At 61.6% G+C, this 57671-nt stretch carries 48 protein-coding genes and 1 other RNA gene (2 of these 49 running past the window's edge); 19 read left to right on the forward strand and 30 right to left on the reverse strand.

The annotated features are described in order from the left end of the window. From HV822_RS04775 to rsmI, 7 genes are all read right to left on the reverse strand, one after another. A protein-coding gene (locus HV822_RS04775; protein ID WP_238872619.1) for a UDP-N-acetylmuramoyl-L-alanyl-D-glutamate--2,6-diaminopimelate ligase crosses the window boundary here: on the reverse strand, positions 1-902 show its 5' portion. The gene continues 550 nt to the left of window position 1, outside the view; the window shows 902 of its 1452 coding nt (coding positions 1-902); its start codon is at positions 900-902; its stop codon lies beyond the left edge, outside the window. Then, positions 899-2644, reverse strand: a complete 1746-nt coding sequence (locus HV822_RS04780; RefSeq protein ID WP_238872620.1) for a peptidoglycan D,D-transpeptidase FtsI family protein — start codon at positions 2642-2644, stop codon at positions 899-901. Before HV822_RS04780 ends, HV822_RS04775 begins: the two co-directional genes overlap by 4 nt. Then, the gene (gene ftsL, locus HV822_RS04785; RefSeq protein WP_238872621.1) at positions 2641-2946 is read right to left on the reverse strand and encodes a cell division protein FtsL; all 306 of its coding nucleotides are present in this window, start codon (positions 2944-2946) and stop codon (positions 2641-2643) included. Before ftsL ends, HV822_RS04780 begins: the two co-directional genes overlap by 4 nt. Next, the gene (rsmH, locus tag HV822_RS04790) at positions 2946-3884 is read right to left on the reverse strand and encodes a 16S rRNA (cytosine(1402)-N(4))-methyltransferase RsmH (protein ID WP_238872622.1); all 939 of its coding nucleotides are present in this window, start codon (positions 3882-3884) and stop codon (positions 2946-2948) included. The genes ftsL and rsmH overlap by 1 nt, the downstream gene beginning before the upstream one ends. Beyond that, entirely contained in the window at positions 3881-4336 is a 456-nt protein-coding gene (mraZ, locus tag HV822_RS04795) for a division/cell wall cluster transcriptional repressor MraZ (RefSeq protein ID WP_238872623.1), read from the reverse strand. Before mraZ ends, rsmH begins: the two co-directional genes overlap by 4 nt. Before the next feature lie 298 nt (positions 4337-4634). After that, positions 4635-4991, reverse strand: an RNA gene (gene rnpB, locus HV822_RS04800) — RNase P RNA component class A. A 33-nt stretch (positions 4992-5024) separates the two neighbouring features. Further along, a complete protein-coding gene (rsmI, locus tag HV822_RS04805; RefSeq protein ID WP_238872624.1) occupies positions 5025-5882 on the reverse strand; it encodes a 16S rRNA (cytidine(1402)-2'-O)-methyltransferase in 858 nt (285 codons plus the stop codon). Positions 5883-6023: 141 nt separating this feature from the next. On the opposite strand from rsmI, the gene HV822_RS04810 reads away from it, so the two are divergent. From HV822_RS04810 to HV822_RS04825, 4 genes are read left to right on the forward strand one after another with little or no spacing between them, the layout of a single operon-like run. Then, entirely contained in the window at positions 6024-7847 is a 1824-nt protein-coding gene (locus HV822_RS04810) for a penicillin-binding protein activator (protein WP_238872625.1), read from the forward strand. An 8-nt stretch (positions 7848-7855) separates the two neighbouring features. Further along, entirely contained in the window at positions 7856-8221 is a 366-nt protein-coding gene (locus HV822_RS04815; RefSeq protein WP_238873539.1) for a YraN family protein, read from the forward strand. An 11-nt stretch (positions 8222-8232) separates the two neighbouring features. Continuing rightward, complete coding sequence (locus tag HV822_RS04820; protein ID WP_238872626.1) at positions 8233-8826, forward strand: phosphoheptose isomerase; 594 nt, start codon at positions 8233-8235, stop codon at positions 8824-8826. Continuing rightward, a complete protein-coding gene (locus HV822_RS04825) occupies positions 8823-9389 on the forward strand; it encodes a BON domain-containing protein (protein ID WP_238872627.1) in 567 nt (188 codons plus the stop codon). Before HV822_RS04820 ends, HV822_RS04825 begins: the two co-directional genes overlap by 4 nt. A 63-nt stretch (positions 9390-9452) precedes the next feature. Here the strand turns inward: HV822_RS04825 and HV822_RS04830 are convergent, their stop codons facing one another. The 7 genes from HV822_RS04830 to rplM all read right to left on the reverse strand — a co-directional run bounded on the left by HV822_RS04830 (position 9453) and on the right by rplM (position 14392). Then, positions 9453-9860, reverse strand: a complete 408-nt coding sequence (locus HV822_RS04830; RefSeq protein ID WP_238873540.1) for a ClpXP protease specificity-enhancing factor — start codon at positions 9858-9860, stop codon at positions 9453-9455. 37 nt (positions 9861-9897) lie between these two features. Further along, positions 9898-10527 carry a glutathione S-transferase N-terminal domain-containing protein gene (locus tag HV822_RS04835; RefSeq protein ID WP_238872628.1) on the reverse strand — a complete coding sequence of 210 codons (630 nt, stop codon included), beginning with the start codon at positions 10525-10527 and terminating at the stop codon, positions 9898-9900. Positions 10528-10689: 162 nt separating this feature from the next. After that, on the reverse strand, positions 10690-11478 hold the full coding sequence (locus tag HV822_RS04840) for a cytochrome c1 (RefSeq protein ID WP_238872629.1): 789 nt from the start codon (positions 11476-11478) through the stop codon (positions 10690-10692). Continuing rightward, positions 11478-12701 carry a cytochrome b gene (locus HV822_RS04845; protein WP_238872630.1) on the reverse strand — a complete coding sequence of 408 codons (1224 nt, stop codon included), beginning with the start codon at positions 12699-12701 and terminating at the stop codon, positions 11478-11480. The genes HV822_RS04840 and HV822_RS04845 overlap by 1 nt, the downstream gene beginning before the upstream one ends. Beyond that, complete coding sequence (gene petA / locus HV822_RS04850; RefSeq protein WP_238872631.1) at positions 12701-13294, reverse strand: ubiquinol-cytochrome c reductase iron-sulfur subunit; 594 nt, start codon at positions 13292-13294, stop codon at positions 12701-12703. The genes HV822_RS04845 and petA overlap by 1 nt, the downstream gene beginning before the upstream one ends. 264 nt (positions 13295-13558) lie before the next feature. Continuing rightward, positions 13559-13951, reverse strand: a complete 393-nt coding sequence (gene rpsI / locus HV822_RS04855; RefSeq protein ID WP_083729421.1) for a 30S ribosomal protein S9 — start codon at positions 13949-13951, stop codon at positions 13559-13561. Positions 13952-13963: 12 nt separating this feature from the next. Further along, positions 13964-14392: a 50S ribosomal protein L13 gene (rplM, locus tag HV822_RS04860; RefSeq protein WP_238872632.1), complete on the reverse strand. Its 429-nt coding sequence runs from the start codon at positions 14390-14392 to the stop codon at positions 13964-13966. Positions 14393-14764: 372 nt separating this feature from the next. Between rplM and HV822_RS04865 the strand changes: the two genes are divergently transcribed. Continuing rightward, complete coding sequence (locus HV822_RS04865) at positions 14765-15805, forward strand: NADP(H)-dependent aldo-keto reductase (RefSeq protein ID WP_238872633.1); 1041 nt, start codon at positions 14765-14767, stop codon at positions 15803-15805. A 144-nt stretch (positions 15806-15949) separates the two neighbouring features. After that, positions 15950-16963: a GlxA family transcriptional regulator gene (locus HV822_RS04870; RefSeq protein WP_238872634.1), complete on the forward strand. Its 1014-nt coding sequence runs from the start codon at positions 15950-15952 to the stop codon at positions 16961-16963. A 7-nt stretch (positions 16964-16970) separates the two neighbouring features. Here the strand turns inward: HV822_RS04870 and zapE are convergent, their stop codons facing one another. Both zapE and HV822_RS04880 read right to left on the reverse strand, forming a co-directional pair. Then, positions 16971-18062, reverse strand: a complete 1092-nt coding sequence (zapE, locus tag HV822_RS04875; RefSeq protein WP_238872635.1) for a cell division protein ZapE — start codon at positions 18060-18062, stop codon at positions 16971-16973. A 65-nt stretch (positions 18063-18127) separates the two neighbouring features. After that, positions 18128-18760 carry an alpha/beta hydrolase gene (locus tag HV822_RS04880; RefSeq protein ID WP_238872636.1) on the reverse strand — a complete coding sequence of 211 codons (633 nt, stop codon included), beginning with the start codon at positions 18758-18760 and terminating at the stop codon, positions 18128-18130. A gap of 350 nt (positions 18761-19110) precedes the next feature. Between HV822_RS04880 and HV822_RS04885 the strand changes: the two genes are divergently transcribed. From HV822_RS04885 to HV822_RS04920, 8 genes are all read left to right on the forward strand, one after another. Next, positions 19111-19569 (forward strand): YhcB family protein, encoded by a 459-nt coding sequence (locus HV822_RS04885; protein ID WP_238872637.1) that lies wholly within the window; start codon positions 19111-19113, stop codon positions 19567-19569. A 38-nt stretch (positions 19570-19607) separates the two neighbouring features. Next, complete coding sequence (locus tag HV822_RS04890) at positions 19608-20741, forward strand: ABC transporter permease (protein ID WP_238872638.1); 1134 nt, start codon at positions 19608-19610, stop codon at positions 20739-20741. Then, entirely contained in the window at positions 20738-21535 is a 798-nt protein-coding gene (locus HV822_RS04895; RefSeq protein ID WP_238872639.1) for an ABC transporter ATP-binding protein, read from the forward strand. Before HV822_RS04890 ends, HV822_RS04895 begins: the two co-directional genes overlap by 4 nt. A gap of 8 nt (positions 21536-21543) precedes the next feature. Beyond that, positions 21544-22482 carry an MlaD family protein gene (locus HV822_RS04900; RefSeq protein ID WP_238872640.1) on the forward strand — a complete coding sequence of 313 codons (939 nt, stop codon included), beginning with the start codon at positions 21544-21546 and terminating at the stop codon, positions 22480-22482. Beyond that, complete coding sequence (locus HV822_RS04905) at positions 22479-23102, forward strand: ABC-type transport auxiliary lipoprotein family protein (protein WP_238872641.1); 624 nt, start codon at positions 22479-22481, stop codon at positions 23100-23102. Before HV822_RS04900 ends, HV822_RS04905 begins: the two co-directional genes overlap by 4 nt. A gap of 219 nt (positions 23103-23321) precedes the next feature. After that, the gene (locus tag HV822_RS04910) at positions 23322-25529 is read left to right on the forward strand and encodes a TonB-dependent siderophore receptor (RefSeq protein ID WP_238872642.1); all 2208 of its coding nucleotides are present in this window, start codon (positions 23322-23324) and stop codon (positions 25527-25529) included. A gap of 167 nt (positions 25530-25696) precedes the next feature. Next, positions 25697-27988, forward strand: a complete 2292-nt coding sequence (gene metE, locus HV822_RS04915; protein WP_238872643.1) for a 5-methyltetrahydropteroyltriglutamate--homocysteine S-methyltransferase — start codon at positions 25697-25699, stop codon at positions 27986-27988. Positions 27989-28155: 167 nt separating this feature from the next. Then, positions 28156-29532, forward strand: coding sequence for a class II fumarate hydratase (locus HV822_RS04920; RefSeq protein ID WP_238872644.1), 1377 nt, complete (start codon positions 28156-28158; stop codon positions 29530-29532). Between the two features lie 43 nt (positions 29533-29575). On the opposite strand, the gene HV822_RS04925 is transcribed toward HV822_RS04920, so the two are convergent. From HV822_RS04925 to HV822_RS04980, 12 genes are all read right to left on the reverse strand, one after another. Beyond that, complete coding sequence (locus HV822_RS04925; RefSeq protein ID WP_238872645.1) at positions 29576-30994, reverse strand: efflux transporter outer membrane subunit; 1419 nt, start codon at positions 30992-30994, stop codon at positions 29576-29578. 16 nt (positions 30995-31010) lie between these two features. Further along, a complete protein-coding gene (locus HV822_RS04930) occupies positions 31011-34091 on the reverse strand; it encodes an efflux RND transporter permease subunit (RefSeq protein WP_396265034.1) in 3081 nt (1026 codons plus the stop codon). After that, positions 34088-37162, reverse strand: coding sequence for a multidrug efflux RND transporter permease subunit (locus HV822_RS04935; protein ID WP_238872646.1), 3075 nt, complete (start codon positions 37160-37162; stop codon positions 34088-34090). Before HV822_RS04935 ends, HV822_RS04930 begins: the two co-directional genes overlap by 4 nt. A 10-nt stretch (positions 37163-37172) precedes the next feature. Continuing rightward, positions 37173-38309 carry an efflux RND transporter periplasmic adaptor subunit gene (locus tag HV822_RS04940; RefSeq protein ID WP_238872647.1) on the reverse strand — a complete coding sequence of 379 codons (1137 nt, stop codon included), beginning with the start codon at positions 38307-38309 and terminating at the stop codon, positions 37173-37175. A 279-nt stretch (positions 38310-38588) separates the two neighbouring features. Beyond that, a complete protein-coding gene (locus tag HV822_RS04945; RefSeq protein WP_238872648.1) occupies positions 38589-38906 on the reverse strand; it encodes a DUF3325 family protein in 318 nt (105 codons plus the stop codon). Further along, positions 38899-40581, reverse strand: a complete 1683-nt coding sequence (locus tag HV822_RS04950) for a PepSY-associated TM helix domain-containing protein (protein ID WP_238872649.1) — start codon at positions 40579-40581, stop codon at positions 38899-38901. Before HV822_RS04950 ends, HV822_RS04945 begins: the two co-directional genes overlap by 8 nt. 10 nt (positions 40582-40591) lie before the next feature. After that, positions 40592-40885, reverse strand: coding sequence for a hypothetical protein (locus HV822_RS04955; protein WP_238872650.1), 294 nt, complete (start codon positions 40883-40885; stop codon positions 40592-40594). A 271-nt stretch (positions 40886-41156) separates the two neighbouring features. Beyond that, positions 41157-42146, reverse strand: coding sequence for an NADP-dependent oxidoreductase (locus HV822_RS04960; RefSeq protein ID WP_238872651.1), 990 nt, complete (start codon positions 42144-42146; stop codon positions 41157-41159). A gap of 103 nt (positions 42147-42249) precedes the next feature. After that, positions 42250-43674, reverse strand: a complete 1425-nt coding sequence (locus tag HV822_RS04965; RefSeq protein ID WP_238872652.1) for an efflux transporter outer membrane subunit — start codon at positions 43672-43674, stop codon at positions 42250-42252. After that, the gene (locus tag HV822_RS04970) at positions 43671-46808 is read right to left on the reverse strand and encodes an efflux RND transporter permease subunit (protein WP_238872653.1); all 3138 of its coding nucleotides are present in this window, start codon (positions 46806-46808) and stop codon (positions 43671-43673) included. The genes HV822_RS04965 and HV822_RS04970 overlap by 4 nt, the downstream gene beginning before the upstream one ends. Then, a complete protein-coding gene (locus tag HV822_RS04975; protein ID WP_238872654.1) occupies positions 46808-47824 on the reverse strand; it encodes an efflux RND transporter periplasmic adaptor subunit in 1017 nt (338 codons plus the stop codon). Before HV822_RS04975 ends, HV822_RS04970 begins: the two co-directional genes overlap by 1 nt. Before the next feature lie 354 nt (positions 47825-48178). Beyond that, positions 48179-48781: a TetR/AcrR family transcriptional regulator gene (locus tag HV822_RS04980; protein ID WP_238872655.1), complete on the reverse strand. Its 603-nt coding sequence runs from the start codon at positions 48779-48781 to the stop codon at positions 48179-48181. Between the two features lie 107 nt (positions 48782-48888). On the opposite strand from HV822_RS04980, the gene HV822_RS04985 reads away from it, so the two are divergent. The 4 genes from HV822_RS04985 to HV822_RS05000 are packed head-to-tail and all read left to right on the forward strand — an operon-like array spanning position 48889 to position 52352. Continuing rightward, positions 48889-49572, forward strand: coding sequence for a paraquat-inducible protein A (locus tag HV822_RS04985; RefSeq protein ID WP_238872656.1), 684 nt, complete (start codon positions 48889-48891; stop codon positions 49570-49572). Continuing rightward, the gene (locus tag HV822_RS04990; protein WP_238872657.1) at positions 49569-50189 is read left to right on the forward strand and encodes a paraquat-inducible protein A; all 621 of its coding nucleotides are present in this window, start codon (positions 49569-49571) and stop codon (positions 50187-50189) included. The genes HV822_RS04985 and HV822_RS04990 overlap by 4 nt, the downstream gene beginning before the upstream one ends. Then, the gene (pqiB, locus tag HV822_RS04995; protein ID WP_238872658.1) at positions 50182-51792 is read left to right on the forward strand and encodes an intermembrane transport protein PqiB; all 1611 of its coding nucleotides are present in this window, start codon (positions 50182-50184) and stop codon (positions 51790-51792) included. The genes HV822_RS04990 and pqiB overlap by 8 nt, the downstream gene beginning before the upstream one ends. Next, a complete protein-coding gene (locus tag HV822_RS05000; protein ID WP_238872659.1) occupies positions 51789-52352 on the forward strand; it encodes a PqiC family protein in 564 nt (187 codons plus the stop codon). Before pqiB ends, HV822_RS05000 begins: the two co-directional genes overlap by 4 nt. A 14-nt stretch (positions 52353-52366) precedes the next feature. Here HV822_RS05000 and HV822_RS05005 read toward each other — a convergent pair whose 3' ends face one another. Both HV822_RS05005 and HV822_RS05010 read right to left on the reverse strand, forming a co-directional pair. Beyond that, positions 52367-53173 (reverse strand): mechanosensitive ion channel family protein, encoded by an 807-nt coding sequence (locus tag HV822_RS05005; protein WP_238872660.1) that lies wholly within the window; start codon positions 53171-53173, stop codon positions 52367-52369. Beyond that, entirely contained in the window at positions 53166-55961 is a 2796-nt protein-coding gene (locus HV822_RS05010) for an ATP-binding protein (RefSeq protein ID WP_238872661.1), read from the reverse strand. The genes HV822_RS05005 and HV822_RS05010 overlap by 8 nt, the downstream gene beginning before the upstream one ends. 838 nt (positions 55962-56799) lie before the next feature. Here HV822_RS05010 and HV822_RS05015 point away from each other — a divergent pair. After that, positions 56800-57671 carry the start of a membrane-bound PQQ-dependent dehydrogenase, glucose/quinate/shikimate family gene (locus HV822_RS05015; protein ID WP_238872662.1) on the forward strand. 1495 nt of this gene lie beyond the right edge of the window, so the window shows 872 of its 2367 coding nt (coding positions 1-872); its start codon is at positions 56800-56802; the stop codon falls past the right edge of the window.

The raw sequence follows: 57671 nt of genomic DNA on the forward strand, positions 1-57671 counted from the left end.
CCGAGCACCGCGAGCAGGTTGCTGAGGTTGAAGCGACCGAGCAGCGGGCTGCGCAGGTTGAATTCTTTACCCTGAACAACCAGACGGGCAGTCAGCCCCAGGCTGTCGCACTGCACATCGGCGCAGCACAGCGCCGCACTGCTGTCCTGCAAGCTAAACCCCATAACCGGACAGGCGCAGCCGGCGGCCAACTCCCGGCCAAAGCTGTCATCCAGATTGATCACTGCCGCACTGAGCGGGCGCTTGAACAGCTCGGCCTTGGCCTCGCCGTAGGCTTGCATACTGCCGTGGTAATCCAGGTGATCGCGGCTCAGGTTGGTGAACACGCCAACCGCAAAGCGCACCGCCGCGACCCGCTGCTGATCGAGCGCGTGGGACGACACCTCCATGGCGACCTGGCGCGCGCCCTCTGCCTGCAGGCTGGCCAACTGGCGCTGCACGGCAAGGGCATCGGGGGTGGTCATGCCATGATCGACCAGTGCATCGGGGAAACCGCTACCCAGGGTACCGATCACGCCGCAGCGCGAACCCAACTGATTCAGCGCCTGGGCCAGCATCTGGCTGACACTGGTTTTGCCGTTGGTGCCGGTAATACCGACTACCTGCAACGCCGAACTTGGCTGACCATAAAAGCGGTCTGCCAGCACCGACAGCTGCTGATGCAAGCCCGCTACCGGGAGCATCGGCACAGCCAGCGCCGGCACCTCAAAGCCAGCCGGCTCATAGGCGACAGCCACCGCACCTGCTGCCACTGCCTGCTCGATATAGCGGCGGCCGTCATGCTGCAGGCCGGGGCATGCCAGGAACAGATCACCGGCCTTCACGCGACGACTGTCCAGAGTCAAACCCTGAATCTCGACATCAGTTTGAGTCAGGCCGGGGAGCAGCTGCGACAGCTTCATCCGCGATCCCCTTCAGCGGGTGGCGCTGGCAGCTCAACCTGCTGTAGCCCGGCCAGGTTGTCCGGCGCGATATTCATTAATCGCAGCACGTTGGACATCAGGCCGCCAAACACCGGCGCCGCAACCAGGCCGCCGTAATAGCCGCCTTCGCTTGGCTCATCGATCACCACGGCGATGGCGATACGCGGATCGGTGCTTGGCCCGAAGCCGGCAAACAGAGACCGATAGGAGTCTTCGCGATAACCTTTATTGGAGGTACTGGCCTTGCGCGCCGTGCCGCTCTTGCCGGAAACATGGTAGCCGGGCACCCGCGCACGGAAGGTGCCGCCTTCGGCCTCAATCACATGCTGCAGCATGGTTTGCACCAGACGGGTAGCGTCTTCCGGCAATACTTGCTCGCCGACGGGCTGCTCGTTGACCTGCAGCAGTGACATCGGCACCTTGCGACCGTCATTGGCCAAAATGGCGTACGCCTGCGCCAGTTGCACGGCAGTGACCGAGAGACCGTAGCCGTAGGACAGCGCTGCGGTCTCTGCAGAGCGCCATGTGCGGTAGGTCGGCAACTTGCCGACGCCCTCACCCGGGAAGCCGACACCGGTGTACTCACCCAGCCCGACCGCCTGCATGGCGTCGTGCACGGCTTCGCCACCGATATCCAGCGCTACCTTACTCATGCCGACGTTACTGGACTTGAGCAGAATGCCGCCCAGGTCCAGCACGCCGCCCGGAGCACGCGACACGTCGCGAATGGTGTACTGACCAATGCGCAGGGTGCCGGGATACACGTTGACCTGATCGCTCGGTTTCCAGCGGCCAGTGGCCAGCGCCGCCGTCATGGAAATGGGCTTCATGGTCGAGCCCGGCTCAAACACGTCGATCATGGCGCGGTTGCGCATCATGCTCGGCTGCAGGTTAGAGCGGTTATTCGGGTTGTACGACGGGTGGTTGACCATGGCCAGCACTTCGCCGGTCTTCACATCCAGAATCACCACCGAGCCGGCCTTGGCGCCAAACTCCTGCATGCCTTCGCGCAGTTCGCGGTGGGCCAGATACTGCAGGCGCAGGTCAATGGACAGGCGCAGGTCGTTGCCCGGCCGGGCGTTGCTGACTACCTGCACATCCTTGATCAGACGGCCACGGCGATCCTGCAGCACCTGCCGTTTGCCCGGCACGCCCTGCAACCATTGATCGTAGGCCAGCTCAAGGCCTTCCTGACCCTGCTCGTCCACATTGGTAAAGCCGACCAGGTGCGCTGTCACCTCACCGGCCGGGTAGAAGCGGCGGTATTCTTCGATGCTGTAAACACCGTGCACATCCAGCGCCATGACGGCCTCGCCGTCAGCCGGCGTCATGCGGCGGCGCAGGTAGATGAATTCCTTATCGGCGTTGGCCTTAAGGCGTTCGCTGAAAGTGGACAGGTCGGTACCCAGCGCCGCAGCCAGCGCCGGCCAATGCGTCTGCTGGTCAATCAGCTGCGACGGGTTGGCCCAAATGGTCAGCACCGGCGTGCTGATCGCCAACGGCTCACCATTACGGTCCGTGATCTGCCCGCGGTGAGCTGGGATCGGCACGTGCCGCACGCTACGCTTGTCGCCTTGGCTCTTGAGAAAACCCTCATCCAACACGTGCAGTTCGGCAATGCGCCAGGCCACTGCCACGCAGCACAGGCCCAGCACACCAATCACCAGGCGAAAACGCCAGGGATAAAGGCTGCCGTTGGACTTGAAGGCGAACTTTTTCATGGCTGCACCAGAATCACGTCGCTCGGCTCTGGCACTTTCATGCCAAGCTGGTCGATAGCGATACGCTCTATGCGGCTATACGCGGTCCAGGTGCTTTGCTCCAGCACCAGTCGCCCCCATTCAGCCTGCGCCTTTTCGCGCACATCCATTTCAGCGGCCAGCTCGTTCAGCAACTGACGGCTCCAATGCGCACTGAAGGAAACCGCCAGCGCGCTGGCAATCACCAGCACGGCGACCAGCAGCAACCAGCCGCTGCCAGCTGGCAGGCCGGAACGGCGAGCTTGCGGCGCCGAGGCAGTCATCAACGCTTCTCCGCTACGCGCAGCACGGCGCTGCGGGCACGGGGGTTGGCGTCCACCTCGGCGGCGCTCGGCTTGATCGCCTTGCCCACCAGGTTGATGGATACCGGGATGTCGATATCGCGAATGGGCAGGTCACGCGGGATAGGCGCACCCTTGGCTTCACGACGCATGTACTGCTTGACCATGCGATCTTCGAGTGAGTGAAAGCTGATCACCGCCAGCCGGCCGCCGGGCGCCAGCACATCAAGCGCCGCACGCAGGCCGTCAGCCAAGTCGTCCAGCTCGCGGTTAATAAAGATACGAATACCTTGAAACGCGCGGGTGGCCGGGTGCTTGCCCTTTTCCCACGCGGGGTTGGCTTCTTTGATGACCGCAGCAAGATCAGCGGTGCGGGTAAACGGCTGCTCAGCGCGGCGAGTGACAACGGCGCGCGCCATACGCTTGGCAAAGCGTTCTTCGCCGTACTCCTTGAGCACAGTGGCAATATCAGCCTCGCTGGCGCTGTTGATCCAGTCGGCGGCGCTCTGGCCAGCGGAGGGATTCATGCGCATATCCAGCGGTCCGTCGTTGAGAAAACTGAAGCCGCGAGTCGGATCATCCAGCTGCGGCGAGGACACGCCCAGATCCAGCAGAACGCCCTGAACTTGCCCGGCCAGACCGCGCGCGCGCAGCTCGTCGGCCATCTCGGCAAAGGTGCGCTGTACAACGACAAAGCGGCCGTCTTCGGCCGCTAGCTGGTCGCCAACCCGAATGGCCTCTGGATCTTTATCGAAGGCGATGAGCCTGCCCTCCGGCCCGAGCTGCGCAAGCAGCGCGCGGCTGTGCCCGCCGCGCCCGAAAGTCCCGTCGATATAAAGGCCGTCAGCTTGAATGGCCAAACCGTCAAGCGCCTCGTTCAGCAGTACGCTGATATGTGAATAACCGGTTGCGGCGCTCATAGACTCAGCGAATGCAGTTGTTCCGGCAGCTCACCGGGTTCCTGCGATTCGTCCAGATAGGCACTGGTGGTAGCCGTCCAGGCTTCTTCACTCCAGAGCTCGAATTTATTGATTTGCCCGACCAGCATGACTTTCTTGTCCAGTCCGGCGTGTTCACGCAGCAGCGGCGGGATGACAAAACGGCCGTTGCTGTCCAGCTCCAGATCGTTGGCGTTACCAATCAGCAGACGCTGCAGGCGCTTGACCGCAGGATTCATGTTCGGCGCCTTGCGCAGCTGCTCTTCGACCACTTCCCACTCGTGCAGCGGGTAGATCCAAAGACAACGCTCCTCCAGCGCAATAGTCGCGACCAATTGCCCGCCACACGACTCCAACAGGCGGTCGCGGTAGCGCGCTGGCACCGCGAGTCGCCCTTTGGCGTCGAGATTGATGGCATTGGCTCCGCGAAACACGTTGCAGTCCTTTTCCTTTGATTGGTGGCCGAAGCGCCAAAATTCCCCACTTCAACCCACTTCACACCACTTTGCGACACTATAGAAATGAGCCCATACAGCGTCAATAGCCGCACAGAGGAAAAAACCCTTGCGCAGCAGTGGTTTAGCGCTATTTGTCAGGAATCGAGATGCAAAGCGGGGGTGTATGGAAGGACAAAAAACAGCCAAAGCATAAAGATCGCCCCACAACTTAAAGTGAATTGTGAGGAATAAGATTTTTTTGCTCTAAAAGCGAAGAATGTCACACAGGAAAGAAATTAAGAGTTGGCCTGTAAGCCGGGTTCTGTCGAGGACAGTCATTCCTCTGGGATCGCCATCACTGACAACCTCTAGCAACCTACCCGAATCCAGTGCGGGCCACACCAACGGATTCCTATTTGGTCTTGCTCCGAGTGGGGTTTACCACGCCACAGACTGTTACCAGCTGCGCGGTGCGCTCTTACCGCACCTTTTCACCCTTACCGGCGCTTGCGCGCTTAGGCGGTTTGCTTTCTGCTGCACTTTCCGTAGGCTCGCGCCTCCCAGGCGTTACCTGGCACTCTACCCTGCGGAGCCCGGACTTTCCTCCATGACAGTGCTTGCGCACCATCACAGCGACTGCCCGGCCAACTCTCGGCGGCAAGATTAGCGGCAGGCGCCACGTCCGTCAACGCGGCGTATTGCCATCGCGCTCCAGCGCGATCTGATACAACTGATTTTTGCGCGCACCGGTAATCTCGGCCGCCAGCCGGGCGGCGCGCTTGACCGGCAGCTCGGCCAGCAGCAAATCCAGTATGTGCAGGGTTTGCGCACTGACCTCGTCCGGCTCCGGCTCCGGCGCCCCCTCAACCACCAGCACGCACTCACCGCGCTGCTGATCGCTGTCTGCTGCGACCCAGGCCACCAACTCAGCCAACGGCGCCGCGTGCAGGGTCTCGAAGGTCTTGGTCAACTCACGCGCCAGCAGCACTCGACGCTCGGCACCCAACACCTGCTGCATATCTTGCAGACATTCCAGCAGGCGGTGCGGCGCCTCGTAGACCAGCCAGGTGCGCTGTTCGCTCTGCAACGCCTGCAGACGCTGCTGCCGCCCGTGCGCCTTGGCTGGCAAAAACCCCTCAAAAGCAAACCGATCCGACGGCATCCCGGCGGCGCTCAGCGCGGCAATCAATGCGCAGGCGCCCGGCACCGGCGAGACGCGCACCCCGGCCTCACGGGCCTGGCGTACCAGGTGGTAGCCCGGATCGGAGATCAGCGGCGTACCCGCATCGGAGATCAACGCCAGGCTCTCACCGGCCAACAGGCGCTCAACCAGACGCTGCCCTTTGTCGCGCTCGTTGTGATCGTGGCAGGCGGTCATTGGCGTGTTGATGCCAAAATGTTGCATCAGGCGGGCGCTATGGCGCGTGTCCTCGGCAGCAATCAGACTCACCTCCTGCAAAATCTGCAGCGCACGCGGGGTCAGATCCTGCAAATTGCCGATGGGGGTGGCAACCACAAACAGGGTGCCGGCAGCGATGGTCATGGCGATTCTCGATAATAATGTGTGACGCATTGTACAGCAGGCACCAGAGCACTGCCGCTCGCCTTGGAGATTGCAAGGCGCCACGGCTACAATAGCGCCAATCACCCGTCCGCTCTGCTCGCACGTAAGGATACCCTCCGCATGCCTCGCACGCTTCGCCTGTCGACCCTCGCCCTGACCCTGTCCGCGCTATTGGCCGGCTGCGCCTCCGGACCGCAGAGTCTCGACGAGCTGCCACGCACACCGCAGGCCTCGGTCGACGAGATCCTCAAGGACGCGGACCGCCGCGAAGGCGCCGAGGCCAACCTGCTGCGCCTGCACGCCGCCCAGACCGCCCTCAATGCCGGCAACCCGGAGCAGGCACAGCAGATCCTGCGGCGTATCCCGCAGAGCGACCTGCCGACCGACCAGCAGATTCGGTTCAGCGAACTGCAAGCCACCAGCACCCTGTCCCTGGGCGACACCAGCGGTGCGCTGCGCGCCATCCAGCACAACTCGCTGCAGCAGCTCGACATGCGCCCGGTAGAGGAACAGCTGCGCATCCAGCAACTGCGTGCCGACATTCTGGAGGCAAACGATCGCCCCATCGAATCCGCTCGCGAGCGCGTGTACATTGATGCTCTGCTGCCCGCTGGCCGCCAGGCCAACAATCGCCAGGCCGTCTGGGAGACCCTCAGCAGCGCCGACACCGCCGCCCTGCAACAAGCCGCCCAAGGCGCCAGCGGCGACTATGCTGGCTGGCTGGAACTGGCACTGATCACCCGTACCGAGCGCAATCTGGACCTGCAGATCCGCGCGCTGAACGCCTGGAAAAACGAGCACCCCAATCACCCCGCCGCCGCACAACTGCCCGAGCCGGTGCAGCAGATCGAGTCACTGCACGCCAGCCGACCGACGCACATTGGCCTGCTGCTGCCCTTCAACGGCCCGCTGAGCGGTGCCGCCCAGGCGCTGCGCGACGGCTTCCTTGCAGCCCAGTATCAGGCGCAAAGCGAGGGCCTGGAGCAGCCGCAGGTGACCCTGTACGACAGCACCCAGTACACCCAGGTAATCGACGCCCTGAACCAGGCGCAGCGCGATGGCGTGCAATGGATGATCGGCCCTCTTGAAAAAGACAAGGTCGCACAGCTGGCCAGCCAACCCCAGTTGCCTCTGCCCACCCTGGCGCTCAACTACGTCGAACAGCCTGCTGGTGGCAGCAGCTTCTACCAGTTCGGCCTCGCCCCTGAAGACGAGGCCCGCTCCGCCGCCCAGCGCGCCTGGAACGACGGCCACCGCCGGATGGCGACACTCAGCACTCACGACGACTGGAGCCAGCGCGCCAGCCGTGCCTTTATCAGTGAGTGGGAGGCCATGGGTGGCAGCATTCTCGGCCAGGAGCTGGTTGATCAGCCCGCCGCCGTCGCCAACCAGATGGGCGAATTGCTGAAAATCCAGCAAAGCGAGCGCCGCGCCAACCGTGTTCAGGGCATCCTCGGCAGCGTAATGGTACAGCCCACGCCACGCCAGGACCTGGACGCCCTGTTCCTTGCGGCCACACCACTGCAGGCACGCCAGATCAAGCCCACACTCGCCTTCCAGTACGCCGCCGAGCTACCGGTCTACGCCACCTCTCATGCCTACCAGATTGATCCAAGCGGCCTGCAGAATGTCGACCTGGAAGGCCTGCTCATCGCAGAAATGCCCTGGCTGCTCGACCACAGCGACCCGCTGTACGGCGCCGTGACCGGCAATTGGCCGCAAGCCAGCGGCGCACTCGGACGCCTGTACGCGATGGGCGTAGACACCCAGCGCGTCTTTGCGCGCCTGCCGCAGATGCGCCAATACCCGGAAACCCGCATCGAAGGCGCTACCGGCACCCTGTCACTGAACCAGGGCGGCCGCATTCAACGCGAGCTCTCCTGGGGTGAAATCCAGAATGGGGTACTGCAACCCGCAACCGAAGACGGAGCCACCGCGTTCTGATGCTGCGCCTGACCAGCAGGCAGAAAACCGGCAATCAGGCCGAACGCATGGCTGAACAAATTCTGCGCCAGGCCGGTCTAACCTGTCTGGCGCGCAATCACCGTTGTCGGCAGGGCGAGCTTGATCTGGTCATGCGCGACGGCGATACAGTAGTATTTGTCGAAGTGCGCTACCGGCAGCAGGACCGTTGGGGCAGTGCAGCAGAGAGCGTCGGACGGAGCAAGCAGCAGCGCGTCATCCGCGCCGCCGAACACTTCCTGCTGACCCATCCCCGCCTGGCCAACCGCCCGTGCCGTTTCGACGTCGTTGCCGCCGAAGGCAACCCCGCGGATCCCTCGTCCTACGCCTGGATCCGAGAAGCTTTCACTTGCTAGCGAGTTTTCCCATGGATATGCAACACCGCATCAGACAGCTGTTTACAGACAGCATCGAAACCAAAACCCGCGCAATGGACGTGCTCTGCCCCAGTATCGAACAGGCCAGCCAATTGATGGTCAACACCCTGCTCAACGAAGGCAAGATCCTCAGCTGCGGCAACGGCGGCTCGGCCGGCGACTCACAACACTTCTCCTCCGAGCTGCTCAATCGCTTTGAACGCGAACGCCCGAGCCTGCCCGCCATTGCCCTGACCACTGACAGCTCGACCATTACGTCGATTGCCAACGATTACAGCTACCAGGAAGTGTTCTCCAAGCAGATTCGCGCGCTGGGACAACCTGGCGACGTTCTGCTGGCCATCTCCACCAGCGGCAACTCAGGCAACGTCATGCAAGCCATCCAGGCCGCCCACGACCGCGAAATGCAGGTGGTTGCACTGACCGGGCGTGACGGCGGCGCCATGGCCTCTCTGCTGCTGCCCGAAGACGTGGAAATTCGCGTGCCCGCGCGCTCCACCGCCCGCATCCAGGAAGTGCACCTGCTGGCGATCCACTGCCTGTGCGACCTGATCGACCGCCAACTGTTCGGGAGTGAAGAATGATCCGCGCTTCCGTCGTCGCCCTGTCGCTAGTACTCGCCAGCTGCAGCAGCGTTCTGACCGCCACCCGCGACACCCCCATTGAAGACAATCACGGCACCCGCACCTTTGGCAGCACGATCGATGACCAGCTGATCGAAACCAAGGTTGCGGTCAACGTCAACAAGGCCGACGCTGCCATCGAATCGGAAGGCCGAATTGTTGTCACCAGCTACAACGGCGTGGTGCTGCTCGCCGGCCAAGTGCCGCGCGGCGACCTCATCGCCCGCGCCAGCGAAGCCGCCAAGCAGGTACAACGGGTCAAGGTGGTGCACAACGAGCTCACCGCCGCCCCCCGCCTGTCACTACTTGCGCGCAACCAGGACGGCCTGATCACCGCCAACCTCAAAACACGCCTGCTGACCGATGGCACCATCCCCGGCAGCCGCATCAAGGTAGTTACCGAGGCTGGTGTGGTCTACCTGATGGGGCTGGTCAGCCACCAGGAAGCCGACCTGGCAGTGCAACAAGCCCAGCAGGTAGGTGGCGTACAGCGTATCGTCAAACTGTTCGAGTACCTCGACTGACGCCGCGCCATCCACCAACAAAAACGCCCCGCAGTTGCGGGGCGTTTTTGTTGGCGGCGATCACTACTTGACCACCTTCAGAGACGGGCGGCCCTCGGGACGGGCCGGCGCCGATTCACGTGACTCATTCTCGCCAGGACCGTCTTCTGGCGGCGGAGCACTGGGCTCAAGCTCAAACACCATGCCCTGGCCGTTCTCACGCGCATAAATAGCCATTACCGCTCCAACCGGTATCCACACCTGCTGGGCAACGCCACCGAAGCGGCCATCGAAACAGATGCGGTCGTTATCCATATCCAGCTGGCGCACAGCACTGGGTGACAGGTTCAAAACGATCTGGCCATCTTCGACGAAGCCAGCCGGCACCGCCGTGTCGCGATATTCGGCATTGACCAGCAGGTAGGGGGTGCACTGATTATCAAGAATCCACTCGTACAGCGCACGCACCAGGTAGGGCCGACTGGAATTCATCTCGGTCACGCCTGTTTCCTCCCTAATTCAGATGGGTTTACTGCATATCCCGCTCGGCCGGCGACAAGCTGGCGATAAAGCCCTCACGCTGGAAAATGCGCTCCATGTAGTCCTGCAGCGGCTTGGCCTGCTTGGGCAGCTCTACCCCCAGCTGCGGCAGACGCCAGAGGATCGGGGCGATGCAGCAGTCCACCAGGCTGAACTCCTCGCTCATGAAAAACGGCATCTCGGCGAATACCGGCGCAACGCCGGTCAGACTTTCGCGCAACTCCTTGCGCGCGCGAGTCACCTCGGCAGCAGCGCTCTTGGGGTCAACAATGATATCCACCAGACGACACCAATCGCGCTGCACGCGATACATCAGCAGTCGGCTGTTGGCGCGCGCCACCGGATAGACCGGCAGCAACGGCGGGTGCGGAAAACGCTCGTCCAGATACTCCATCATGATATTCGGCTCATAGAGCACAAGGTCACGATCAAGCAACGTGGGAACGCTGTTGTAGGGATTATTCTCGGCCAGCTCCTGGGGGTAATCACCAGGCTCAACATCGACTACATCGACTGTGACGCCCTTTTCCGCCAGCACAATTCTGACCCGATGGCAGTAGTGATCCAGCGGGTCAGAGAAAAACGCCATGGAAGAACGCTTGTTGGCGGTAACGCCCATATTTCGACCCTCATCCTTCTAAGGACTGCGGCAGGCACCCTGCATGGCGCCCAAAATAAACAAGCGCGGGGGACGAGCCCGCGCGCACGAACGGCCATTATACCCCAGAAACGACTGCGCGCCCGCAAGGGGCGCGCAGTGATCACTAAACAGCCAGGGTGATCAATGGACATCCCGCCAGTATTCGCGCTTGAGCAAGTAAGCGAACACAAACAGGAAGGCCAGGTACAGCAGCACGTAGACACCGATACGATGACGCTCCAGCTTGATCGGGTCAGCCGAATAGGCCAGGAAGGTCACCAGGTTACGCACCGTGGTATCGAACTCTTCCTCGGTCTGAGTACCGGTGTCCGGCACAACCGTCAGCACATCACACTGCTCATCCTTGATGATGTCGCCGCTCAGGGTGTCACGCATGATGCTGCCATGCTCATCCTTCACCGGCATCGCCTTACAGCCGATCACCTGGCGACCCTGCAGCTCGGCCAGCACGTTCGGCATACCCACGTTCGGGAACACCTTGTTGTTGGCACCCAGCGGACGCGAAGGATCTTCGTAGAAGGTACGCAAGTAGGTGTACAGCCAGTCGGTACCGCGTACACGCGCTACCAGGGTCAGATCCGGCGGCGCCGCACCAAACCACTTCTTGGCATCCTCACCACGCATGCCGTTCTTCATGTGGTCACCGATCAAGGTGCCTTCAGTGAAGACCAGGTTGTCCAGCATCAACTGCTCCGGGATACCCAAATCAGTCGCCACACGCTCGTAGCGCTGATACTGCGCGGCGTGGCAGCCCATGCAGTAGTTGACGAAGGTACGCGCACCATCCTGCAGAGCGGCCTTGTCGGTCAGGTCGATGTTGGCCTCATCCAAGTGGTAGCCACTGCCACCGGCGGCCGAAGCCAACGCCGGTACCAGTGCAAACATCAGGGCAATCAGTTGTTTTTTCATTATCCAGTAACCCTCTCCGGAACCGGTTTGGTCTTCTCCATCCGGGTGTAGAACGGCATCAGGAAGAAGAAGGCGAAATACAGAACGGTGCAAATCTGGGACAGCAGCGTGCGAATCGGCGTGGACGGGATAGCACCCAGCACACCCAGCACAACGAAGCAGACACAGAAGATCACCAGCCACAGCTTGCTCATCCAGCCTTTGTAGCGGATGGAGCGAACCGGGCTACGGTCCAGCCAGGGCAACACAAACAGAATCGCGATTGCTGCACCCATCGCCAGCACGCCCGGGAAGGCAGAACCCGCAATGGAAGGAACAGCGCGCAAGATCGCGTAGAACGGCGTGAAGTACCAGACCGGAGCAATGTGGTCAGGCGTCTTCAGCTGGTTAGCGATCTCGAAGTTCGGCTTCTCCAGGAAGTAACCACCCATCTCCGGGAAGAAAAACACGATGGAGCAGAACACAAACAGGAAGACCACCACGCCGACAATGTCCTTGACGGTGTAGTACGGGTGGAAGGCGATGCCGTCCAGCGGCTTGCCGTTCTCGTCCTTGTACTTCTTGATATCGATACCGTCAGGGTTGTTGGAGCCAACCTCGTGCAGCGCAATGATGTGCAGCACAACCAGGCCCAGCAACACGATCGGCAGCGCAATAACGTGCAGCGCGAAGAAGCGGTTCAGGGTGATACCGGAGATCAGGAAGTCACCACGCACCCACTGGGCCAGGTCCGGACCAATGAACGGAATGGCACCAAACAGCGAGATAATTACCTGGGCACCCCAGTAGGACATCTGACCCCAGGGCAGCAGGTAGCCCATGAAGGCCTCACCCATCAGCACCAGATAGATCAACATACCGAACAGCCAGATCAGCTCACGCGGCTTCTGATAAGAGCCGTACATCAGACCACGCAGCATGTGCAGGTAGATAACGACGAAGAACGCCGAGGCGCCGGTAGAGTGCAGGTAGCGCAGCAGCCAGCCGTACTCGACATCACGCATGATGTACTCGACGGAAGCAAAAGCACCATCAGCAGACGGCTCGTAGCTCATGGTCAGCCAGATACCGGTAACCAGCTGGTTAACCAGCACCAGCATGGCCAGCGAGCCAAAGAAATAGAAGAAGTTGAAGTTCTTGGGGGCGTAGTACTTGGTCAGGTGATCTTCCATCACCTGAGTGACGGACATCCGCTCGTTGACCCACTGCATCAGCTTGTTCATCACGCGCTCTCCTGATCCACGCCGACCACGATCACGTCATCAGACTCATAAGAATATGGCGGAACCGGCAGGTTCAGAGGCGCAGGCTGCCCCTTGTGGACACGACCGGACATGTCATAGTGGGAACCGTGACAGGGGCAGAAGTAACCACCCTTCCAGTCAGCACCCATGTCGGCGGCTGCCACTTCCGGCTTGAACAGCGGAGAGCAACCCAGGTGGGTACAAACACCCATCACCACCAGAATTTCGGGCTTGATGGCGCGCGTCTTGCCATCAACGTATTCCGGCTGGCTGGATGCTTCGGACTGAGGGTCCGCAACGATGGAGTCGGTTTCATCCAGCAGCGCGATGGCTTCGGGCGTTCGATGGGAAACGAACACGGGCTGACCGCGCCATTCCACTACGATCTGCTGCCCCAGCTCGATCTTGCTGATATTTACCTTCACCGGCGCACCTGCCGCCTTGGCTCGGGCGCTGGGGAACCAGGCCCCCACGAAGGGGGTTGCGGCCCCCACTGCTCCGGCGGCACCGACCACACTCGTGGCGGCCACCAGGAAGCGACGCCGGCCACTATTCACGCCGTCATTACTCATCCAGTCGTCTCCCATCAGCTAATTTCTGACCTTTTTACAAGGCCTTTTCAAAGTTGAACAGCCTGCACAAAATGAATCAGATGGTAATGAAAAACCCCTTTTTTGACAAGGTGATATCCCACTCCCAAGAAGGCCGACACTATACCGAATTCCCCGCCATTCAGGGACTTGCAAAGCATAATAGATAACGCGACATCTTGCCGCAGACACGAAAACGCCCGGCACTCCTTCCGGAGCCCGGGCGTTTTGCAGCGCAATCGGAGATTAACGCTTGGAGTATTGCGGACGCTTACGCGCTTTACGCAGACCCACTTTCTTACGCTCAACTTCACGTGCGTCACGGGTAACGTAGCCCGCTTTACGCAGTTCGCTGCGCAGAGTCTCGTCGTATTCCATCAGGGCACGAGTGATGCCGTGACGGATGGCGCCGGCCTGACCGGAGATACCACCGCCGCTGACGGTAACGTACACGTCAAACTTCTCGGTGCTCTCGGTCAGCTCGAGCGGCTGACGAACAACCATGCGAGCAGTCTCGCGGCCGAAGAAGTTCTCCAGGCTGCGATTGTTGATAGAGATGTTGCCAGAACCCGGACGCAGGAATACGCGGGCGGTGGCAGTTTTACGACGGCCGGTGCCGTAGTTTTGTGTCGCCGACATGGTGAACTCCTGTTAGATCTTCAGTTCTTGGGGCTGTTGTGCAGCATGCGGATGAGCGGCGCCTTTGTACACCTTCATCTTGCGATACATTGCACGACCCAGAGGGTTCTTCGGCAACATGCCCTTGACGGCAGTTTCGATCACGCGCTCAGGAGCACGCTGGATCAGCTTTTCAAAGTTGATCGACTTGATACCGCCCGGAAAACCGGAGTGGCTGTAGTAGATCTTGTCCTGAGTCTTGTTACCGGTTACCTGAACTTTCTCGGCATTGATGATGACGATGTAGTCACCGGTATCAACATGCGGGGTGTATTCGGGCTTGTGCTTACCGCGCAGGCGCGAGGCAACTTCGGTAGCCAGGCGACCCAGGGTCAGGCCTTCGGCATCCACGACGTACCAGTCGCGTTTTACGGTTTCAGGTTTTGCGCTGAAAGTTTTCATCAATCCTAGCCTCAGAGGCCGCCTTAAATAGAAGACGGCGAATCTTACAGAACGAAATGTGTTTTTACAAGACAACAAAGCCTAGAACAGACACTCAGTGGGGGCTGCGTGGGTCTGGGTGGCATCTGTGCTGTAACAACAACGACAGGCTAGGCATCCTGTCGAGAGTGCGCGGCATTATGCCAATCGGCGGGAAAAATTCAACCTTTATTTCATCGCCAGCAGCGATCACATCAGCCCTGGTCTGCACTATTCCAATGCGTCGCGGCAGCGCGCAGAATCAGCGACAAACCATGACGCATAATAGAACCAACCGGCGCCACCTCAGTCCAGATAGTCATAGACACCCTCAGGCAACCCAAGGAGCAACCCATGCAATACCGCCCTCTCGGCCGCAGCAACCTCAAGGTCAGCGCCCTCTGCCTGGGCACCATGACCTGGGGGGAACAGAACACGCAGCAAGAGGCTTTCGCCCAGATTGATCGCGCCCGCGACGCCGGCGTCAACTTCATCGATACCGCCGAGATGTACCCGGTGCCCCCCAAGGGCGACACCTACGGCGCAACAGAGAGCATCATCGGCAACTTCTTCGCCCAGCGTGGCGGTCGCGACAAGTGGATTCTTGCCAGCAAGATTGCCGGCCCGGGCAATGGCATGACATACCTGCGCGACGGCCGCACACGCTTCACCCGCGAGCATATCAACCAGGCCATCGACGGCAGCCTGCAGCGCCTGCAGACTGACTACGTTGACCTCTACCAGCTGCACTGGCCCGACCGGCAGACCAACTTTTTCGGTCAGCTGGGCTATCGTCACAACCCGGACGATGAGCTGACAGCTTTTGAAGACACGCTGGAAGCGCTGGACGCTCTGGTCAAGGCCGGCAAAGTACGCCACATCGGCCTGTCCAACGAGACCCCCTGGGGTGTCAGCCGCTTTCTGCACCTGGCCGACAGCCGGGGCTGGCCACGCATGGTGTCGATCCAGAATCCGTACAACCTGCTCAACCGCAGCTACGAGGTCGGCCTGGCAGAAATGTCGATACGCGAGCAAATTGGACTACTGGCCTATTCACCTCTAGCGTTCGGCGCACTGACCGGCAAGTACCTCAACGGCCTACGCCCGGAAAAAGCGCGCCTGACGCTATTCGAACGCTTTGTACGCTACAGCAACCCGCAGGCCCAAAAAGCCTGTGCTCGCTATGTGCAACTGGCTCGCGACCACGGCATGGACCCGGCGCAGATGGCGCTGGCCTTTGTCACCCGCCAGCCCTTTGTCACCAGCAACATCATCGGTGCCACCAACATGGATCAGCTCAACCGCAACCTCAGCAGCATCAACATGGGGCTGACCGACAGCGTGCTCAAGGCCATTTCCGACATCCATCAAAGCCAGCCCAACCCCGCCCCCTGACGTTAAGGAAGCACCGCCGAATGAGCACCCCCAAGGGGTGCTCTGCAGCCACCGCTTGACCCGCCACGCCACTCAGTAGACACTCGCCACCTGCGGCCATTTCGGCCATTTGTGTCCGATCTACCCTGCTCAAAGACAACAACGATGAACAGCAGCGCCACCCCGTTGCGTCAGGTTGCCATTCTGGCCACTGACGACACCATCACCTCGACCCTGGCCCAGGCCAAGGACTTTTTCTATATGGCCAGCCTGAATACCGGGCGCCAACAGGGCCTGGGGCTGACCCCTGGCTTCGAGGCACGGGTGGTTACACCTGACGCGCGCCCGGCCATCAGCTTCAACCGCGACCCTATCCCGGCGCAGGGCACTATCGACGAGACCGAGCCGCAGCTGATCATCCTGCCGGCCTTTTGGGGCGACTTTGACCAGCTGCAACAACGCTACCCCCAGGTATTGCCCTGGTTACAGCAACAGAGCCAGCGCGGCGCGCTGATCGGTGCCGTGGCCACCGGCGCCTTCTGGCTCGCAGCAGCCGGCTTGCTGGACGGTCGGGAGGCAACCACCTACTGGCGCTTTCACGATGAGTTCGCCCACCGGTTTCCAAAGGTTGAGCTGCAACGCGACAAGCATCTCACCGACGCCGGTCAGGCGCTGTGCGCAGCAGGCATCAGCTCGGGGCGTGACCTGTTCGTACATCTGGCCGAGCGCCTGTGCAGCCCAGAGGTTTCGCGCACCCTGGCGCGCGACGTGTTCTACGAAGTGCAACGCAGCTACACGCCGGGCGTCATCGGCTTTGGCGGGCAGAAGATGCATCAGGACATGGCGATTTTGCAGATTCAGCAGTGGCTGGAGCAACACTTTGCAGAGAAGTTTCGCTTTGAAGACGTCGCCAGCCGGCACGGCATGAGCATTCGCAACTTCATGCGCCGCTTCCACCAGGCCACCGGCGATAAGCCGTTGCATTACCTGCAGCGGCTGCGCATTGAAATGGCGAAAACTCTGCTGGTGACCGGCAACCAGAGCATCAAGACCATCAGCTACGAAATCGGCTACGACGATGCCAGCTTCTTTGCCCGGCTGTTTCGTCAACATACCGGGCTGTCGCCGAATGCCTTTCGCCGCTCACATCAGCAGAGCGGCCGCGAACCTGCCGCCTGACAACAGCTCAGGGCTTGTGCGGGCGAGCCAGGAACTCGTGGGACTGCATTTCCAGCAGGCGACTGAGGGTACGCTGGAATTCAAACTCCAAACGCCCGCCCGCGTAGAGGTCCTTTAACGGCACCTCGGCAGAGATGATCAGCTTGACGTTGCGATCATAAAATTCGTCGACCAGGTTGATAAAGCGTCGCGCCATATCATCCTTGGCCACGTTCATCTGCTCCACATTGGCGATCAAGACCGCGTGAAACACGCGCCCCAGCTCAATGTAGTCATTCTGACTACGCGGGCCATCACACAGTGCGCGAAACTCGAACCAGGCCACATCCTCGCAGACGCGCAGGGACTGGATCGGTCGATTTTCGATAATCAGCGCCTCGCCCTCACTGACGCTGGCCAGATCAGGCACCAGACTCTCGAAGCTGCGACGCAAGCTGCTATCGGCTTCACTATCGAGCGGATAGTGGTAGAGCTCGGCCTGCTCCAGCGCACGCAACCGGTAATCCACACCATTGTCTACGTTAACCACTTCGGTGCAGCTGTTAAGCAGGGCGATTGCCGGCAGGAAACGCGCACGCTGCAAACCATCCTTGTACAGCCCGTCAGGCACGATGTTAGAGGTCGCCACCAGGGTCACGCCCTGGGCAAACAGCTCTTCCATCAGGCTGCCCAGAATCATTGCATCGGTGATATCGGAGACAAAAAACTCATCGAAGCAAATGACCTTGGCTTCACCCGCGAAGCGTTCGGCAATCAGCTTGAGCGGGTTTTTCTGCCCCTTGAGCCCCTTGAGTTCGTGGTGCACGCGCTGCATGAAGCGGTGAAAGTGGGTGCGCATCTTGCGATCAAAGGGCAAGGCGTCATAGAAAGTATCGACCAGATAGGTCTTGCCGCGCCCGACTCCACCCCAGAAATACAGCCCCTTGATCGACTCTGGCTTGCGCTTGCGCAGGCGATCGAGCAGACCGGGGCGGGCCTGTTCGCTGGCAACCAGATCGTCGTACAGGCGCTGCAGGTGCCGAACGGCCCGCTCTTGAGCAGGGTCGTGAAAAAAGTCGGGACGCTGGAGGTCCGCCTTGTATCGTTCCAGGGGAGACATGCGCGAGATACCAGTAGGGAAAAACGGGGGAGCGATACTCTAACGCCCGCATCGCCCCTTGGCAATCAAGCGCCCCCGCCCAGAACCCGCTCCACCTCAGCTTTCAGTGGTACCAGCTTGCCGTGGAAGAAGTGCCCCGTGTCGGCAAAGCGCACCACTTCTGCATCCTGCTCGTCGGCAAAGGCCGCGTACACCGCTTGCGGTGCGACCACATCGTCCACCTCGCCCATCATCACGCTGACCGGGCCCGCCAGCGGCTTGAGCAGGTGGAAAGCCTGTTTCTCCACCGACGGCGCGACCAGCACCAGGCGCTCTGGCCACCGGGTCATGCGCGAAGCCGCCGCGGCCGCCACGTAGCCGCCAAAGGAAAACCCCAGCAGCCACAGTTCTCGCACGGCCAGATGGGTCTGCGCCCACTCCAGCACCGCCAGACAATCATCTACTTCGCCGCTACCATGGTCGTGTTCGCCGGCACTGGCACCGACGCCGCGAAAGTTGAACCGCAGAGTGCTGGCACCCAGGTCCCGCGCAGTGCGCATCAGCGTGTGCACTACCTTGTTCTGCATGGTCCCGCCCTGCACCGGGTTAGGATGGCAGATAACCGCAACCACACCCTCGCGCTCGCCCTCGGTCAAGATTGCCTCCAGCGGACCAACCGGGCCATCGATCATCAGATTTTGCTCGCCAGCTCGACTCATTCTAGGTACTCCGTGACTACCGTGCGTGACCGGGCGTCGCACCAGCGGAACCTGCCGACGGCGCAATGCTCAAAAGCCATATTCTGGCCTTTGCGTCTTTGCCCTGACAAGCTGACAGCCGTGGCACCGACTGCGGTGAGCCAAGCGTCCGGCGCATGCACGCGGCGCCGCGCGTCACTGTGGCGCGCATGGCGGGGGCAACAATCGCGGTAGCAACCGGTTTAAACGCGGTGCGACGATGCAGGCAGAATTTCAACGGCCCGCTAGCCTTGCCCGACAAAACTGTTTACCGTAAGCCAAGGCAAGGTGCACTGACCTGAACGCACCAACCGATAGATGAGGGACCCAAGGTGGAAGCAAGCGAAAACCTGTGGATTGCAACAGCCGTCGCACTGGCCGTTGGTATTGTAGTTGGCATCGTACTGGCGCAAGTATCACGTCGCGTCAGCGGTGGCAGCAACGCCAGCGCCCAGGCTCAACTCGAAAGCCTGCAGCTGCGCTTTGAAGAGTACCAGCAGGAAGTGTCGACCCACTTCAAGACCACTGCCACGCTGGCCAGTCGCCTGAACCGCAGCTACCAGGACATCCAGGAACACCTGACCCACGGCGCACTCGAGCTGGCACCCGACGACATGACCCGTCAGCGCCTGCTGGCTGCGCTGGACCAGCAAGACGGCACCGTGCGCGACAACAGCAGCCGCCAGGCGCCCGCGTTCGACTCGCTGGAGCCGCCCCGCGATTACGCACCCAAGGAAGCCAACGGCCCCGGCACCCTGTCCGAGGATTTCGGCGTAAAGCGCAAATCCTGATGCAGCGGCCCGCGCCCTGACCGGTGCGGGCCAACACCATGCCCCATTCCGCACAATCAACCTTCATTCGGCACAGTGACGATGGCAGCACGCTGCACATTGCGGGCGACTGGACACTGGCCAACTACGCCCGTCTGCGCCAACAACTGGCAAGCCTGCAACCCACTGACACGCCTCACACGGTTGATTTGAGCGCCCTCAACACGCTGGACACCGCCGGCGGCCAACTATTGGCCGATTTGCTTGGCCCGGACCAACTACAGCACCTACTCAAGCAGGATCAGCAACTGCCTGACGAGCGCCGGGCGCTACTGCAACGGCTGGCCGATATCCAGCCTGAGCCCGACCCGCAGCCGGCAACGCACATCAACCCGGCGCTGGTGCTGCTCGAGCGCATCGGCGCGAAGATGCTGCTACTGGCCGGCGACCTGCGTGCGCTACTGGGCTTTATTGGCCTGACTCTCAGCAGCCTGCTGGCCAACCTGTTGCGCCCTGGCCGCTGGCGACTGACCGCCATCGCCGCGCAGATTGAACAAACCGGCATCAACGCTATCCCGATCGTGGCACTGCTGACCTTCATGGTCGGCGCGGTGATCGCCTTTCTTGGCGCCACCGTGCTGCGGACCTTCGGTGCCGAAATATTTACCGTCGACCTGGTCGCGTTCTCCTTCCTGCGCGAGTTCGGCGTACTGCTGACCGCCATCCTGATGGCCGGCCGCACTGCCAGCGCCTTCACCGCGCAAATCGGCTCGATGAAAGCCAACGAAGAGATCGACGCCATCCGCGCACTGGGACTCAACCCCCTGGAGCTGCTGGTGCTGCCGCGCGTTATCGCGCTGCTGATAACCCTGCCGGCCCTGACGTTTATCGCCATGCTGTGCGGCCTGCTGGGTGGCGCCATGGTGTGCGCCTTCAGCCTGCACGTATCTCCCACCATGTTCATCAGCATGCTGCAGGAAAATGTCGACGTGCAGCACTTCCTGCTGGGCCTAGCCAAGGCACCCGTGTTTGCCTTCCTGATCGCAGTGATTGGCTGCATGGAGGGCTTCAAGGTGTCGGGTAGCGCCGAGTCGGTTGGCGAACACACCACCTCCAGCGTGGTGCAATGCATCTTTGTGGTGATTCTGGTGGATGCGCTGGCCGCACTCTTTTACATGGAGATGGGTTGGTGAGCAGCGACGAACACAGCAACGCCGTGGTGCAGGTGCGGGGCCTGGTCAACCGCTTTGGCACGCAAACCGTTCACGACAACCTGGACCTGGATATCCTGCCGCGCGAAGTGCTGGGCGTGGTCGGCGGCTCGGGCACCGGCAAGTCTGTACTGCTGCGCTCCATTGTCGGCCTGCGGCGCCCCAACGCCGGCTCGGTCAAGGTATTCGGCAAAGACCTGCAGACCCTGCCCGCAGCAGAGCGCTCCATACAGGAACGCCGCTTTGGCGTACTGTTTCAGTCTGGCGCGTTATTCTCCTCGCTGACCGTGGTCGAAAACATCGCCCTGCCGCTGATCGAACACAGCGGCCTCAGCCGAGACGACGCCGAGCATCTGGCACGCATGAAGGTGGCGCTGACCGGCCTGCCGCCCGGCGCCGGTGACAAATACCCTTCCATGCTGTCCGGTGGCATGGTCAAGCGCGCCGCCCTGGCCCGCGCACTAGCGCTGGACCCTGACATCCTGTTTCTCGACGAGCCCACCGCCGGCCTGGATCCTATCGGCGCTGCCGCCTTTGACGACCTGATCCGCACCCTGTGCGATGCCTTGGGGCTCAGCGTCTTCCTGGTTACCCACGATCTGGATACCCTGTACGCCATCTGCGACCGAGTCGCCGTGCTATCCGAAAAACGCGTGCTCATCGCCGACACCCTGGAGCGCGTTGCCGAGACCGACAACGCCTGGGTGCAGAGCTATTTTCACGGCCCGCGCGGACGCGCCGCCGCCTATCAGCAGCCCACCCCGGCCAAGGAGTAAGCCTGCCCATGGAAACCCGAGCCAATCATGTGCTGATCGGCCTGTTCACCGTCCTCGCGGCACTGGCCTCGATTGTCTTTGCCATCTGGCTGAGCAGCGCCAGCACCAGCAGTGAGCAGAATTACTACACGGTCGTGTTCAAGCAGGCGGTTACCGGCCTGTCGCGCGGCAGCGCAGTGCAGTTCAGCGGCATTCGTATCGGCGAAATCACCGAGCTAAGCCTGGACCACGACGACCCCCGGATCGTGCGCGCACGCATCCTGATTGACGCCAACGTGCCGATCAAGCAGGACACCAAGGCTCGCCTGTCCTTCACCGGCATCACCGGCAACTCGGTCATCGAGCTGACCCACAACGACCCGAACAGCCCGCCGTTGACCGCCGAACGCGGCGAAGACCCAATCATCTACGCGGCACCCTCGCCGCTGGCCAGCCTACTGACCAACGGCGAAGACCTGATGACCAATATCAACAAACTGGTGGTCAACGCCCGCGACGTTCTCTCAGAGGACAACGTCAAGCACCTGAGCGAAACGCTGGAGGGTCTCAATCAGGCCACTCAGAGCATTGCCGACCCCAACGGCAACCTGCAGCAGCTGATCGCCGAACTGCGCAGCACCAGCCAGGCCGCCACCGAAGCCCTGGAGCACAGCAGCCGGCTGATTGCCGATGCCGACCAGTTGCTCAACCAGGAAGGGGCGCAAACCCTGCAAAGTGCCCGCGATACCATGGCCTCGGTTGCCGAAACCAGCGCCCAGCTGGAGAAGATTCTCAGCGAAAACCGCTACGCCCTGAAAAGTGGCATGCAAGGCCTGGGGCAACTGGACCCGGCAATCAACGAGCTGCGCGGTACCCTGGCCGACTTGCGCAACCTGACCCGCCGCCTGCAGGACGACCCCGCCCGTTTTTTGCTCGGGCGTGAACAGCGACAGGAGTTTCAGCCATGACCTTCCGCACCCTGACCTCCGGACTGGCACTGGCCGGCCTGCTCTCAGCCTGCAGCGTGTTACCCAAAAGCGAACCACTGACGTTCTACCAGATGCCAGCGCCGGCACTCGATCGACATACTGGCCCAGCGTTGCCAATCAGTCTGCGTATCACCACGCCGGCCAGCAGCAGCGCCTTGCAGACCACCCGCATTCTGGTAACACCCGACAACAACACCCTGAGCAGTTACCAGGGCGCGCGCTGGGCAGACCCCAACCCCAGTCTGCTGCGTGAACAGTTGGTGCAGGCGTTTGAGCAGGACGGCAGCTTTAGCTCGGTAACCACCGAAACCCACGCCGTGCGTGCCGATGTGCACCTGTTCAGTGACCTGCGCCAATTCCAGACCCGCTACCAAGGCCAGCAGGCCAGCGTGGTGATCGAACTGGATGCCAAGCTGATCGACCCCAGCACCCGGGCAGTCATTGCCGCCCGCCACTTCAGTGTCCAGCAGCCACTGCCAGACACCGCCGTCAACGCGGTGGTCGACAACTTCGGCGTGGCCAGCGAGCAACTGGCGCGCGAACTGCTGGCCTGGAGCCGCGACGCGCTCAATGACGTTGAGCCGACAAGCCTGAAGTAACCCTCCCCCTGCGCGTGGGCGCCGCGCTGGCGCCCCGACAGACCTGCAACACCTCCCCAGGCGAGCGCTGACTGCCCTGCCCGTCAGCCGGCACACCCACATCTATAGCGCCGGACTCCGAGACAGTTTGCTTTACCTTTCTCACATAAATAGAATGCGAATCCCTCTCATTAGCACAATAAGAATCTGCCAACTCTCGACATTCAGGAAAGCAACGTCATGTCCCGATTCGCAAATAACCGCTCGACCGGTGCAGTGTGCCCACTCGCACTGGCAGTCCATATGCTGGCCGCCGGGGCCGCCTTCACCGCCACTCCCGCATCGGCACAACAGCCGGAACCAGCACAAACCGAGGAACTGGCGCCCATCACCGTGACTGGCAAGGGTGAGCGTCGCGCCACCACAGAAGGCACAGCCTCCTACACCACCGAGGCCGCTCGCACCGCCACACCTCTGAGCATGTCACTGCGCGAAACCCCACAGTCGGTCACCGTCGTCACCCAGCAGCGTATTGAAGATCAGGATATGCAAACCATCCTGGACGTTGTGAACAATACCGTCGGCGTCTCGGTAAACCGTTACGAAACCAGCCGCGCCCAGTTCAACGCCCGCGGTTTTGAAATCAATGCGCTAATGATTGATGGCGTGCCCACCATCTGGGAGCAGCCGTGGAGTTCGGGCGAGATGTTCAGCAGCCTTGCCATGTATGACCGCGTTGAGGTTGTACGCGGCGCCAATGGCCTGATGAGCGGCTCGGGTGACCCATCTGCGTCACTCAACCTGGTGCGCAAGCGCGCCAGTAGCGCTCACACCACCGGCTCACTGGAGGTGAGTGGCGGCACTTGGGACACCTATGGAGTATTGGGTGACGTTGCCTTCGCCCTGAACGACGCTGGCAGCGTAAGGGCCCGCCTGGTAGGAGAGTACAACGATGCTGACAGCTGGATTGACCTGCATACCAATCAGCGCTCAACCCTGTACGGAACCATGGATATCGACCTCACGCCGGATACCACACTCTGGTTTGGCATGAGCCACCAGGAGAACAAATCCGATTCACCCATGTGGGGCGGCCTGCCGTACTGGTATCACGATGGCAGCAAAACCGACTGGGATCGCTCCAAGACCACCTCGACACACTGGAGCAAGTGGAACACCACCTACGAAACCCGATTCATCAATCTGGACCACAGCTTCGCCAATGACTGGAACCTGCATCTGGGCTACAACCGGGGCGAGCGCGATGGCGAGTCCTATCTGTTCTACGTATATACCTACGCCAGCCAGCCGGGCTCTGCGCCCATCAACACCTATCCTGCGATGTACAAAACGCGCACGGTGCAAGAGGATTACAGCGTCCGTCTAGATGGCCCCTTCTCGCTGTTCAACCGCGATCATGAGCTGGCGTTCGGCTATATCCATAGCGAACAGAAGTTCGACGCGGATACCCGCTTTGCCCTGACCGGCTGGGGTGGCATCCCCGACTTCGACAGCTACGAAGGGGATTTCCCGGAACCTACCTGGAGTCCGCTGACCACCTACGGTGAGGGAGACCTGACCCAGACCGGAGCTTACGCGGCCACGCGACTAAACCTAGCCGATGACCTGAAGCTCATCTTGGGCGTCCGTGACAGTACCTACAAGAAAAAAGCTGATGACATCTATTCGGACCCGACCAGAACCGACGTTGGTCATGAGCTAACGCCCTACGCTGGCATCATTTATGATCTGAACAACACCTTCTCGGTGTACGCCAGCTACACCGATATCTTCCAGCCACAAACCGAGCGTGATCGAAACGGGCAGCAAATCGTGCCGATCATTGGCAAAAGCTACGAGGCCGGCCTGAAAGGTGAGTTCTACGATGGCCGCCTGAACGCGTCGATCGCTGTATTCCGGATTGAGCAAGATAACCTGGCAGCAGATGACCCCACCATCACCTTCATCCCTGGTACGACTGAGACGGCATACATCGCCAGCGAAGCAACTAGCAAAGGCTTTGAGCTAGAGGTCAACGGTGAGTTGGCCGACGGCTGGAACATCGGCGCGGGCTACACCCAGTTCAAAATCGAGGACGCAAACGGTGATGCAGCCAACACCCGCTTCCCAACCAAGCTGCTGCGCTCCTTCACAACCTACCAATTCCCCGGCGAGTGGAGCCGCCTGACCGTCGGCGGTGGCGTCAACTGGCAGGATGATATCTACACCTACGCACCCAACCCGGCTGGCAACGCCGAAAAGATCGAACAGCAGGCGTATGCCCTGGTCAACGCCATGGCGCGTTATCAGATCAGCGACAACCTCGCTGCGCAGGTCAACGCCAACAACCTCACCGATGAGAAGTACTTCGATATATTCGAGGCGTTCGGTGCTATCACCTACGGCGCGCCGCGCAGCGTAACCCTGTCTGCCAAATACCGCTTCTGAGCACTTTCGGCCCCTGTCGTCCGCCCATCACGGACGGTGGGGGCCACCCCTAAAGCAGTGCCTCGTAATGAATTTGTCTCAACAAAAACTGAGAAAGCATCAATTTTAATAATCCATCTATTCCCCTAGCCTGCCCCTGTACCTTTCCTGAATCGCAGAGGCAGCACATGGCACGCATCCACAACCTGGGGTTTCCCCGCATCGGCGCTCGCCGAGAACTGAAATTGGCCCTTGAGTCCTACTGGAAAAATCAATCATCCCGCGACGAACTGAAGGCGGCGGCGGCAGCCTTGCGCCAGCGTCACTGGGCCGAGCAGGCCGAACTGGACCTGGTGCCGGTGGGCGATTTCTCCTTCTACGACCAGGTGCTGGACATGAGCTTCACCCTGGGCAACCTGCCCGAGCGGGTGCGTGACTTTCATGGCAATGAGCTGGACAACTACTTCCGTGTGGCCCGTGGCCGCTCTGCGCAGTCGGCTGAAGAGCACGCCCAGTGTTGCGGCGGTGTCGCCGCTGGCGAGATGACCAAATGGTTCGACACCAACTACCACTATATTGTCCCGGAGTTCACCAAAGACACCGCGTTCAGCCTGAACGCCTCAAGGCTGATCGAGCAACTGCGCGAAGCCAAGGCGCAGAACGTCGCCGCCAAGCCAGTCATCATCGGCCCACTCACCTATCTGGCGCTGGGCAAGGAAAAGGACGAGTCCAACCGCTTTGCGCTGCTGCCGCGCCTGTTGCCCGTCTACCTTGAGCTGCTTAACAGGCTGGCGGCCGAGGGTGTGGAGTGGGTACAGATCGACGAGCCCATTCTGGTCACTGAATTGCCCAGCGAACTGAGTGCCGCCTGCGAGAACGCCTACCAGGCCCTGGCTGCCGCGCCAGTTAACCTCTTGCTGGCCACCTATTTTGGCCGTCTGGAGGAGAATCTGCCGCTCGTCGCCCGTCTGCCGGTCGCCGGCGTGCATCTGGACGCCGTCAACGCGGCCGACGAGGTTGATACCCTGATCACGCAGCTACCGCAGGATCGCGTGTTGTCGCTTGGGGTGATCAACGGCCGCAATATCTGGAAGACCGACCTGAATGCCGCGCTGCGATGGCTCGAACCCATTGCGGGAGTACTGGGCGAACGTCTGTGGATTGCACCCTCCTGCTCGTTGCTACACGTGCCAGTGGACTTGGCCAGCGAGCAGGCGCTGGATACTGAGATCGCCCGTTGGCTGGCCTTTGCCCTGCAGAAGCTGGACGAGCTGCGCATTCTTGGCGCGGCGCTGAATCAGGGCCGCAGCAGCGTGGCCGAGGAACTGGCCAACAACCAGGCAAGCATCGACAGCCGTCGACGCTCGCCGCGCGTCACCAACCCTGCCGTGCAGGCCGCTGTTGCTGCTATCGACGACCACCTGGGCAAACGCCAAAGCCCCTACGCAGAACGAGCGGCCAAGCAAGCTGCCCTGCTCAAACTGCCGCCATTCCCGACCACCACCATCGGCTCCTTCCCGCAGACCGCAGAGATCCGCCAGGCGCGCCGCCAGTTCAAGTCAGGTGAGCTGGATGAGACCGGCTACACGCAGGCCATGCAGGCCGAAATCGCCCACTGCGTGCGCGAGCAGGAGGCGCTGGGGCTGGACGTGCTGGTGCACGGCGAGCCGGAGCGCAACGACATGGTCGAGTACTTTGGCGAGCAACTCAGCGGTTACGCCTTCAGCCAGTTTGGCTGGGTGCAGTCTTACGGCTCACGCTGCGTCAAACCGCCGATTCTGTTTGGCGATATCAGCCGCCCACGTGCGATGACCGTAAACTGGATTACCTACGCCCAGTCGCTGACCGACAAGCCGATGAAAGGCATGCTGACCGGCCCGGTGACCATCCTCAACTGGTCGTTCGTGCGCGATGATCAGCCACGCTCGGTCAGCTGCCAGCAGTTGGCCCTGGCCATGCGTGAAGAGGTTCTGGACCTGGAACAAGCCGGCGTGCGCATTATCCAGATCGACGAAGCGGCGCTGCGCGAGGGGTTGCCGCTGCGCCGCACGCAATGGCAGGCGTACCTGGACTGGGCGGTGGAGTGCTTCCGTATCACCGCCAACGGTGTTGCCGATGAAACCCAGATTCACACCCATATGTGCTACTCGGAGTTCAATGACATCATCCAGTCAATCGCCGCGATGGATGCCGACGTCATCACCATCGAAACCTCACGCTCGGACATGGAGCTGCTGGATGCCTTCAAGCACTTCCAGTACCCGAACGAGATCGGTCCCGGTGTGTACGACATCCATTCACCGAACATCCCGACGCAGGCCTACATGGCCAACTTGCTGAGTCTGGCTGCCGAGCGCGTGCCGGCCGAGCGCCTGTGGGTCAACCCGGACTGCGGGCTGAAAACCCGTCAGTGGGCTGAGGTAACGCCTGCATTGGGCAACATGGTTGCGACGGCCAGAGCGCTGCGCGCCAACTGCTGATGCAGCGGCCGGGTGGTGCAACGCCGCCCGGTCTCTTGATAATGATAACTGGTTGCATTACCGTCTGAACGCTTGCCGCGCCCACCGCGCCCAAGCGTACACTAGACCCGGCAGCGGCTTTTCACTCTCCTGCATCACGCTGCCCCCAGAACCAGGAGCGCAGCACGATGAGCAAAACCCGTATTGAAAAAGACAGCATGGGCGAACTGGCCGTCCCGGCAGAGGCGCTCTATGCCGCGCAGACCCAGCGTGCGGTGGACAACTTCCCGGTCAGCGGCCAGCCGATGCCAGCCCCGTTTATCCGCGCCCTGCTGCTTGCCAAGCGCGCCGCGGCCACCGCCAACAGCGAACTGGAACAAATCCCGGCGGACATGGCTGACGCCATCTGCGGCGCAGTAGACGAGCTGCTGGCCGACGACTTCATGCAGCACTTCCCGGTCGATGTGTTCCAGACCGGCTCCGGCACCAGCTCCAACATGAACGCCAACGAGGTGCTCGCCACCCTGGCCGCCCGTCGCTATGGGCAACCGGTGGGCGCCAATGACCACATCAACTGCGGTCAAAGCAGCAACGACATCATCCCCTCCAGCATCCACATCAGCGCCGCCATCGAGTTGGCCGAGCAGCTGTTGCCGGCGCTGGAGCATCTGGTCAGCGTCACCCGCACCAAGGCCGCCAGCGTCGACCAGTACGTCAAGACCGGCCGCACCCACCTGATGGACGCCATGCCGGTACGCATGAGCCAGAGCCTGAACACCTGGGCCGATCAAATCGAGCAGAACATCCACACCCTGCGGCAGCTGCAGCCCAGCCTGCAGAGCCTGGCCCAGGGCGGCACCGCAGTCGGTACCGGCATCAACGCCCACCCCGAGTTCGCCAGCCGTTTTAACCAGGCGCTGAGCACCCACACCGGGCTGACCTTTACCCCGGCCAATAACTTCTTCACCCACATTGGCTCGCAGGATATCGCCGTGGCGCTGTCCGGCCAGCTGAAGACAACGGCGGTCAGCCTGACCAAGATCGCCAACGATCTGCGCTGGATGAACGCCGGCCCGCTGGCCGGCCTGGGCGAGATCGAACTGCAAGCGCTACAACCGGGCTCATCGATCATGCCCGGCAAGGTCAACCCGGTGATCCCCGAAGCCGCCGCCATGGTCGCCGCCCAGGTGATCGGCAACGATGCCACCATCACCATCGCTGGCCAGTCCGGTAACTTTGAACTGAACGTGATGCTGCCGGTGATCGCGCGCAACCTGCTGGAGAGCATCAAGCTGCTGAGCAACGTCAGCCGCCTGCTGGCCGACAAGGCCATCGCCAGCTTCAATGTGCGCGAAGACCAGCTGACTCAGGCGCTGGCCCGTAACCCGATTCTGGTGACCGCGCTGAACCCGATCATCGGCTATCTGAAAGCGGCGGAGATTGCCAAACTGGCCTATCAGGAAGGTCGCCCGATTGTTGATGTGGCCGCCGAGCACACCGACCTCAGCCGTGAAGAGCTGGAGCGTCTGCTCGACCCGGCCAAGCTGACCCACGGCGGACTCTAAGGCCCTGCGCGATCAGGCATCGAACGCCTGATCGCGTCTCAGGTTATTCCTGCGGCCGCTCAGCTGCCGCGCCCACATCATCACCCACTGCCCAGGCACCACCGATGCTGGCGGCGAGCTGCGCAGCGGCAGCAAGTTGCGCGCTGGTGACGCTAACCTGACCGCGCTTGGCGTTGAGCGTGGTGTTCTGCGCGATGGCCACCTCAAGATAGGACACCAGGCCCGATTGATAGCGGTTGGTGATCACCCGCTCGTTTTCCTCCGCCAGGCTCACCAGCTTGTCTTGCTGTACCGCTTTCTCACGCAGAATCGCGGTCGTCGCGAGTGCATTTTCCACCTCGGTCAATGCATCCAATACCGTCTGACGGTAGGCAGCAACCTGCTCGTCATAGCGCGCATAGGCAAGGTCTCGCGCCGCGCTGCGTGCGCCTCCATCAAACAACGTCTGGGCCAGACTCGGCCCGACCGACCAGAAGCGCACCGGCGCATTCCACAGGTCACTGATCGATTCACCGCTGACGCCACCGCTGGCGCCCAGACTGATAGTCGGCAGCCAGGCGGTAACGGCCACCCCGATGTCGGCATTGGCGGCGGCCACGCCGCGCTCGGCAGACACCACATCAGGACGCCGAGCAATCAACTCGCTGGGCAGCTGGGCTGGAATCTGCGGCACCACTGGCAGGCGGTCGTCCGCTGCCGACTCAAAGGACGACGGCGCCCTGCCGAGCAGCGCCGCCAGGGTGTTTTCTTCAATCGCCCGTTGGGCCTCAAGGTCGTACAAGTCACTGCGCAGCGATTGCAGCTGGGTTTCTGCCTGAATCACGTCGGCTCGCGAGACGATACCGGCGTCGTATTGGTTGCGCGTCAGCTGGGTTGAGCGCTCCGAGGATGACAGCGTCTGCTGCAGGATGCGCTGCTGCACGTCCAGAGCGCGCAGGTTGACGTAACTGTTGACCACCGCCAGCTGAATCGACAGCCGGGCGGCCGCCAGATCAGCAGCACTGGCATCCAGCGCTGCGGTTGAAGACTCCACCTGCCGCCGTACCCGCCCCCACAAGTCCAGCTCCCAGCTGATCCCCAGCTGGGCGCGGCTGCTGTCGGTGGTGGCGCTGTCGCTACCGCCACTGCGGCTGGTATCCAGTGCGGCGCTCAGGGTCGGCATATAGTCGGCGCTGCTTGCCCGGCGCTGGGCGAGGGCAGCGCGATAACGCGCGGTGGCCTGGGCGAGGGTCAGGTTGTTGGCGTTGGCCTCCACCACCAGCGCGCTCAGCTCGGCGTCGGCAAAGGCCTCCCACCAGGCACCACTGTCGGCCCAGGCCTTGGCTGGTAATGGTTGCCAGCCCTGGTCGTACTTGAGCACCAGCGGCTGGACGATGGCCGGTTGACGGTAATCCGGCCCCATGGTGCAACCAGCCAGGGCGGCGGCAAGCAGGACGGTAGACGTTAACAGCGAAGGCTTCATGGGCAGCAACCGGTGTTCAGACAGAGGATTCGGAAGGATGAGCCTGCGCCCGGCGGCGCAACACGCGCTGGCGCAGGTTTTCCAGATACAGGTACACCGCCGGGGTGGTGTAGAGGGTCAGCAGCTGGCTAAGCGCCAAGCCGCCAAAAATGGTCATACCCAGCGGGCGACGCATTTCTGCGCCCTCGCCAAAGCCCATGATCAACGGCACGGCGCCGAGCATGCCGGCCAGATTGGTCATCAGGATCGGACGCAGACGCAGCAGCGCCGCCCGCTCGATGGCCTGACGCGGCGCCAGGCCATCGCGACGCTGCAGTTCCAGGGCAAAGTCGATCATCATGATGGCGTTTTTCATCACGATGCCAATCAGCAAAAACAGGCCAAGCATCGCGATCAGGCTGAGATTCTGGCCGCCAAATTTAAGCGCCAGCAACGCGCCCAGCCCGGCCGGCGGCAGCGTGGACAGAATGGTCAGCGGGTGCAAGGTGCTCTCGTACAGCACACCCAGCACCAGGTAAACCGCGAGCAACACCACCACAAACACCCAGGGGTCGAGCACGGTGCCGAAGTCGTTGGCCGAGGGTGGCGCCAGGTGCACCGAGCTGGGCAGCATGACCTCGTTGAGGATCTGTTCAATCGCCTCACGTGCCTGGATATCGGTCACCCCGTCGGGCAGCGCGTAGCCAATGCCCATGGAGGCAAACTGACCTTCGTGGCGAATGCGGTCCTCGGACATGCCGTAGTCCCAGGTCGCGAAGGTGGAGAACGGCACCCGCTGACCGTCGCTGGTCAGCGCCTCGAGCTGCGCGAGCACCTCGGGGCTTTCCGTATAGCGCGGCGCCAGCTCCATGACCACCCGATACTGGTTAAGCTCGTCATACAAGGTGGCGACCTGGCGCTGCGAGAAAGAGTTGTTCAAGACCGAGGCAATGGTTTGCATATCCACCCCCAGCCGCCGTGCCGCCTCGCGGTCGATATTCAGCACCACCTGACGTGCTTCATCGCTGTCCATGGAGTCAACATCGGTCAGCAGCGGGCTTTGTTCCATTGCCTGTGCCACCGTGCGCGACCACTGTTTCAGCGCCTCCAGCGAATCCGAGCGCAGCAGCACTTCGTACTCGCTGCGCCGGAACGGCGGGCGGAAGAACAGATCCTGCTCAACCATCATAAACATCATGATGCCCGGTATCTGTGGTGCACCTGCGCGCAGGCGCTCCACCACTTCCTGCGCCGACACATTGCGCTCGGACAGGGGCTTGAGCTTGATCGACAGCTGGGTATTGGTCAGCCCACGGTCGCCACCGGAGGTGCCGGTCAGGTCCGCCACCGCCGGGTCCTGCAGGATGTACTGCCGGTAGGCCTCGATCTTTGGCTGCATCACCTGAAACGACAGACCGTCATCGCCGCGCAAGAAGCCGTTGATCTGGCCGCTGTCCTGCTGCGGCAACGACTCCTCCGGCAGGTTTGCGATCAGATAACCGCTACTGCCAATGGCTCCCAGCAGCAACACAATGGCCAGCGGGCGAAAGCGCAACAGCCAGTGCAGCGAGCGCACATAGCCACGGTGCAGGCTGGCAAACAGCGAGTCCTGGTCATCCTCTGCCGCCACCGGCTGCTGGCCCGGCTTGAGCCAGAGGGCGCATAGCGCTGGCGTCAGGGTCAGCGATACCAGCAGCGAAATCAGCATGGCCGCCACCAGGGTAATGGAGAACTCCTGGAACAACTGCTGAATCAGCCCGCCCAGCAACAGGATGGAAGCAAACACCACCGCCAGCGCCAGGGTCATGGCAATCAGGGTAAAACGCAGTTCACGGGCACTGCGTGCCGCAGCCTGCATCGGCGACAGGCCGTTGGCCATGTGCCGCTGGACGTTTTCCAGCACCACAATGGCATCATCCACCACCAGCCCGGCGCCAACGATCAGCGCCATCAGCGACAGGTTGTTGAGCGAAAAGCCGCACAGATACATGACGACAAAACTGCCGATCAGCGACACCGGAATCGCCGTCGAGGGGATCAGCGCAGCGCGCAGGTTACCGAGGAACAGCCAAACCACCAGCACCACCAGCAGGGAGGCGAGCAGCAGGGAAATTTGCGCCTCGCGCAGTGTGGCGCGAATGACCGGAGAACGGTCACTGATAACGGTCAGTTCGGCGTCGGCCGGAATCAGGTTGTACAGCTGCGGCAGCCGCTCGCGGATGTTGTCCACGGTTTCTACGATGTTCGCGCCGCTCTGCCGGCTCACGCTGAGAATGACCGCGGCCTTGTCGTTGTGAAAACCGGCGCTGTAGCGGTTCTCGACCGAATCGGTGACCTGCGCGACGTCGCCCAGGCGCACGGCGGCGCCATCCTGGTAACGGACAATCAGGCTACGGTAGGCTGCGGCAGTGCGCAGCGCCTCACTGGTCTGCACCTGCCAGCGGTGACTGCCCTCCTCGATCACGCCCATCGGCCGCAGCGCGTTGCTGTTGGAGATGGCGGTCCGCACCTCGTCCAGCGAAATGCCGTAGTGCAGCAAGGCGCCAGCATCCAACTGCACGCGCACCGCCGGCAGTGAGGCACCACCGACACTGACTTCACCGACGCCGGAAATCTGCGCTATTTTCTGCGCCAGAATGGTTGAGCCAATGTCATACAGTTCACTCGGCGAGAGGTTGGAGGAACTGAGTGCCAGCCCCATAACCGGCGCCTGCGACGGATCAATCTTGTGGTACTCGGGGTTGCCCGGCATGCCCGCGGGCAAATCACCACGCACGGCGTTAATGGCGGCCTGCACTTCCCGCGCCGCCTCGTTCAGGTCACGGTCCAACTCAAAGGCCAAGGCCACCTGGGCAGACCCCTGGTTGGATGAGGATGAGATTTCGGTCACCCCGGAGATGGCCCCCAGGGCGCGTTCCAAGGGCGTTGCCACGGTGGTAGCCATGCTTTGCGGACTGGCACCCGGCAAGCTGGCCGTGACTACGATCATCGGCACTTCCACCTGCGGCAGCGGGGCCACCGGCAGCAGACGCCAGCACAGCAGGCCGACCAGCACCAGCGCCAGGGCCAGCAGCGACAGCCCGACCGGGCGTCGCAGCATGCCAGTCTCGATGCTCACGGCGCAGCCTCAGCCACGGGAGCAGACTCGGGCTGCCGGGTCAGACGATCAAAGAACAGATACACCACCGGCGTGGTGAATAGCGTCAGTACCTGGCTGACCAGCAGACCGCCGACCATCACCACACCCAGCGGCTGGCGCAGTTCAGCGCCCGAGCCGCTGGCCAGCATCAGTGGCAGTGCGCCAAATAACGCCGCCAGCGTGGTCATCAAAATAGGTCGAAAACGCAGCATGGCTGCCCGGTGGATTGCCTCACGCGGGCTCATCCCCTGATGGCGCTGAGCCTCCAGTGCGAAGTCGACCATCATGATGCCGTTCTTCTTCACCAGACCGATCAGCAGCACGATGCCCACCACCGAGATCATATCCAGCGCCCGGTCGGTCAGCAGCAGCGCCAACAGCGCCCCCACCGTAGCGGACGGCAGCGTAGACAGAATGGTGACCGGGTGAATGGTGCTCTCATACAACACACCTAGCACGATATACATGGTCAGCACCGCGGCCAGAATTAGCCACAGGGTGTTACTCAGGGAGGCGCGGAAGGCCTCGGCGGCGCCCTGGAAGCGCAGCTCCACACTGACCGGCAGCTGCAATTGCTGCTGCACCGCTTCGATAGCCTCAACCGCCTCACCGAGCGACGCGCCCGGCGCCAGATTGAAAGACACGGTAGTGGCCGGGAATTGCCCCTGGTGGTTGATCAACAGCGCTGCACTGCGCTGGTGCACCTGCGCCACACTGGCCAGCGGAATGGAACTGCCGTCGCCGCTGGTCACATGGAGGTTGCGCAAGCTGTCCGGGGTGCCGGCAAACTGCGGGTCGACCTCCATGATCACGCGATACTGGTTGGCTTGGGTGAACAGCGTCGCGATCTGCCGCTGGCCGAAGGCGTTGTACAGCGTATTGGCCACATCGGTGACATTCAGCCCCAGGCGCGCGGCGGCGTCTCGGTCAATTTCCACATAGGCTTCCAACCCCTGCTGCTGCAGGTCAGAGGCTACATCCTGCAATTCCGGGCGCGCACTCAAGGCGTCGACCATCTGCGGGACCCACTCGCGCAGCTCGTCGCTGTCCAGGCTGGTAAGACTGAACTGGTACTGGGTGCGGCTGACCCGGTCTTCGATGGTCAGCTCCTGCACCGGTTGGAACCAGGCGGTGATACCCGGCACCTCGGCGGCGCGTTCACGCAGCCGGTCCATCACGGTGAACAGACTCTCGTCGCGCTCGCTGTGCGGCGGCAGGTTGATCAGCAAGCGGCCGCTGTTCAGCGTCACGTTGCTGCCATCCACACCGATAAAGGACGACAGGTTCTCGATGGCCGGCTCTTCCAGCAAGGCGACAGCCAGCTCGCGCTGACGCTCGGCCATGGCGCTGAAGGAGATGTCCTGCGGCGCCTCGGTAATCACCTGAATGACATTGCTGTCCTGCACCGGGAAGAAGTCCTTGTCCACCGCCAGGTACAGCAGGCCGGTCAATGCGATGGTGCCCAACATCACCAGCAGGGTGGCGCGCTGACGCTCCAGCACCCAATCCAGCGCACGACCGTAGCGCTCGATCACACCGTGTAAAAAGCCGCCGGCGTGCTCCTGCGGCGGGGTGTGCAGCATGCGCGCGCACATCATCGGCGTGAGCGTCAGCGACACTACCAGCGAGATGACGATGGCCACCGCCAGGGTAATGGCAAACTCGTGGAACAGCCGGCCCACCACATCCGGCATGAACAGCAGCGGAATCAACACCGCTACCAGCGAGAACGTCAGCGACATCAGGGTAAAACCGATCTCGCCCGCGCCAGCCAGCGCCGCCTGCATCGGCGACTTGCCCATCTCCCGGTGGCGGGCCACGTTCTCCAGCATAACGATGGCGTCATCGACCACAAACCCGGTCGCGATGGTTAGCGCCATCAAGGTCAGGTTGTTGACCGAAAACGCCATCAGATACATGAAAGCGAAGGTGCCAACCAGTGACAGCGGCACCGCCACACTGGGGATGATGGTGGCCGACGGACTGCGCAGGAAGACAAACGTCACCAGCACCACCAGCGCGATGGCGAACAGCAGCTCCTTCTGGGTATCGCTGACCGAGGCACGAATACTGTGGGTACGGTCGGTCAACACGGCAACATCGACTGCGGCCGGTAGGGTCGAGGTCAATTGCGGCAGCAGCTCGCGCACCCGGTCGGCCACATCGATCACATTGGCGCCGGGCTGGCGTTGCACATTCAGCAGCACCGCCGGCTGACTGTTGGCCCAGGCTGCGAGAAAACGATCTTCGGCGCCGTCAACAATGCTTGCCACATCACCCAGGCGCAGCGGCGCACCGTCCTGCCAGGTGATGATCAGGTTGCGGTAATCATCCACCGAGCGAATCTGATCGTTGGCATCAAGCATGGTAGAACGGGTCGGGCCGTCAAAACTGCCCTTGGGCTGATTGACGTTAGTGGCCGCGATACTCTGACGCACGCTGTCCAGACTCAAACCATAGGCGGTCAGGGCACGCGGGTTGATCAGTACACGCAGGGCCGGGCGTTGACCGCCGGCCAGACTGACCATGCCGACGCCGGACAGTTGCGCCAGCTTTTGCGCCATGCGGGTGTCGACCAGATCGTGTACTTCCGGTAGCGGCAGGCTGTCAGAGGTAATCGCCAGGGTCAGGATAGGAGCGTCCGCCGGGTTAACCTTGCGGTAGATCGGCGGCGTTGGCAGGTCGCTGGGCAGCAGGCTGTCTGCGGTATTCATGGCCGCCTGCACTTCCTGCTCGGCGACGCCCAGGTCTTCATCCAGGTCAAACTGCAGGGTAATCACCGACGCGCCGCCCGAGCTGGTCGAAGACATCTGCTTGAGACCAGGTATCTGCCCCAGATGCCGTTCCAGCGGGGCGGTGATGGTGCGCGCGGTGATTTCCGGGCTGGCGCCAGGCTGGAAGGTGAATACCTGGATGATGGGGTAATCGACCTGCGGCAGCGCGGCGACCGGCAGCAACCGCCAGGCCAACAAGCCGGCAGCCATAAAGGCCAGCATCAACAGCGAGGTGGCGACCGGACGCAGAATAAAGGGCGTGGACAGGCTTTTCATGCCGGCTTACTCAGTTGGCCGGAGGTGGGGCGCGACGCTCGCCGGTGCCCGCACCGGGCCGGCGACGCTCACCGGGGGCAACCTGGGCGGTTTGCGACGGGCTGGCTACATCACCATTGGCATCAGGTATCACTACCTCCTTGCCATCACGCAGGCGATCCAACCCTTCCAGCACCACCTGCTCGCCCTGCTTGAGGCCATCGGTGACGGCAACCTTGCCATCGGCGCTGGGACCCAGGGTCACCTCACGTACAAAGGCCTGGGTGCCTTCTACCACGTACACGTAGGTACGACTGCTGCCGAACTGCACCGCATCGGCCGGGATGGTGAGTACATCCTGCAGGGTGCTCAAGCGCAGCCGCACATTGACAAACTGATTGGGAAACAGCGCTTCGTCTTCATTGGCAAACTGACCGCGGACCCGCAGGGTACCGGTGGCGGTATCAATCTGGTTGTCCAGCGTGGTCAGCTCGCCCGTGGCGATGACCTGCTGATCGTTACGGTCCAGCACTTCGACCTTGAGCGGCCCGGCCCCGAGGAAGGAGCGGCGCAGGGTCGGCACGTCGACTTCCGGCACCGTGAAGTTGACCGCAATCGGCTGCATCTGAGTGATGCTGACAATGCCCTCGGCCTCGCTGCCGGTCACCAGGTTGCCCTGGTCCACCTTGCGCAGGCCCAGGCGACCAGCCAGCGGCGCAGTGATGCGAGTCCAGGACAATTGCAGGCGAGCATCGTCAACCGCCGCCTGATTGGCGCGCACGGTGCCCAGTAGCTCATTGACCATGGCGCGCTGATCGCTCAGCTGCTGGCGGGCGATGGAGTCCTGCTCCCACAGGGTCTCGTACAGGGTCAAATCAGCGCGCGCGTTCTCCAGCGTGGCGCGGCTCTGCTGTAGCTGGCCCTCCGCCTTTTCCAGCTGCGCCTTGTAAGGCAGCGGGTCAACTTCTGCCAGCAACTCGCCCTGCTCTACCACCGCGCCTTCGGTGAACACCACACGCTCCAGCACGCCATTGACGCGGCTCTGAACAACCACGGTATTCAACGGGGTCACTGTGCCAATCGATTTGATCTGCACATCCAGCGCACCACGCTGCACTGGCACCACGCGCACCACGGCGGGTGCACCGAAGGCCATCCGATGGGACATGGGGGCTGGTGTGGCAGAACCGGAAAATTGATACCAGGCAAACACCAGGGCAGCGACAATCGCTGCAAGCAGCAGTAACCACTTGGCCCGTGCACGGGAAAATAGAGCAGAAGAAGACATAAAGGTCAGGGTCCGGGAGTAGCATTTAGCGACTAGGAACTCTAGGCAATAAGCCCGGCCAGCCCTAGTGAATTTACACACTTTTACCTATCGAGGCGCTCATCTGACAAAGTCAGCGCCAGCGCCCCATCCCGGACAGAACACCCTCTCCGGGCGTGTCTAGCGAGCGCGCAGAAATGCAGGGCAAGCCGCACGCAGCAGCGCAGGGCGATAGCTCAGCGTCATCGCTGTTGCCACAGCAGCCACCGGCAACAGGGTAAACCAGACCAGCACCGCCATGGACGGATGGTCCGCCTTGAAACAGCACAGTACCGACACCGCCAGCGCCAGCCAGCCAAGGGTGCGCAGATAGCCTGGCGCTACCTCATCGGCCACAAACACCTGACGCCAGTGCACCGGTAGCGACAGCGCCAGCCAGTTGGTAGCCAACCACATGCTGCAGGCAGCAGCCAGCAGCCAGAGTCCAGCGTTACTCATAAGCCACCCCGCCAATCCGGCTGCCCTGCTTCACCTCGACGGTGCGCGCCAGTCGCCGCGCCGTGTACACCGATATCAACGCACAGGCCAACAAGCTCAGATCAACGCCGGCAACAGCCCAGTAAGGGTCCAGCAGCATGGTTTTCAGTAGGTGATCACCCGTGGTGATCCAGTTCAGCAGTACCGCCGCAACACAGGCCACCGCCAGCACCCAGCACTGCTCGCGCCAGGCCGGATTACTGCGCGCCAGCGCAACCGGCGCACTGCGCCACAGGGCGTGCAGCAGGCTCAGCAGCCAGACACCCCAGAAGGTCCACTGTTCCCAATCGCCCCGACCGGGCAGATTTTCTGGTAACAGCCGGTTGGCCACCAGCATACCCACCGCAGCCAGCACCATGCCGGTGACCGTGGTGACCGCCATGGCATCAACCAGACGGCAACCCTGCAGGCCCCGTTTGGCGTGATCCTGCTTGCGCTTCTCAACAAAGAAGACGAAGCCGGTGGCAATACAGATGCAGCCCAGCAAACCGCCAGCCACGTACAGCCAGCGCAGGGTCCAGTGCTCGAAATGCTGCAGGTGCAGGCCCGTCAGGAACTCGTTCACCGCGCCCACCGGATCGCTCGGTGGCTCTTCGCGCAGCAGCTCGCCGCTGCTTGCCTTAAAGTGAATGCCCTCACCCACCAACGCAACGCGATCGCTGCCGGCGCGGTAGATGCTCACGTAACCGTTGGCATCGCCCAGGTGCTCGATCATCAGCAGGCCTACTTCGCCCGCCATGTCACGCTCGGCCCAGATACGCTTAGCCTCGGCGACCATGGCATCCACCGACGCCAGCTCGGCCGGCACTCCCGCCTCCTCGTGGGGCAGCCCGGTGTGCTCCGCCTCTATGACCTCGTGACGATCATGCAACGGCTTGAGCAGGGTGCCGGACACAGGGAAGTAGTAATAGGCGGCGAAAATCACCAGACCGGTGAAGGCGAAGAAGAAATGAAACGGCAGCGCTACCACACCGGTCATGTTGTGCAGATCCAGCGTGCTGCGCTGGGTGCGTTTTTTCGGCCGGAAGGTGAAGAACTCCTTGAAGATCTTGCGGTGCATGATTACACCGGTTATCAGCGCCACCAGCATGATCAGCGCCGCCAGGCCAACCACGTAGATGCCCAGGCTCTTCCAGTTCAGCTGCAGGCTGTAATGCATCGGGTAGAACCAGTTGCTGCCAATCTTCAGCTGGTCATCGGGCAACGCTGCACCGGTGCGCGGGTCAATGGTTGCCCAGCCGTGCACGTGCAGGTGGTCGTCACTGGGGTCCTTCGGCTTATTGGGAATGTCGAACTCGGCGCCAATGCGCAGCACCGGATCACGATGCGTGGTGTAGGCAAACAGCGAGACCATCGGCATGGTGTCGGGTGCCGGCAAGTCACCGATCACCCGCTCAGCGGTGGCGGCCATATCCAGCGGATGCGGCTTGAGATCAGCAAACACCTGCTTGAGCAGGTTGTCATAAGACGGCATGGGCTGTGGCTCGAAGCGCGTTTCCGGGATCGCCCAGCGGTCGATCTCACGGTCAAACACCGACAGCGCGCCGAAGAAGAAGGCAACCATCAGCACAAAGCCCAGTACCAGCCCGAACCAGGTATGCACCCAGGCCATGGATTGACGAAAACTGTTCAGCATGGCGGCGCTCCTATCCGATTATCATACGCTGCAACTGCCAGGCGACAGCCAGCGTCAGGGCCGCACCCACGCCCAGAATGAGCCAGACGCGCCACAAACTCTTGACGGAAAACACCCAGATGAACAGCGCAACATACAGCAGCAGGCCAAGCATCAGCATGCCCTGCTCAGCGCTATGGTAAGCAACACCGAGAGCGCTAAAGCCAGCCATACCCATAGCAATCACGCCCCAGACAAAGGCGTACACGCCAAAGATGGCGGCGAGCACGCGCGAGGCAATCAGAAAACGGGGAGCGGTCGTCATGAACATGACGCTCCGTGGGAAGAAAACACCATAACTATCACCGCAGCGGCTTGTACTCACACACTAGCGAGTGCGAGATGAACTTACTCCATAGGCCTTCACAAAAGCCTGGAGAACAGAGAGCAGCAAATGATAGTTATTAGCATTCAAAAAAACAAGCCGAAGCCTTGTCGCCTGAGCACCGCTTAGCCAGTGTTTCCGACACGGCCCAGTGCTGGATAAAGACACGCGGCGACCAGCGCTCAAGCACCGCCAGCCGCCGCTACACTCACTACAACTCAACTACCAGCTTGCCTTGATTGCGCCCGTCAAACAGCATGTTGATGCCGTCTATCGCGCTCTCCAGACCTTTGATGGTGTGCAGGCGATAACATAGCTGGCCCTGTTGAAGGTAACCGAGCAGCGCCTTGCTCATACGGTCGATCTTGTCGAAATGATCAGGTACCACAAAGCCCTCAACGCGCAGCGCCTTGAGGTTGACCTCCTTCCAGTTTGGCCCCGGCGAGGGCGTGTGCTTGTTGTAGTCGGCGATCACACCACAGACGATGATGCGTCCCAGGCGGTTCATCTGTTGAAAAACAACCTCTTGCACCGGACCACCGGTATTCTCGAAAAACAGATCAACCCCGTTCGGTGCGGCAGCGGCCAACTCAGCAGCCAAGTCAGCCGCGCGGTAGTTGATCGCCTTGTCGAACCCCAGCTCCTGCTCCAGCCAGGCACACTTTTCATCGCTACCGGCAAAGCCAACCACCCGCAGCCCCTCGGCCTTGCCGATCTGACCAACTAGCGAGCCAACCGAACCTGCCGCCCCTGTGACGACCAAGGTTTCACCGGCCTTGGGCCGCCCGATTTCCATCAGCCCAAGGTACGCCGTGAGCCCTGGCAGGTGCAGTGCGCCAAGCAAGTCACCGACCGGTAGCTCCTGGGGGACCACTCGCATATCGGCACTGCCCAGCACATATTCAGCCCACCCGGTAGTGCCCAGCACCCGCGCACCCACCGGGAAGTCAGGATTGCGCGACTCGACCACCTCACCTACTCCGAACGCACGCATGGTCTCGCCCAGCTGTACCGGCGGCAGATAACTGTCGTCATACTCGTCCAGCCAGGTTCGCATGGCTGGGTCCAGCGACATGTGGGTCTGGCGGACCAGAAACTGGCCTTCGTCCAACGCCGGCAACGGCAAGTGGACAGTTGCAAAAATATCCGCGGTGATGTCCGGATTAGGACGTTTCACCAATTTGATTGCTTTGTACTGCATCAACGATCTCCTTCAAGCGCGCTTGGGTAAGCGCGCAGTAGCGCCCTCCCTGTAGGGAGGGCGTTATTGCGACTGCGAGTGGGTAACTCGCTAGGGGGGGTATTCAGGGCTGATCGCGTGGAGAATCACTCAGCGCTCTCTGCAGCGCTTCATCTGACCAGCCGCCGCCCAGTGAGCGGTAGATTTCCAGATAGGCATTTACCCGGCTCAGCTCCGCCTGGGACAAACCGATTTCCGCGCTCAGCAGCTCGCGCTCGGCATCCAGCACATTGACATAACCACTCACGCCGCTGGCAAACCGCGACTTTTGCAACGACAGACTTTCTGCTGCCGCTTCGGCGTAGGTAAGCTGAGCGTCGATCACCTCAGCAGAATAAGTAAACGCATACACGCTGTCGGACACCTCACGCAACGCAATCAGCACAGTGCGGCGGTAGTTCGTCAACGCCTCTGCCATGGCCGCACGGGCTGCGTCTTCGTTACCCTTGGCACGGCCCCAGTCAATGATCGGGATGTCGATATAGGGGCCCCAACCGCTAAAGTTGGTTGCGCTGCCGCTGTACAGATCGTTGAGATCGGTCGAATAGCGGCCAAACAGACCAGACAACCCGATGGTCGGTACCGGAAAGCGATTGGCTACCGCCACGCCCACCCGAGCAGTCGCAGCGTGCAGCCGTTGCTCGGCCGCCCGCACGTCGGGACGACGCTCCAACAGCTCGACCGGCAGCCCAAGTGCAACCTCTTTGTCATCCAGCAGTGTCACCGGGCGACGCTGCGGTCGGTCAGCAAACGCCTGCGGCGCCTGTCCCAACAGCAGGGATAGGGTGTTTTCGGCAAACACAACCTGCTGTTGCACCTGCGGCAGCCGTGCCCGCGTGGACGCCAGCTGCGCAATCGCCTGCTGTTCCTCGGCCCGGGAGGCCACGCCACTGTTGAGCTGCGAGCGCACCAGCTCCAGGGACTCCTCCTGACTACCCAGGGTCCGTACCAGAATGCGCTCTTCTTCGTCCAGTTCCTGCAGGCTGAACCAGGCTTGCGCCACGCTGACCACTAGGCTGGACATCACTGCGCGCGCACCGTCTTCAGTGGCCAGCAACTCGGCACGCGTCGCCTCATCGGCACGACGCAGCTTGCCAAGCAAGTCGAGCTCCCAGTTGAAGCCGACACCCGATGTGAAGCTGGCGTCATTCCCGTCACCACCCGGAGCAGGTGTATTTTGCACCGAACCCCGGATCTGCGGCCCGAACGCACTACGCGACACCGCCGTGCGCGCTCGTGCCTGCTCTACCCGCTCAAGCGCACCTGCCAGTTCGAGATTGTTCGCCAAAGCGACCTGCACCAGCTGGTTCAGGTAGGGATCATTGAACATCTCAAACCACTCAACGGCGGCCAGGGAGCGCGCTTGCTGCAGTTCGATCGGCACCCGAAAGTCCTGCTGCACGGCCCCAAGCTCGGGACGCTCATAGTCCGGTCCTACCGCACACCCCGCCAACAGCAGGGCCGACGCCAAGGGAGCCCACTTTTTCATTGCGTTGACTCCTTGCCCTTAAACAGAGCCTTGACCCAATCGGTGAGGGTTTGCACAAGTACATAGAATGCCGGCACGAAGAACACGCCCGACATGGTGGCCACCAGCATCCCGAAGAACACCACAACGCCGACCGAATTCTTCGACGCAGCACCGGCACCACTGGCCAGCATCAGCGGCAGAACCCCGAGGATGAACGCAAATGAGGTCATCAGAATCGGTCGCAAGCGCAGACGTGCTGCCTCCATCGCCGCCTCGACCAGACCATAGCCCTTTTTCTCATAGTGCAGCTTCGCGTACTCGACAATGAGGATCGCGTTCTTGGCCGACAGGCCCACCAGCGTTACCAACCCGATCTGGCCATAGACGTTGAACTCCATCCCCATCAGCTGCAATCCGCCGAACACGCCAAGCAGACCGAAAGGTACCGCCAGCAATACCGCAAACGGAACGCTCCAGCTCTCATACAGCGCCGCGAGGAACAGGAACACGACAACGATGGACAGCATCAGCACGTAGGTCCCGGTATTGCCGGACTCGACCTCCTCCAGCGTCTGGCCCGACCACTGATAGCCGTACCCATCGGGCAGAACCTCGGCAGCCACTTCTTTCAACGCCTGCACCGCTTGCCCCGAGCTGTAACCTGCCGCTGGCGTCCCCGTAAGTTCGGCCGTCGGGTAGAGGTTGTAGCGCATGATGTAGCGCGGTGACGTACTCGGCTCATAACTGACCAGGGTGTCGAGCGGCAGCATGTCCCCGGCGGCGTTGCGCACATGCAGCTGCGACAGGGTTTCGATATCCCGACGGAACTCTGGAGCTGCCTGCAGGCTGACACGGTAGTTCTCGCCAAACAGCGTGAAATCATTGACCTGATAGCTACCCAGGAAGACCTGCAGCGTGCCAAACACATCGCTGATCGGCACCCCCAGTTGCTTGATCTTCTCGCGGTCAACCTCCAGCCTGTAGTTCGGCGTCGCTGCGGCATAAGTAGTGCTCAGCTGCGCGATTTCCGGCCGCTGCATCGCAGCGGCGATAAACTCATGGGACATCTGATCCAGCTCGGTCGGGCTCTGCCCCCGCTCAGCCTGCAGCATCATTGACACCCCTGAGACGGCACCATAGCCCGGCAATGCCGGCGGGTTGAAGGCAAACACCAACGCCTCTTCGGTCTGGGCGCCGATCTGCTGAGCCTGCGCGATCAGACTATCCACCTGCTCATTTACCTCGGAGCGCTCAGCCCAGTCCTTCAACTGAACAACCAGCAAACCTCCATTGGGAGCAGCCACCTGGGTCAGCAGGTCGAAGCCGGTAATACCCAGCACCGCCTCGACGCCAGGCAGCGCTTGCAGCTGCTCAGACAGGTCAGCCACTACGGCTTCGGTGCGTTTGGTGGAGGAGGCTTCCGGCAATAGCGCCTGAACAAAGAAAGCGCCCTGATCCTCTTCCGGTACAAAACCGGTCGGCGTGACTTTGCCCAAGGTGACAATGCAAATGAGGATGATCAGGAAGAACAGCACCAGCCGCTTGAGGCCGCGAACCATCTTGCCCGTCAGGCCGAGATAACCCTTGGTAAACCGATCAAAACCACGGTTAAAAGCGGTGAAAAAACGCCCCAATATGCCGGTTCCGGGGTGGCGATGCTTGAGCAGGCCAGCACACATGACCGGCGACAATGTCAGTGCGATCAGCGCAGAGAATAGGGTAGACACTGCGATGGTTAGCGCGAACTGCTTGTATAGCTGGCCGGTAACGCCGGGCACCAGGGCCATCGGAATGAAGACGACCGCCAATACCAACGCCATGGCCACCAGGGCGCCGGACACCTCGTTCATGGCCTTTTTGGTGGCCTCCAGCGCCGACAGCCCTTCGTTTTCCATCTTCTCTTCGACCGCCTCAACCACCACGATGGCATCGTCCACCACGATACCAATGGCCAGCACCATGCCGAACAACGACAGGGTATTGATCGAAAAGCCCAGCACCTGATAGCTGATGAAAGTAGCAACCAGCGAGATTGGCACGGCAATCATGGGAATCACTGTGGCACGCCAGTTCTGCAGGAACAGAAAAACTACCAGCGTCACCAACAGCAGCGCTTCGACAAAGGTCTTGACCACCTCATCGATCGACGCCTTGACGAAGTTGGAGGTGTCATACACCACCGAGTACTCCATGCCCGACGGCATCTGCTCACTCAGGGCATCCATCTTTTCACGCAACTCTTGCGAGGTGCTCATGGCGTTGGCGCCTGGCGACAGGTAAACCGCAAAGGCCGAGCTCACATCCTCGTTGTGGTAACCGTAGATGTTGTAATCCTTGGCACCCAGCTCGACGCGCGCAACATCCTTGAGCCGCAGCAGCGAGCCGTCGGTATTGGCCCGCAACACGATATTCTCGAACTCATCGACATTCTTCAGACGGCCCTTCAGGGTTAACGAATACTGAAAGCCACTCTCACTGTCAGCCGGCGCCTGACCCACCTGGCCCGCCGCCGCCTGCTTGTTCTGCTCCTGCACGGCCAGGATCACATCCTGCGCCGTCAAACCCAGCGCTGCCATGCGATCAGGCTGCAGCCAGATACGCATGCCAAACTCAGACCCGAACACCTGCAGGTCGCCCACGCCGGGCACCCGTTTGAGCTCATCGACCCAGTAGTTGTTCAGGTAGTTGTCAAGAAAGTTGCGGTCCCGGCTGCCATCGTGCGAGTACAGCGCGGCGAACATCAGTACGTCAGGCGAGGACTTGGCGACCGCCACCCCCACATCGTTGACCTCAGCGGGCAGTCGCGAGGTCACCTGACTAACACGGTTCTGGGTTTCCACTGCGGCGATATCCGCATCACGCTCCAGCGCAAAGGTCACCTGAATTCTGGCCGACCCATCGTTCCCTGCCACCGCACGGATATACCGCATATCGGTAACACCGTTGATTTGCGAGTCCATCGGCGAAATCACCGAGTCGATCACCGCCTCTGCATCCGCGCCGGGGTACACCGTGTTCACCGTCACGGTAGGAGGGGCAATATCCGGGAACTGGGCAACCGGCAGGCCGCGCATGGTCAAGACGCCCGCCAACACCAGAAAGAGCGAAATGACGATCGCAAATACCGGCCTATCAAGGAAGAAGCGTGCCATCAGCGCTGCCCTCCCTCGGTCACATCACGAACCGTCAGGGCAGCGCCATCACGCGCCTTCTGGATACCTTCGACGACCACGCGGTCGCCCGCCTTGAGCCCGCTCGCAATGATCCACAAGCCACCCTGGCGCGGCCCCACCTTGACCTCGACCTGACGGGCGACATCACCCTCGTCCGCCAGCACCACAAAGTAGCTATTGAGCAACTGAGACACTGCCTTGTCAGGAACGGCGATCACATCCGACCGTTGCTCGGTAACCAGCTGCACCCGCGCAAACATGCCAGGACGCAGGGTGCCTTGCGGGTTGGGAAACTCCGCACGCAGTCGAATGGTACCGGTGCCGGTATTGATCGCCCGGTCAGAGAAGGTCACCTCACCCGGGTATTCATAAGCCTGTCCGTTGCTGAGAAACAACTTTGCCTGGGGGGCGGCCGCCGCGTCGGCTTGCTCAATGCTGCCATGCGCCTTCTCATAGGCCAGCAATGCAGACTCGCTGACATTGAAATAGACCCAGGACAGATCAACCGTCGACACCTTGGCCAGCAGGGTTGTACCCGCGCTGATCAGATCACCGACATCCGCCTCGGCCGCCCCGATGCGACCAGATACCGGCGAACGAATCACGGCATACTCGACCTCGAGCTCAGCCTGCTCCACGGCCGCCTTGGCATTCTCTACCTGAGAAGATGCCGAGCGTAGCGTCGCTACCGCGTTGTCGTACACCTGACGAGCAATAGCCTGCGTCGCCAGCAAAGGCTGGTAACGGTCGACATCCAGGCGAGCACGTGTCTGGCTGCTCTGAGCAGAAGTCAGGGAAGCACGGGCGTCGAGCAAGCGAGCCTGCAAGTCGCGGTCATCAATGGTGAAAAGCAGATCCCCCGCCTCCACCTGCGCGCCATCCACAAAGTGCTTCTCCAGCAAGGTGCCGGAGACTCGGGCTCTGAGCTCGACTTCCTGCGGGCTGCTGACCTGCCCGGTGAAGTCGTTCAGCAGCGCCAGATCTTGAGGTTGCACGGTGACCGTTTGAACCGGCACCGCCTGCGGCGCCGAGGCAGGTTGCTCGCGCTCGCACCCTGCCAAAGCGAGAAACAGGCAGAAAACCGACACTGCCCGAAAAGAGAAAGCCCAGCCGGGCTGGCGGGATGAGCAAACCTGTCTGTTATCGTTTTGATTTTTCATATCGATTTCCAGAGTTAACCAGTGTATTCAATGTAGGTCACCGTGCCGCCCTGGGCGCAAAACCTCGACCAGCGGCTGACGGGCGGCGAGAATATACTACACCGTGCAGTGTAATTTCAACACAAAAGACAACCACAATACCGCCCGCATTCAGCCAGGCGGCCGGTGCGCGCGGCAACGCTGGCTAGCTCAGAGGGTGTGCGGGGCGTAGTGCTTGAGAAACATCGCAGCAATCGAGCTCAGGTAGGCTTCGCGCGCGGCAGATGTCGGCAACTGATCTTCCTGCAGCATGCGGGGCCAAAACTCCATCGCTGTAATCAGTCCGGCAAACTCCGTCGTCGCTTGCACGGCATCAAATGCCGGCAGCAAACCGCCCTCCTGGGCGCATTCCAGCCAGGCCTGAATCGGCATCTGCGGCTCTCGGCCGGTAATGGTTGCACCGGCAACCTGCGGCGACTGAATAAAACGCGACAGCACCACTCGTACCAGCTTGACGAAATCATCGCTGATCATCAGTTGGGCATACCGACGCCCGACTTCCACCAGCTGGGCATGCATACTGCCGGGGCCGGGATCCGGCAGCAGCAGGCGCCCACAGCGCGCAATCAGCTCCTGACGAATGGCATCAAACAGCAACTCTTTGGATGCAAAGTGGTTATAGACAGTGCGCTTGGAAACCTGGGCAGCTTCGGCAATACGGTCCATACTGGTTTCCATATAGCCATGCTGCTGAAATTGATCGACTGCGGCCTCGATGATAGCGGCTCGCTTACCGCTCTTCCGAACACTCATTACTTGCCTCTTGTAAAAGTAAGATCACAAAAATATACTACACCGTGCAGTATAAATAAGCCAATCTACATCAAGACACCCGCAGTCAAACACACCTGGAGCCGCCGATGAACACGACAGCCTCAGCTACCCCACCCCCGGCGCCGGGTGAGTCCGCGTCGCCGTCTGCGGCCCAGCCTTCGGGCAACCTGCTGGCCTGTCACGAATGCGACCTGCTGTTGCGCTTTCCGCCGCTGGAACAACACAGCCGGCTAACCTGCCCCCGATGCGGTCATTCACTGGGCGGCGGCGGTGACCAGCGTTTGAAGCGGGCCCTGCCCCTGGCAATCAGCGCCGCCTTATTGCTTGGCCTATCGCTGATGTTCCCGTTTATGTCGTTTGAGCGCGCCGGTGTGGCCAACCAAATGACGTTGCTGCAAGCCGCCATCGCGCTGTTTCAAGACGGTAGCGTCATACTCAGCGTGCTGGTGTTGGTCTTTATCGTGCTGGCCCCCTGCGCGCTGGTCGCCTGCATTCTACTGATTAGCTGCAGTCTCGCCAGCCAGCGTTTACTCCCCGGCACCCTGGCGGCCAGCCGGCTGATGTTTGCCCTGACCAGCTGGAACATGGTCGAGGTGTTTATCATCGGTGTTTTTGTCAGCCTGGTGAAGATCGCCGGGATGGCCCATGTCGAGCTGGGTATTTCACTTTGGACGTACCTGGCACTGGCCGTCGCACTGGCCGGCGCCATTGGCGCCCTTGACCGTCTGAGCCTGTGGCAGCGCCTGGACAGCCTGGGAGCCGGACGATGAGCAGCGGGCAGAGCGCGCGCGCGCGCGGGCTGGCGGGCTGCCACAGTTGTCTGCTGGTGATGAGTATCGACACCGAGCACTGCCCCCGCTGCCACGCACGTGTCCACTCGCGTACTCCAAACAGCCTGCAGCGCACCGTCGCATTGATTGTCGTAGCCTGCATTCTGTATCTGCCCGCCAACCTGCTGCCCATCACCAATACCGTTTATTTGGGCAGCTACGCGCCCAGCACTATCATCGGCGGCGTCATCACGCTCTGGCAGATGGGCTCGTATCCGATCGCCCTGGTCATTCTCATCGCCAGTGTCCTGGTCCCCGTCGGCAAGCTGGTTGTGCTCAGTTATCTGTGCTGGGCTGCCAGCCGCCCGCAACTCGCCAATCCGCGCCAATGTGCCCGACTGTATCGTCTGACCGAGTTTATCGGCCGCTGGTCGATGATCGACGTCTTCGTGGTGGCGATCCTGGTGGCCCTGATCAAACTCGGCAACATTATTTCCTTTTACCCGGGCTTTGCTGCCCTGAGCTTTGCAGCTGTCGTCATTATCACCATGATCGCCGCAGAACAATTCGACCCCAGGCTTATCTGGGACAACCTAGAGTCCAACGACCATGACTGAGCCCACAGCTACCGTAAGCGCCGCCCGCCGAATCAGCCCGATCTGGTTTATGCCCCTGCTCGTCATCCTGATCGGCGGCTGGGTGACCACTCACTACTATCTGTCCCAGGGACCGCTGGTGGAGATCGCTTTTGCCACTGCCGAAGGACTGGAAGCCGGACGCACCCGTGTGCGCGCGTTGAGCGTGGATGTCGGCGTGGTCAAGGACATCCAGCTCACCGACGACCTGCAGGGTGTCAACGTCAGCGTGCAACTAAACCCCGGGACCGACCGTCTGCTGCATGCCGATACTCAGTTCTGGGTTGTGCGGCCACGCCTGAACGCCTCCGGAGTGTCGGGCCTGGGCACGCTGCTTTCGGGCCCCTATATCGAGCTGTACCCAGGCAGCGACGGCAAGGGAGAACGTCGGTATACGGGCCTGGATGACGCTCCCCATACTCCGCCCGGCGTAGCCGGTGTGCGCGTCGAGCTGTTCGGCACCCACGCGAGCTCGGTGAGTGTTGGCGCACCTATCCTGCATCGCGGCCTTCAGGTCGGCCAGGTGGAGTCGGTCGACCTGGACATGGCTCGCTCACAAATCCGTATCTCTGCCTTTATCGACGCCCCCTTCGACCAGCTCGTAACCGAGGGCACCCGCTTCTGGAATGCCAGCGGCATATCACTGCGTACCGGCGCGGAGGGTGTGCAGGTCGATGCCGAGTCGCTCACGGCGGTGCTGTCTGGCGGCATTGCCTTCGCCGTGCCGAGCCAGGGGACCAAGGGTGAGCCCGTCGAGGCCGGCAGTCGATTTGAACTGTTCGCGTCTCAACAGGCCGCCGAATCGGATCCCTACCGTTTTGCCAAGCGCTACGTGCTGCAGTTTGAGCAGTCCCTGCGCGGCCTGGATGAGGGCGCGCCGGTCGAGTATCGCGGCATCCGCGTCGGCACCGTCGAGCGCATTCTCCGTGAGGAGCTTGCCAAGGCCCACACCAGCGCCATCGCGGTGCCGGTGGTAATCCGTCTGGAGCCAGGCCGTTTCGGCATGCCGGACAACGCCGAATCAGTTGAACTGCTGAGCGAACGCATCGAGGATACCGTTGCAACCATGGGCCTGCGGGCCAGTCTGCAGACCGGGAACCTGATTACCGGCGGGCTCTTTGTCGCCATCGATCACCACCCCGACCAGCAGACAGCTCACATCGGCGAATTCAACGGCCTGAGCACCCTACCCACCATCTCGGGCGGTATCGAGCGTCTGGGGCAGCAGCTCAGCACGCTACTAAGCAAGCTCAACGCGCTGCCCCTGGAGCAAACAACCGAAGAACTCAACAGCACACTGGCGAGTGCACGTCACACCCTGCAATCGATCGAGCAGTTGAGCCGCAGCGAAGCAGTGACCGCGCTGCCTGAGCAGCTGGCCGAGACGCTGGAGAGCGCACGCACGCTACTCGACAGCCTGGGCCAGGACTCCGCTCTGCAACAGGAGGCCGAACGCAACCTGCGCACGCTGGACAGCACACTGCGCAAGGCCAACAACCTGCTCGACGGCCTGCAAGCACAGCCCAGTTCCCTGCTATTCCCCACGCAGCAGGCACCCGACCCTGAACCGAGGACCCCACAATGAATCGCTTTCCGCCCCGGATCTGGCCGCTCTCCGGCGCCTTGATACTTCTTGTCACGCTGGCCGGTTGTAGCAGCCCAAGCCCACTGCAACAGCACAGTTACCTGCTGCGCAGTGCCCAGCCGGTACCTCAGGTACAACCCGTGGTGCTGCAGCGCGTCAGCCTGCCCGATTACCTGTACGGTGATGCACTGGTTGTGCTGGTCAACGACAACGAGCTGTACCGCGCGCAGCAGCATCGCTGGGCCGAGCCGCTGCCCCAGAGCATTGAACGGTATTTGCGTCAGCGCATCAGCAGCCACCTGGGCGCCGCTACGCTGGCGCAACCAGTGACGCTGGAGGTGCGTATCGACGAGCTGCTGGGCACCCTGGAGGGACAGCTGAGCCTGGTGGCCAGCTACCGCATTGAGCGCGAGGGACAAGCCCCACAACGTGGTGCGTTTCAGCAACAACTAGCGCAACCTGCCGAGGGCTACACAGGTCTGGTGGCTGGGCACCAGCAGATTCTCGACCAGCTAGCCGCGGCGATCGCTGCCGACCTGCAGTCCGCCGCGACACCCTGACAGCCTTGACCCACTCAGTGTGTCGGGCGCCGCACGCCGTGCGCACGGAATAGCGCCGACGTGCGCACGGTCACGTCACTTTGGAACGGCTTTTCGTAGGTCACATCCAGCACATAGGCCTTGGCCCGCAAGCGAATGGCCAATCGTTCGGCAACCTGAACCTCCTCGATAGCAAAGGTCACAGGCTTTTTCAGGTAGGCGTAGCGGCTGGTGACAATAACCTGCCGGGCAATATCCTCGGCCTGCTTGATGTCGGCATCGAGCGCCAGATGAAAGTCGGTGACCACCATCATGTCCATTTCCCCGAGGTTACCGGAGGCGACCACATCGGTGATAAAGCGCGAGTTGGGGATAGTGACGATGTTATCGTCCAGCGTCTGCAGCCGCACCGTGCGTAGGGTAATCGCGATAATTTCGCCATAAACACCATCAAAGCTGACCCGGTCACCCACATGAAACGGCCGGTCAAACAACAGAATCAGGCCCGACACCAGCGAGGCGGCGATATCCTTGAGGGCAAACCCCAGTGCAACTGCAGCCGAACCACCGATGGCCAGCAGAAACTCCTGCGGCGGCCTCAGCACCCCCAGCACCAACGCCGCGCCCCCAGCAATGTAGAGCGTGAAACTGAACAGCGTGCCCAGCTGCATGATCGTAAACCGGCGCGAGGGGAAGCGCGTCATCAGCCGGGACGTCGCATGACGAATACACCAGTTCACCAGCCAGAGGACAAACAGGCAGACAAACAACAGCGCCAAGGTGCCGGCGTCGAACATGTTGACGAAGGTCGTCAACTGATCAGCAAGGTTCTCGTTATTCATGCAACAGATTCTTCCTGGCCAGCAGCCTTACGATAGTCGGATACCAGAGCGTTGCCACACGGTACCGCCGACTGGAGGAGCGCTCGAGAAAGCCCAGATCCATTCCCGTCTTGAGTGCCCGCCGCACCACCCCCTCGGACAATGCTGTGGTGGCGATCAGCTCATCGGTCGTCATGTTCTCGTGAATCATTACGGCGGCATAGACAAAATGCAGCGCGCTGTCGAGCTGCTCCAGCGAGCTGCTGCCCACCTCTTCCGGCAAGCCGACCACCACCGTGTTGCCGCTCAGGCGAATGGAGCGCAACCACAGATGCAACGCCAGCTTGGGATTGCCCTGACAGGCATCCCACAACAAGCTGAAATACAGTTGTTCGGCGTTGCGGATACTGCCGGCCTCGGGCCCGCGCGTCGCCAGCAGAATGTTGTCGTAGCGGATCCGGCAGCCGCTGAGGTGGTTGCGTGACAGCACCAGAGAACGTACATCCGGCTGAGACCAGCGCCGCGCCACCTTGATGTTGCGAAACTGATAGTCGCGCCCATAGACGTTACTGAGGTAGGCCCAGCTATGGTTATTGATGAGCACCAGCCAGAACAGATTCTCGACGCGGGCATTGGCTAACGCAAGCAGCGCCTCCCAAGCAGCCAGACCGCCGACGCGGCGCAGGAACAGGTTTTGCGCATCATCGATAATCACCAGGCTCGGACTCAACTCGGCGTCGGCCCGCACCAGCGCCGCCGGCCCATCGCTCAGGTCCGCGCCCAGCACCTCTCCCAACACCTGATGCAATTGCCCTGCGTCGATCAGTTTGTCCTCGATCCGCAGCCGGACCAGACGCAGCTGCGGATGCTCAGCATCCAGATCACGTGTCAGGCGCTGAAGTACCGAACTTTTGCCAGCGCCGTTGGCGCCCGTCAGCAGCAACGCGTTATCGCTGCCGCGGTCGTCCAGCCACGGGTCCAGCGACTTGCGCACCTGCACGTACAACCCCGAATCGATGAACGGCAGTTGTACGTGGTCGTCGGACAGGAACCAGCGCTGATAGGCCTCCAGCGCCCTGCTGTCGGCCGAGCTTCCGTCCAGCTCTCCCTGCTCGGCTTCCACCGCTGCCACGCGCAGCTTGAAACTGCGCGCAAATAGCCGGCGATACCAGTCATAGTCAAACAGCGCCTTATGCAGGAAGTTCAGCACAAGCGCCAACAGCAGCGGTGGCGCAGCAATCGGCGCTACCAACAGGAACAGGCGCTTGTCGAGCAGGCGCTCGATTAGGCGATCTCCCTGGCTGGGCAAGAAAGATTTGAGCGCCTCGATAAAGTCCTCGCGTCGACTGCGCAACAGCAACCCCAGCGCCAGCAATATGCCCAACAGCGACGCCCAGTGACACAGGTCCAGCAGACGCGAGGGGCCCACTCCCAGCTCGACGAAGTCCCTCACCAGCAGCGGCAACACAGCAACAGCAGCAACCAGCCGTGCCTGGCGCTGAGCCTGGGCCAATTGCTCATCATTCAGATAACTACCGGCCTGCTGAGCGGTGCGCTGCAATAGCCATTCACCAGCCAGCGAGATCAGCCCGTACAGAATGAACAGCCGTGCCAGCGGCAGAAACGTAGCCAACAACGGCAGGTGCAACCGTGTAAACAGCAGGTGCAGCAGGCCCAGGCCGAGCAAACCGACCAGCCAGGGCGTGAGTAGTGGCAAGCCGGCAGTGGCCCGGCTGATCGGCCCCGCCAACCGTCGGCCTTGGCTCCAGCGCGCAAAGCGCCCCTGCGCTACCACGACCGGCGCTTTAAGGCTGCGCGCCAAGTAGACTAACGCCACCAGCCCCAACAGCCCCAAGCCATACTCGAACAGTTTTAGCCAGCCGGGCGGGCCACTCTCCCCGGCCGCATGCCGATAGCTGGCCTGGGTGTCGGCGACCAGCCACTCCAGCCGGGTCTGAAAGGCGCGAATCTCATCCAGCAACAAGCCGTCGGTGGCCGTGTCACCGGCCCGCTCGAACAACGCCGGTTGGCTCTCCCACAACCAGCCACGCACATAGCTCAAGGCATTGCGCTGGACCAGCACATCGAGCTGCGCCAATCGGAAGTAGTCCCTCACGTCCTGCGCCAGAGGCCCAGGCAAGGCCGACAGCAGCGTGGCGTCCGGAAGGTGGCGGACGGGTCGAACCTCGTAGGCCTGGTGCCACAGGAGCAGCAGCTCACGCAGCCCACTCGGCATTGCCTCGCGCTGTAGCGCGGGCATCATCTCGAACAGCTCTCGGCGCAATACGCTGAGCTCGCTGCGGCTTTGCTCAATCGCGCCTTGCAGTTGCTGACGCACCAGCGGATCAACGCCGTCCTGCTGCTCCAACGAGGCCTGCAGCGCGGCGGCGGACAACAGCAGCCGCTGGCGCGACTGCCAGACGCGCAGCAGACCGTCGCGCATAGCCGCAGACAAGGCACTCCAACTGCTCTGCTGACGCTGCAGCCGGCTCTGCGCCCGCTTATAGTCGGCCAACGCCGAAGCATACTGAGCGTCGAGCGCTGGGCAGTCGATGGTCTGCGGCCAGTCGCGCTGCGCACTGCCGCTGCCGGCTTTGAGCACATCGTCAAGCGCAGCGCTGGCGGGCGCGTCATCATTGTAGAGCGACTCGAACACCGCGCGCCGGTCATTCAACTCGTCAATCGCCACCTCCAGGGCAGCGAGCAGCTCGTATTCATCACGGCATTCGCTCAGTTGCTGCCCCGAGGGCCGCGCCTCAGCCACCAGACAGGCAAGCCCCAGCAGCGCCCCGAGACAGAAAAAACGCAAAGCAGCCATCCTTCCCCTGCACCCATTACATCAGCCGACAGTCGGCCTCTCCCTCGCTCCCGATCAGAGCCCCTAGCCGGCCCACATACGGACGACTGCGCAGAGATTATAGCCATTGTCTGAGGCAGCGGCGCTATTTCACAACAGCCCGACGCTCGCCTCGCCCAGGGCTCAAAGACATCGGGCACCGAAACAAAAAGCGCCGCAAAAAACAGCGCATTCGCGGTACTGGCGTCTGCTGCACTATTTTGCGTCTCACTGCGGCAAAAGCAGGCTTGCCCCGCTCCCTTGCCGCAAGCAGACGAGCGCTGGCGGATGCGCGCAGTTGCACCGCTCAATCTTGACGTCATGGTCTACACTAAAAAAATCACGACACGCACGACTATCGGTCACACCTGACCTAAACGTCCTGCAAACGCGGACATGGCATCTCGGCTATTGTGCTCACCGCTTCGGTCAGCGTGTACCGGTTACCCGTTTACAGGCATCGCTGCTGCGGCAGCGGTTGCTGCCTCCAGAATGCCGGGCGGTGTTGACACTGCTCAATGTAACTTGGCAACCCGGGGATCCCCCCCGGCCTTGGTTCCCTGCGGGCGGACCAAGCGCCACCGCCTGCACCCAACACACGGCTCAGCCACAGCGGCGTCCGGCACTGCCCACCCACGTCCTGCTCGTGGCGCAAACCATCGCTCCGGCAGACTGCACAGCGCAAGGGACGTCTCGTTGCTATTGCATTCGACAATACCGGGGGTCTGATGATCGCCCACGATGCGGGCAATACCGCCTGACGGTAACGGGCACAGGTTAGCGCGCAGTCTCAGCGCCTAAGGAGCTTCGTATGCAAACCAGCAATCCCTCAACGCCGCACACCGCCACCGTGCACTGGTTCGTCCGGCTCGCAGCCGGCGCGGTGGGGCTTTGCGGCCTGGCACTACTCACCGGAGGCATCTATCTGGCCCTGCTCGGCGGCTCCTGGTACTACGCCGTGGCCGGTGCCGGCATGGTCGTCGCCGCCGCCACCCTGTGGCAAGGTCGACTGACTGGAGTCAATACCTACCTGCTTGTGCTTTTCTTCACTGTGGCCTGGAGCATCTACGACGCCGGCTTCGCGTTCTGGCCGTCAGTACCCCGGCTCGTCACAGTAGTCGCCCTGGGGGCCGTGATCTTACTGAGTGTGCCGCTACTTCCCGCTCGCCACAGACCCTCCTCTTCTCGCCTGTATATTGCAGGAGGGCTCGCTCTCACCATGGTTTTTTGCGGTTTTCTGATCGCCATGTTCTTTCCTCACCCGATCATCAGTCGTGAGAGCGTGTCGCTTGACGGCGCACCGTCGGCCGCAACCAAAGCCGTCGGCAACAACTGGATGGCCTGGGGCAAAAGCGGCGGCGGTACACGCTATGCGGAGCTGGAGCAGATAACGCCTGAGAATGTAAAAGACCTTGAGGTAGCCTGGACCGCACGAACCGGGTTTATCGCTGAACAGTCCGAAAACCTGCAGGACCAGACAGTGCCACTGTACGTTGACAGCACGCTATACCACTGCGCACCAGCAGGGCAGGTGAGCGCCCTGGATGGGACGACTGGGGAGATCAAATGGCAGTTTGATCCACGCGCGCAGTCGGATGACTGGAAACGCTGCCGCGCACTGGCCTATGTTGAAGCAGGCGAAGGCGATCGCTGTGGCGCACGGGTTGTTTTGACCACCGTGGA

Source organism: Halopseudomonas maritima (genome assembly GCF_021545785.1).
Classification (GTDB): Bacteria; Pseudomonadota; Gammaproteobacteria; order Pseudomonadales; family Pseudomonadaceae; genus Halopseudomonas; species Halopseudomonas maritima.

Coding starts and splice junctions, on each gene's coding strand:
- HV822_RS04780 (WP_238872620.1), bottom strand. CDS start 2,644: ATGAAAAAGTTCGCCTTCAAGTCCAACGGCAGCCTTTATCCCTGGCGT.
- ftsL (WP_238872621.1), bottom strand. CDS start 2,946: ATGACTGCCTCGGCGCCGCAAGCTCGCCGTTCCGGCCTGCCAGCTGGC.
- rsmH (WP_238872622.1), bottom strand. CDS start 3,884: ATGAGCGCCGCAACCGGTTATTCACATATCAGCGTACTGCTGAACGAG.
- rsmI (WP_238872624.1), bottom strand. CDS start 5,882: ATGACCATCGCTGCCGGCACCCTGTTTGTGGTTGCCACCCCCATCGGC.
- HV822_RS04810 (WP_238872625.1), top strand. CDS start 6,024: ATGCCTCGCACGCTTCGCCTGTCGACCCTCGCCCTGACCCTGTCCGCG.
- HV822_RS04820 (WP_238872626.1), top strand. CDS start 8,233: ATGGATATGCAACACCGCATCAGACAGCTGTTTACAGACAGCATCGAA.
- HV822_RS04825 (WP_238872627.1), top strand. CDS start 8,823: ATGATCCGCGCTTCCGTCGTCGCCCTGTCGCTAGTACTCGCCAGCTGC.
- HV822_RS04830 (WP_238873540.1), bottom strand. CDS start 9,860: ATGAATTCCAGTCGGCCCTACCTGGTGCGTGCGCTGTACGAGTGGATT.
- HV822_RS04835 (WP_238872628.1), bottom strand. CDS start 10,527: ATGGGCGTTACCGCCAACAAGCGTTCTTCCATGGCGTTTTTCTCTGAC.
- HV822_RS04840 (WP_238872629.1), bottom strand. CDS start 11,478: ATGAAAAAACAACTGATTGCCCTGATGTTTGCACTGGTACCGGCGTTG.
- HV822_RS04845 (WP_238872630.1), bottom strand. CDS start 12,701: ATGAACAAGCTGATGCAGTGGGTCAACGAGCGGATGTCCGTCACTCAG.
- petA (WP_238872631.1), bottom strand. CDS start 13,294: ATGAGTAATGACGGCGTGAATAGTGGCCGGCGTCGCTTCCTGGTGGCC.
- rpsI (WP_083729421.1), bottom strand. CDS start 13,951: ATGTCGGCGACACAAAACTACGGCACCGGCCGTCGTAAAACTGCCACC.
- rplM (WP_238872632.1), bottom strand. CDS start 14,392: ATGAAAACTTTCAGCGCAAAACCTGAAACCGTAAAACGCGACTGGTAC.
- HV822_RS04865 (WP_238872633.1), top strand. CDS start 14,765: ATGCAATACCGCCCTCTCGGCCGCAGCAACCTCAAGGTCAGCGCCCTC.
- HV822_RS04870 (WP_238872634.1), top strand. CDS start 15,950: ATGAACAGCAGCGCCACCCCGTTGCGTCAGGTTGCCATTCTGGCCACT.
- zapE (WP_238872635.1), bottom strand. CDS start 18,062: ATGTCTCCCCTGGAACGATACAAGGCGGACCTCCAGCGTCCCGACTTT.
- HV822_RS04880 (WP_238872636.1), bottom strand. CDS start 18,760: ATGAGTCGAGCTGGCGAGCAAAATCTGATGATCGATGGCCCGGTTGGT.
- HV822_RS04890 (WP_238872638.1), top strand. CDS start 19,608: ATGCCCCATTCCGCACAATCAACCTTCATTCGGCACAGTGACGATGGC.
- HV822_RS04900 (WP_238872640.1), top strand. CDS start 21,544: ATGGAAACCCGAGCCAATCATGTGCTGATCGGCCTGTTCACCGTCCTC.
- HV822_RS04905 (WP_238872641.1), top strand. CDS start 22,479: ATGACCTTCCGCACCCTGACCTCCGGACTGGCACTGGCCGGCCTGCTC.
- HV822_RS04910 (WP_238872642.1), top strand. CDS start 23,322: ATGTCCCGATTCGCAAATAACCGCTCGACCGGTGCAGTGTGCCCACTC.
- metE (WP_238872643.1), top strand. CDS start 25,697: ATGGCACGCATCCACAACCTGGGGTTTCCCCGCATCGGCGCTCGCCGA.
- HV822_RS04920 (WP_238872644.1), top strand. CDS start 28,156: ATGAGCAAAACCCGTATTGAAAAAGACAGCATGGGCGAACTGGCCGTC.
- HV822_RS04925 (WP_238872645.1), bottom strand. CDS start 30,994: ATGAAGCCTTCGCTGTTAACGTCTACCGTCCTGCTTGCCGCCGCCCTG.
- HV822_RS04935 (WP_238872646.1), bottom strand. CDS start 37,162: ATGAAAAGCCTGTCCACGCCCTTTATTCTGCGTCCGGTCGCCACCTCG.
- HV822_RS04940 (WP_238872647.1), bottom strand. CDS start 38,309: ATGTCCCATCGGATGGCCTTCGGTGCACCCGCCGTGGTGCGCGTGGTG.
- HV822_RS04945 (WP_238872648.1), bottom strand. CDS start 38,906: ATGAGTAACGCTGGACTCTGGCTGCTGGCTGCTGCCTGCAGCATGTGG.
- HV822_RS04950 (WP_238872649.1), bottom strand. CDS start 40,581: ATGCTGAACAGTTTTCGTCAATCCATGGCCTGGGTGCATACCTGGTTC.
- HV822_RS04955 (WP_238872650.1), bottom strand. CDS start 40,885: ATGACGACCGCTCCCCGTTTTCTGATTGCCTCGCGCGTGCTCGCCGCC.
- HV822_RS04960 (WP_238872651.1), bottom strand. CDS start 42,146: ATGCAGTACAAAGCAATCAAATTGGTGAAACGTCCTAATCCGGACATC.
- HV822_RS04965 (WP_238872652.1), bottom strand. CDS start 43,674: ATGAAAAAGTGGGCTCCCTTGGCGTCGGCCCTGCTGTTGGCGGGGTGT.
- HV822_RS04970 (WP_238872653.1), bottom strand. CDS start 46,808: ATGGCACGCTTCTTCCTTGATAGGCCGGTATTTGCGATCGTCATTTCG.
- HV822_RS04980 (WP_238872655.1), bottom strand. CDS start 48,781: ATGAGTGTTCGGAAGAGCGGTAAGCGAGCCGCTATCATCGAGGCCGCA.
- HV822_RS04985 (WP_238872656.1), top strand. CDS start 48,889: ATGAACACGACAGCCTCAGCTACCCCACCCCCGGCGCCGGGTGAGTCC.
- HV822_RS04990 (WP_238872657.1), top strand. CDS start 49,569: ATGAGCAGCGGGCAGAGCGCGCGCGCGCGCGGGCTGGCGGGCTGCCAC.
- pqiB (WP_238872658.1), top strand. CDS start 50,182: ATGACTGAGCCCACAGCTACCGTAAGCGCCGCCCGCCGAATCAGCCCG.
- HV822_RS05000 (WP_238872659.1), top strand. CDS start 51,789: ATGAATCGCTTTCCGCCCCGGATCTGGCCGCTCTCCGGCGCCTTGATA.
- HV822_RS05005 (WP_238872660.1), bottom strand. CDS start 53,173: ATGAATAACGAGAACCTTGCTGATCAGTTGACGACCTTCGTCAACATG.